Annotated in this window: 47 protein-coding genes (1 of these 47 running past the window's edge); 34 read left to right on the forward strand and 13 right to left on the reverse strand. The window is 74.0% G+C overall.

Features of this window, described 5'->3' with window-relative positions; translation table 11 throughout:
- Positions 1 to 33: 33 nt before the first annotated feature.
- The 4 genes from ABGB06_RS25625 (at position 34) to ABGB06_RS25640 (ending at position 5106) form a co-directional block, all read left to right on the forward strand.
- Positions 34 to 858, forward strand: coding sequence for a TlyA family RNA methyltransferase (locus tag ABGB06_RS25625; RefSeq protein ID WP_347593404.1), 825 nt, complete (start codon positions 34 to 36; stop codon positions 856 to 858).
- Positions 855 to 1835, forward strand: coding sequence for an NAD kinase (locus tag ABGB06_RS25630; protein WP_347593406.1), 981 nt, complete (start codon positions 855 to 857; stop codon positions 1833 to 1835). Before ABGB06_RS25625 ends, ABGB06_RS25630 begins: the two co-directional genes overlap by 4 nt.
- A gap of 61 nt (positions 1836 to 1896) precedes the next feature.
- Positions 1897 to 3735 (forward strand): DNA repair protein RecN, encoded by a 1839-nt coding sequence (recN, locus tag ABGB06_RS25635; RefSeq protein ID WP_347593408.1) that lies wholly within the window; start codon positions 1897 to 1899, stop codon positions 3733 to 3735.
- Positions 3736 to 3918: 183 nt separating this feature from the next.
- Positions 3919 to 5106 (forward strand): glycosyltransferase family 4 protein, encoded by a 1188-nt coding sequence (locus ABGB06_RS25640; RefSeq protein ID WP_347593410.1) that lies wholly within the window; start codon positions 3919 to 3921, stop codon positions 5104 to 5106.
- Between the two features lie 770 nt (positions 5107 to 5876).
- On the opposite strand, the gene ABGB06_RS25645 is transcribed toward ABGB06_RS25640, so the two are convergent.
- On the reverse strand, positions 5877 to 7682 hold the full coding sequence (locus ABGB06_RS25645; RefSeq protein ID WP_347593412.1) for a glycoside hydrolase family 15 protein: 1806 nt from the start codon (positions 7680 to 7682) through the stop codon (positions 5877 to 5879).
- A 357-nt stretch (positions 7683 to 8039) separates the two neighbouring features.
- On the opposite strand from ABGB06_RS25645, the gene ABGB06_RS25650 reads away from it, so the two are divergent.
- The 13 genes from ABGB06_RS25650 to der all read left to right on the forward strand — a co-directional run bounded on the left by ABGB06_RS25650 (position 8040) and on the right by der (position 23846).
- A complete protein-coding gene (locus ABGB06_RS25650) occupies positions 8040 to 9722 on the forward strand; it encodes a CTP synthase (protein ID WP_347593414.1) in 1683 nt (560 codons plus the stop codon).
- A gap of 4 nt (positions 9723 to 9726) precedes the next feature.
- Positions 9727 to 10365: an NUDIX hydrolase gene (locus ABGB06_RS25655; protein WP_347593416.1), complete on the forward strand. Its 639-nt coding sequence runs from the start codon at positions 9727 to 9729 to the stop codon at positions 10363 to 10365.
- 139 nt (positions 10366 to 10504) lie between these two features.
- Positions 10505 to 12799 carry a tetratricopeptide repeat protein gene (locus ABGB06_RS25660; RefSeq protein WP_347593792.1) on the forward strand — a complete coding sequence of 765 codons (2295 nt, stop codon included), beginning with the start codon at positions 10505 to 10507 and terminating at the stop codon, positions 12797 to 12799.
- Positions 12800 to 12870: 71 nt separating this feature from the next.
- A complete protein-coding gene (ald, locus tag ABGB06_RS25665; protein ID WP_347593418.1) occupies positions 12871 to 14004 on the forward strand; it encodes an alanine dehydrogenase in 1134 nt (377 codons plus the stop codon).
- Between the two features lie 473 nt (positions 14005 to 14477).
- A complete protein-coding gene (locus tag ABGB06_RS25670) occupies positions 14478 to 15509 on the forward strand; it encodes a ParA family protein (protein WP_347593420.1) in 1032 nt (343 codons plus the stop codon).
- A complete protein-coding gene (locus ABGB06_RS25675; RefSeq protein WP_347593422.1) occupies positions 15494 to 16057 on the forward strand; it encodes a hypothetical protein in 564 nt (187 codons plus the stop codon). The genes ABGB06_RS25670 and ABGB06_RS25675 overlap by 16 nt, the downstream gene beginning before the upstream one ends.
- A 525-nt stretch (positions 16058 to 16582) precedes the next feature.
- Positions 16583 to 17746 (forward strand): ScpA family protein, encoded by a 1164-nt coding sequence (locus ABGB06_RS25680; protein WP_347593794.1) that lies wholly within the window; start codon positions 16583 to 16585, stop codon positions 17744 to 17746.
- On the forward strand, positions 17743 to 18393 hold the full coding sequence (scpB, locus tag ABGB06_RS25685; protein ID WP_347593424.1) for an SMC-Scp complex subunit ScpB: 651 nt from the start codon (positions 17743 to 17745) through the stop codon (positions 18391 to 18393). Before ABGB06_RS25680 ends, scpB begins: the two co-directional genes overlap by 4 nt.
- Positions 18394 to 18403: 10 nt before the next feature.
- Entirely contained in the window at positions 18404 to 19663 is a 1260-nt protein-coding gene (locus tag ABGB06_RS25690; RefSeq protein WP_347593426.1) for a pseudouridine synthase, read from the forward strand.
- A 71-nt stretch (positions 19664 to 19734) separates the two neighbouring features.
- Complete coding sequence (locus tag ABGB06_RS25695; RefSeq protein ID WP_347593428.1) at positions 19735 to 20820, forward strand: prephenate dehydrogenase; 1086 nt, start codon at positions 19735 to 19737, stop codon at positions 20818 to 20820.
- A 127-nt stretch (positions 20821 to 20947) separates the two neighbouring features.
- Positions 20948 to 21664 (forward strand): (d)CMP kinase, encoded by a 717-nt coding sequence (cmk, locus tag ABGB06_RS25700; RefSeq protein ID WP_347593429.1) that lies wholly within the window; start codon positions 20948 to 20950, stop codon positions 21662 to 21664.
- Between the two features lie 32 nt (positions 21665 to 21696).
- A complete protein-coding gene (locus ABGB06_RS25705) occupies positions 21697 to 22299 on the forward strand; it encodes a lysophospholipid acyltransferase family protein (RefSeq protein ID WP_347593796.1) in 603 nt (200 codons plus the stop codon).
- A gap of 77 nt (positions 22300 to 22376) precedes the next feature.
- A complete protein-coding gene (gene der, locus ABGB06_RS25710) occupies positions 22377 to 23846 on the forward strand; it encodes a ribosome biogenesis GTPase Der (RefSeq protein WP_347593431.1) in 1470 nt (489 codons plus the stop codon).
- 43 nt (positions 23847 to 23889) lie between these two features.
- On the opposite strand, the gene ABGB06_RS25715 is transcribed toward der, so the two are convergent.
- Together ABGB06_RS25715 and ABGB06_RS25720 are read right to left on the reverse strand one after the other, a co-directional pair.
- Entirely contained in the window at positions 23890 to 24420 is a 531-nt protein-coding gene (locus ABGB06_RS25715; RefSeq protein WP_347593814.1) for a hypothetical protein, read from the reverse strand.
- A 175-nt stretch (positions 24421 to 24595) separates the two neighbouring features.
- Complete coding sequence (locus ABGB06_RS25720) at positions 24596 to 25414, reverse strand: hypothetical protein (protein WP_347593433.1); 819 nt, start codon at positions 25412 to 25414, stop codon at positions 24596 to 24598.
- Between the two features lie 445 nt (positions 25415 to 25859).
- Between ABGB06_RS25720 and ABGB06_RS25725 the strand changes: the two genes are divergently transcribed.
- Positions 25860 to 26075 (forward strand): I78 family peptidase inhibitor, encoded by a 216-nt coding sequence (locus ABGB06_RS25725; RefSeq protein ID WP_347593435.1) that lies wholly within the window; start codon positions 25860 to 25862, stop codon positions 26073 to 26075.
- Positions 26076 to 26129: 54 nt separating this feature from the next.
- Here the strand turns inward: ABGB06_RS25725 and ABGB06_RS25730 are convergent, their stop codons facing one another.
- Positions 26130 to 27056 (reverse strand): phosphatase PAP2 family protein, encoded by a 927-nt coding sequence (locus tag ABGB06_RS25730; protein WP_347593437.1) that lies wholly within the window; start codon positions 27054 to 27056, stop codon positions 26130 to 26132.
- A gap of 358 nt (positions 27057 to 27414) precedes the next feature.
- On the opposite strand from ABGB06_RS25730, the gene ABGB06_RS25735 reads away from it, so the two are divergent.
- From ABGB06_RS25735 to ABGB06_RS25745, 3 genes are all read left to right on the forward strand, one after another.
- Positions 27415 to 29067, forward strand: a complete 1653-nt coding sequence (locus tag ABGB06_RS25735) for an MFS transporter (RefSeq protein WP_347593439.1) — start codon at positions 27415 to 27417, stop codon at positions 29065 to 29067.
- A gap of 68 nt (positions 29068 to 29135) precedes the next feature.
- The gene (locus tag ABGB06_RS25740) at positions 29136 to 30326 is read left to right on the forward strand and encodes an acyl-CoA dehydrogenase family protein (RefSeq protein ID WP_347593441.1); all 1191 of its coding nucleotides are present in this window, start codon (positions 29136 to 29138) and stop codon (positions 30324 to 30326) included.
- A 334-nt stretch (positions 30327 to 30660) separates the two neighbouring features.
- The gene (locus ABGB06_RS25745) at positions 30661 to 31440 is read left to right on the forward strand and encodes a putative protein N(5)-glutamine methyltransferase (protein ID WP_347593443.1); all 780 of its coding nucleotides are present in this window, start codon (positions 30661 to 30663) and stop codon (positions 31438 to 31440) included.
- A 70-nt stretch (positions 31441 to 31510) separates the two neighbouring features.
- On the opposite strand, the gene sepF is transcribed toward ABGB06_RS25745, so the two are convergent.
- Positions 31511 to 31954 (reverse strand): cell division protein SepF, encoded by a 444-nt coding sequence (gene sepF / locus ABGB06_RS25750; protein ID WP_347593445.1) that lies wholly within the window; start codon positions 31952 to 31954, stop codon positions 31511 to 31513.
- Between the two features lie 480 nt (positions 31955 to 32434).
- Between sepF and ABGB06_RS25755 the strand changes: the two genes are divergently transcribed.
- The 3 genes from ABGB06_RS25755 to ABGB06_RS25765 all read left to right on the forward strand — a co-directional run bounded on the left by ABGB06_RS25755 (position 32435) and on the right by ABGB06_RS25765 (position 36073).
- Positions 32435 to 33256, forward strand: coding sequence for a S1 family peptidase (locus tag ABGB06_RS25755; RefSeq protein ID WP_347593798.1), 822 nt, complete (start codon positions 32435 to 32437; stop codon positions 33254 to 33256).
- A 461-nt stretch (positions 33257 to 33717) separates the two neighbouring features.
- Positions 33718 to 34800 (forward strand): S1 family peptidase, encoded by a 1083-nt coding sequence (locus tag ABGB06_RS25760; RefSeq protein WP_347593447.1) that lies wholly within the window; start codon positions 33718 to 33720, stop codon positions 34798 to 34800.
- A 106-nt stretch (positions 34801 to 34906) separates the two neighbouring features.
- Positions 34907 to 36073, forward strand: coding sequence for a DUF5685 family protein (locus tag ABGB06_RS25765; RefSeq protein WP_347593449.1), 1167 nt, complete (start codon positions 34907 to 34909; stop codon positions 36071 to 36073).
- A gap of 689 nt (positions 36074 to 36762) precedes the next feature.
- Here ABGB06_RS25765 and ABGB06_RS25770 read toward each other — a convergent pair.
- Positions 36763 to 37788 carry an aspartate-semialdehyde dehydrogenase gene (locus tag ABGB06_RS25770; protein WP_347593451.1) on the reverse strand — a complete coding sequence of 342 codons (1026 nt, stop codon included), beginning with the start codon at positions 37786 to 37788 and terminating at the stop codon, positions 36763 to 36765.
- A gap of 299 nt (positions 37789 to 38087) precedes the next feature.
- On the opposite strand from ABGB06_RS25770, the gene ABGB06_RS25775 reads away from it, so the two are divergent.
- From ABGB06_RS25775 to ABGB06_RS25800, 6 genes are all read left to right on the forward strand, one after another.
- Positions 38088 to 38390, forward strand: coding sequence for an urease subunit gamma (locus tag ABGB06_RS25775; protein WP_347593453.1), 303 nt, complete (start codon positions 38088 to 38090; stop codon positions 38388 to 38390).
- An 84-nt stretch (positions 38391 to 38474) separates the two neighbouring features.
- On the forward strand, positions 38475 to 38786 hold the full coding sequence (locus ABGB06_RS25780; protein ID WP_347593800.1) for an urease subunit beta: 312 nt from the start codon (positions 38475 to 38477) through the stop codon (positions 38784 to 38786).
- Entirely contained in the window at positions 38779 to 40512 is a 1734-nt protein-coding gene (locus tag ABGB06_RS25785) for an urease subunit alpha (RefSeq protein ID WP_347593455.1), read from the forward strand. Before ABGB06_RS25780 ends, ABGB06_RS25785 begins: the two co-directional genes overlap by 8 nt.
- A 28-nt stretch (positions 40513 to 40540) precedes the next feature.
- Positions 40541 to 41218: an urease accessory UreF family protein gene (locus ABGB06_RS25790; protein WP_347593457.1), complete on the forward strand. Its 678-nt coding sequence runs from the start codon at positions 40541 to 40543 to the stop codon at positions 41216 to 41218.
- A 10-nt stretch (positions 41219 to 41228) separates the two neighbouring features.
- Positions 41229 to 41918 carry an urease accessory protein UreG gene (gene ureG / locus ABGB06_RS25795; RefSeq protein WP_347593459.1) on the forward strand — a complete coding sequence of 230 codons (690 nt, stop codon included), beginning with the start codon at positions 41229 to 41231 and terminating at the stop codon, positions 41916 to 41918.
- On the forward strand, positions 41915 to 42676 hold the full coding sequence (locus tag ABGB06_RS25800) for an urease accessory protein UreD (protein WP_347593461.1): 762 nt from the start codon (positions 41915 to 41917) through the stop codon (positions 42674 to 42676). Before ureG ends, ABGB06_RS25800 begins: the two co-directional genes overlap by 4 nt.
- A 1-nt stretch (position 42677) precedes the next feature.
- Here ABGB06_RS25800 and ABGB06_RS25805 read toward each other — a convergent pair whose 3' ends face one another.
- Together ABGB06_RS25805 and ABGB06_RS25810 are read right to left on the reverse strand one after the other, a co-directional pair.
- On the reverse strand, positions 42678 to 43862 hold the full coding sequence (locus ABGB06_RS25805; protein WP_347593463.1) for an SGNH/GDSL hydrolase family protein: 1185 nt from the start codon (positions 43860 to 43862) through the stop codon (positions 42678 to 42680).
- Positions 43863 to 43891: 29 nt separating this feature from the next.
- Positions 43892 to 44464 carry a WHG domain-containing protein gene (locus tag ABGB06_RS25810; protein ID WP_347593465.1) on the reverse strand — a complete coding sequence of 191 codons (573 nt, stop codon included), beginning with the start codon at positions 44462 to 44464 and terminating at the stop codon, positions 43892 to 43894.
- Between the two features lie 261 nt (positions 44465 to 44725).
- On the opposite strand from ABGB06_RS25810, the gene ABGB06_RS25815 reads away from it, so the two are divergent.
- A complete protein-coding gene (locus ABGB06_RS25815) occupies positions 44726 to 45931 on the forward strand; it encodes an MFS transporter (protein ID WP_347593467.1) in 1206 nt (401 codons plus the stop codon).
- A gap of 124 nt (positions 45932 to 46055) precedes the next feature.
- Here the strand turns inward: ABGB06_RS25815 and ABGB06_RS25820 are convergent, their stop codons facing one another.
- From ABGB06_RS25820 to ABGB06_RS25830, 3 genes are read right to left on the reverse strand one after another with little or no spacing between them, the layout of a single operon-like run.
- On the reverse strand, positions 46056 to 46679 hold the full coding sequence (locus tag ABGB06_RS25820; protein WP_347593468.1) for a hypothetical protein: 624 nt from the start codon (positions 46677 to 46679) through the stop codon (positions 46056 to 46058).
- Between the two features lie 27 nt (positions 46680 to 46706).
- Positions 46707 to 46907: a DUF397 domain-containing protein gene (locus tag ABGB06_RS25825; RefSeq protein ID WP_347593470.1), complete on the reverse strand. Its 201-nt coding sequence runs from the start codon at positions 46905 to 46907 to the stop codon at positions 46707 to 46709.
- A gap of 6 nt (positions 46908 to 46913) precedes the next feature.
- Positions 46914 to 47777, reverse strand: coding sequence for a helix-turn-helix transcriptional regulator (locus ABGB06_RS25830; RefSeq protein WP_347593472.1), 864 nt, complete (start codon positions 47775 to 47777; stop codon positions 46914 to 46916).
- Positions 47778 to 47990: 213 nt separating this feature from the next.
- Between ABGB06_RS25830 and ABGB06_RS25835 the strand changes: the two genes are divergently transcribed.
- The gene (locus tag ABGB06_RS25835; protein WP_347593474.1) at positions 47991 to 48413 is read left to right on the forward strand and encodes a hypothetical protein; all 423 of its coding nucleotides are present in this window, start codon (positions 47991 to 47993) and stop codon (positions 48411 to 48413) included.
- Here the strand turns inward: ABGB06_RS25835 and ABGB06_RS25840 are convergent.
- The gene (locus ABGB06_RS25840; protein WP_347593476.1) at positions 48403 to 51756 is read right to left on the reverse strand and encodes a S8 family serine peptidase; all 3354 of its coding nucleotides are present in this window, start codon (positions 51754 to 51756) and stop codon (positions 48403 to 48405) included. The genes ABGB06_RS25835 and ABGB06_RS25840 overlap by 11 nt on opposite strands.
- Before the next feature lie 234 nt (positions 51757 to 51990).
- On the reverse strand, positions 51991 to 55821 hold the full coding sequence (locus ABGB06_RS25845) for a S8 family serine peptidase (RefSeq protein ID WP_347593478.1): 3831 nt from the start codon (positions 55819 to 55821) through the stop codon (positions 51991 to 51993).
- A gap of 155 nt (positions 55822 to 55976) precedes the next feature.
- Here ABGB06_RS25845 and ABGB06_RS25850 point away from each other — a divergent pair, with 155 nt between their 5' ends.
- Both ABGB06_RS25850 and ABGB06_RS25855 read left to right on the forward strand, forming a co-directional pair.
- On the forward strand, positions 55977 to 56984 hold the full coding sequence (locus ABGB06_RS25850) for a helix-turn-helix domain-containing protein (RefSeq protein WP_347593480.1): 1008 nt from the start codon (positions 55977 to 55979) through the stop codon (positions 56982 to 56984).
- 151 nt (positions 56985 to 57135) lie between these two features.
- Positions 57136 to 57671: the 5' end (the start) of a BTAD domain-containing putative transcriptional regulator gene (locus ABGB06_RS25855; protein WP_347593483.1), read on the forward strand. The gene runs 2512 nt beyond the window's last position; 536 of the gene's 3048 nt are visible here — the first part of the coding sequence; its start codon is at positions 57136 to 57138; its stop codon lies beyond the right edge, outside the window.

The following is a 57671-nucleotide window of genomic DNA, read 5'->3' on the forward strand; positions in this document are numbered from 1 at the left end:
CCCCCACGCCCACCCCCAGGAGCTGACCCACACGTGGCAGCAGCGACCCATCGACGCCTCAGCCGGCTCGACGCCGAACTGGTGCGCCGTGGCCTGGCCCGTTCCCGGGACCACGCCAGGAGCCTCATCGACGCGGGACGCGTCACCGTCGACGGCTCGACCGCCAGCAAGTCCGCCACCCAGGTCGGCACCGGCGCCGCCCTCGTGGTCAGGGCCGACGACACCGACCCCGAGTACGTCTCCCGCGGCGGCCACAAGCTGGCCGGCGCGCTGGCCGCGTTCACCCCGCGCGGACTGCGCGTCGCCGGGCGCCGCGCGCTGGACGCCGGCGCCTCCACCGGCGGCTTCACCGACGTGCTGCTGCGGGCCGGCGCGTCCGGAGTGGTCGCCGTCGACGTCGGCTACGGCCTGCTCGCCTGGTCGCTCAGGACCGACCCGCGGGTCACCGCCCTGGACCGCACCAACGTGCGCGGCCTGACGCTCGAGATGATCGGCGGCACGCCCGTCGAACTCGTCGTCGGCGACCTGTCGTTCATCCCGCTCGGCCTGGTGATGCCCGCCCTGTCGCGGTGCGCCGAGCCCGACGCCGACCTGGTGCTGATGGTCAAACCGCAGTTCGAGGTGGGCCGGGAGCGGCTGGGCAGCGGGGGAGTGGTGCGCAGCCCCGAACTGCGCGCCGAGGCGGTCACCCGGGTCGCCGAGCGGGCCGCCGAGCTCGGGCTCGGGACGCTCGGCGTCACCGCCAGCCCCCTGCCGGGACCGGCCGGCAACGTCGAGTACTTTCTCTGGTTGCGCGCCGGTGCGCCCCCGTTGGACCCGGCCGAGGTCGATCGCGCCGTTACGGAGGGGCCGCAGTGACCACCATCGCGACCAGCACCGAGAGCAGCGTCACGAACCACGCCCGCACCGTCTTCCTGCTCGCGCACACCGGCCGGCCGGCCGCCGTGCGCAGCGCCGAACTCGTCGTCCAGGGCCTGCTCGGGCACGGCATCGGGGTGCGGGTGCTCGCCGAGGAGGCGGCCGACCTGCCGCTGCCGGACCGGGTCGAGCGGGTCGAGAAGCCGGAGGTGGCGGATCTCCGAGCGGATCCCGCCGAGGCCAAACGGGGCGTGCTCGACGGATGCGAGCTGCTGATCGTGCTCGGCGGCGACGGCACGCTGCTGCGCGGCGCGGAGTTCGCCCGCGCCTCCGGCGTGCCGATGCTCGGCGTCAACCTCGGCCGCGTCGGCTTCCTCGCCGAGGCCGAACGGGAGGACCTCGACCAGGTGGTCAGCCGGGTGGTGGCCCGCGCCTACGAGGTCGAGGAGCGGATGACCCTCGACGTGCTGGTCCGCAGCAACGGCGACCGCGGACACGTGGCGCACCACGACTGGGCGTTGAACGAGGCCACGGTCGAGAAGGCCGCCAGGGAACGGATGCTCGAGGTGGTCACCGAGGTGGACGGCCGTCCCGTCTCCGCGTTCGGGTGCGACGGCGTCGTGTGCGCGACCCCGACCGGGTCCACCGCGTACGCCTTCTCCGCCGGTGGCCCGGTGGTCTGGCCCGAGGTGGAGGCCCTGCTGATGGTGCCGATCAGCGCCCACGCCCTGTTCGCCAAACCCCTGGTCACCGCGCCCGATTCGGTGCTCGCCGTGGAGGTCAGGCGGGAGACCGGGCACGGCGTGCTCTGGTGCGACGGCAGGCGCAGCACCGAACTCCCGCCCGGCGCGCGGATCGAGGTGCGGCGTGGCGCCGTGCCCGTCCGGCTGGCCCGGCTGCACCACGCGCCGTTCACCGACCGGCTGGTCGCGAAGTTCGCCCTGCCGGTCGCGGGCTGGCGCGGGGGACCGCACTGAACGGCCCGGTTCAGCCCTCGGGGATGGGGACCGACGTCGCGGTCCCGCCGCTTCACCTCGTATGGTCGTATCCGTGTTGGAGGAGATGCGGATCAGGGACCTGGGCGTGATCGACGACGCCGTCGTCGAGTTGTCCTCGGGCTTCACCGCGGTCACCGGCGAGACCGGCGCGGGCAAGACCATGGTCGTCACCAGCCTGGGCCTGCTGCTCGGGGGACGCGCCGACGCGGGCCTGGTGCGCGCCGGCGCGGCGGCCGCGGTCGTCGAGGGCCGGGTCAGCGTGGAACCGGGGGCGCCCGCCGCCCGCCGGGCCGAGGACGCCGGCGCCGAACTGGACGAGGGCGCGCTGCTGATCAGCCGCACCCTCTCCGCCGAGGGCCGATCCCGGGCCCACGTCGGCGGCCGTTCCGTGCCGGCCGGACTGCTGGCCGAGCTCGGCGAGGAACTCGTCGCGGTGCACGGCCAGACCGACCAGCAGGGCCTGCTGCGCCCGGCGCGGCAGCGGGAGGCCCTGGACCGGTACGCCGGCCGCGCCGTGACCGAGCCGCTCGCCGCGTACCAGGAGACCTACCGGCGGCTGCGCGCGGTCGCCGCGGAGCTGGCCGAGCTCACCACCCGGGCCAGGGAGCGTGCCCAAGAGGCCGATCTGCTGCGGTTCGGGCTGGAGGAGGTCGCCGCCGCCGAGCCGCGCCCCGGCGAGGACGTCGACCTGGCCGCAGAGGCCGAACGGCTCGGCCACGCCGAGGCGCTGGCCGCCGCCGCCGCGAGCGCCCACGGCGCGCTGGCCGGCGACCCGACCGACCCCGAGGGCGTCGACGCGGCGACGCTGACCGCCGGCGCGCACCGGGCGCTCGAGGCGGTGCGGGCGCACGACCCGGCGCTCGCCGGGCTGGCCGACCGGCTGGCCGAGGTGAACATCCTGCTCGCCGACGTGGCCGGCGAGCTCGCCGGATACGCGGACGGCCTGGACGCCGACCCGCTGCGGCTCGCCGCGGTCGAGGAGCGGCGCGCCGTGCTGGCCCACCTGATCCGCAAGTACGGGGAGCCGGCGTTCGGCGAGGCCGAGACCGCGGCGCGGGACGGCGGGGACGGCTGCGCCGCCGTGCTGGCCTGGGCGGAGCGGAGCGCGGCCCGGCTGACCGAGCTCGACGGCGACGACGACCGGATCGGCGAGCTGGCCGCCGAGCGGGACGTGCTGCGCGACCGGCTCGGGGCGCAGGCGCTGGCGCTCAGCGACGCCAGGGGCGCGGCCGCCAAGCGGTTCTCCGACGCCGTCACCGAGGAGCTGGCCCAACTGGCCATGCCACACGCCCGGATCCAGGTGGAGGTGCGACAGACCGAGCTGGCCGACGCCGCCGCCGACGAGGACGACGGCATCGACGTCGGCGGCCGCACCGTCTCCTACGGGCCGCACGGCGCCGACGAGATCGAGCTGCTGCTCGCCCCGCACCCCGGCGCGCCGCCGCGCCCGATCGCCAAGGGCGCCTCCGGCGGCGAGCTCTCCCGGGTGATGCTCGCGGTCGAGGTCGTCTTCGCCGGGTCCGCGCCGGTGCCCACGTACCTCTTCGACGAGGTCGACGCCGGGGTCGGCGGGAAGGCGGCCGTCGAGGTGGGCCGCCGGCTGGCGAAGCTCGCGGACTCGGCCCAGGTCGTCGTGGTCACCCACCTGCCGCAGGTCGCCGCGTTCGCCGACCGGCACCTGGTGGTGGAGAAGACCAGCGAGGGATCCGTCACCCGCAGCGGCGTGCGGTCCGTGCACGGCGAGGGCCGGGTGCGCGAGCTGTCCCGGATGCTCGCCGGCCAGGAGGACTCCCGGCTGGCCCGCGCCCACGCCGAGGAACTGCTGGCCACGGCCGCCCGACGGGGCCACGGCACGGAGGCCGAGGAGCGCCCCACCTAGGCCATGCGAGTGGCCGGCGCTACCGCGCGGCGTGGCCCTCCTGGCATGCTGGACGGCGCATTCCACTGCCAGCGAACCAGGAGTTGCCGTGAGCGACGCTCTCCGGACGGCGGTCGCGCCCGCCGGGCGGCGCGCCGGCGACCCCACCCCTCCCGGCCTCCCCGGCCGCTGGGGAGCGGCGCCGTGAGCGGCCATGCCGCCCCGGCGTCCGGACGAGCCCCGCTGCACGTCGTGCAGCTGCTGGGGCGCGGTGGCGCGGGCGCCGGCAGCCATGTCCGTTCGCTCTCCGCCGGCCTGGTGGCCCGCGGCCTGCGGGTGACGATCTGCGCCTCGCCGGCCGCCGAACGGCGCTGGGCGCTGTCCCGGGTGGGCGCGCGTTTCGTTCCGGTGTCCGGCTTCCCCCAGCCCGGCAGGCCGGGAGGCGTCCCCAGCGGCCCCGAGGCCGTGAGCGTGCTGCGCGCCGTCTGCTCCGACGCGGACCTGGTGCACGCGCACGGCAACCGGGCCGGACTGCTCGGCTCCCTGGCGCTGGGCCGTCGCCCCGTGCCGCTCGTCGTCACCTGGCACGCCGTGCCCCCGGTGACCCGGGGCGGCGCCGCCCTCGGCGTCGGCGGGATGCGCGCCGGGGTGCGGCGGCTGACCGAGTCCTGGGTGGCCCGCAGCGCCTCCGTGCTGCTCGCGGCCACGCCCGACCTGGTGACCCGCGCCCGGCGCCGCGGCGCCAGCGACGCCCGGCTGGCGCCGGTCGCGCTGCCGACGCAGCGCCGCCCGGACCCGCCGCCGCGGGAGGGGCAGGGCTACAAGCTGCGCGCCGAGATCGGCGCCCTCGACCGGCCGCTGCTGGTCACCTCCGTGCGGCTGGAGCGCGGCGCGGACGCGGACGCGCTGGAGATGCTGCTGACGGCCGCCCGCGGCTGGCGCGGGCTGGTGCCACAGCCGCTGCTGCTCATCGCCGGCGAGGGGCCGCAGCGGGCCGCCGTGCAGCGGCGGGTGGACCGGGAGGGCCTGCCGGTGCTGCTGCTCGGCCATCGCGACGAGGCCTTCCGGCAGCTCGCCGCGGCCGACCTGGTGGTGTTCGTGGTGCGCTGGGCCGCGCGGGCGCCGCTCGCGCTGGAGGCGCTGCGCCGCGGGATCCCGCTGGTGGCCACCGCCGTCGGCGGCGTGCCCGACCTGGTCGGCGACGCGGGCGTGCTGGTGCCGTTCGGCGACCCGGCGGTGCTCGGCAGGGCGGTCGCCGACCTGCTCGCCGACCCCGACCGCCGCGCCGCACTCGCCGACGCGGGCCGGCTCCGCGCCGGAAGCTGGCCCACGGAGGACACCACGGTCGCCCAGGTCCTCAGCGTCTACGACGAACTCGTCACCGCACCCTGACTGCCCGCCGCACCCCGCCTCGTGTGGCCGAGGGCCCCCGGCATGGTGCCGGGCCCCTGGGTCAGCGGCGGAGTGGTCCTGCGCCCCGGGGCCGCAGGATCGCCGCACCCACGCGGCAGCGGACGCCTCGCCGTGTCGGCGCCCAACCGGCGCCCAGTCAGGCTGCGGGGCGCTTACCCGGCCGGAGGCATCCTGGGCACCGAAGCCGGGGATCGCTCGGGCAGCCGCGTGGGTGATGGCCTGGTGCCCTGGGGTTCGTGGCACCCCGGGCCCTGCGGCCCGACGCCCAGCCGGCGCCCGCACGACGCCTCACGGCGTCGTGGTCCTGTGGCCGCGGGTGCTCAGCTGCGGGGCCGGTAGCTCGCCCGGGGGCGCGGGGCCGGGGGATCGCTGCCCCCGGCGTGGGTGCTGGCCCCGTGCCTGGGGTCCGTGGCTCCCCGGCCATGCCGTTTCGTTGCGCGGCGTCGTGGCCCTCTGGGGTCGTGGAACCCGCGGACCGTTGGGCGGATGGGCTGCCGGGTACCGAGTCCGGGCGAGCTCAGGGCTTGGGCCGCGGATCCTGCGGCCCGTGGGGCCCGGCGCGGCGCCCGGTACGAGACGATGCCGCACGGGACCGGTGGGCACCAGCCATCGCGAGGGCGTCCGGCAGCGCGCTCCGGCGGAGGCCCGGCCGGCCCGCGTCCGCGGGCCGGCCGTCGTACGGAAGCGCCCCGGCCGGTCCGTCTCTGCGGGCCGGCCGGGGCGCGTGTGCCGTCGGGGGTTCGGCGGCGTCAGCCGCCGTACGCGCCGGAGGCGGTGAGGCGGAGGGCCGTGTCGATCAGTGGCACGTGGCTGAACGCCTGCGGGAAGTTGCCCACCTGCCGCATCCGGCGCGGGTCCCACTCCTCCGCCAGCAGCCCGAGGTCGTTGCGCAGCGCCAGCAGCTTCTCGAACAGCTTGCGCGCCTCGTCGACCCTGCCGATCATCGCCAGGTCGTCGGCCAGCCAGAACGAACACGCCAGGAACGCGCCCTCGTCGCCCTCCAGGCCGTCCACGCCGGTGTGCTCGCCCGCCGTCGGGTAGCGGAGGATGAAGCCGTCCAGCGTGGACAGCTCCCGCTGAATCGCCTCGATCGTGCCTATCACCCGCTTGTCGTCCGGCGGCAGGAAGCCCATCTGCGGGATCAGCAGCAGCGAGGCGTCCAACTCCTTGGAGCCGAAGGACTGGGTGAACGTGTTGCGCTCCCGGTCGTAGCCGCGCTCGCACACCGTGCGGTGGATCTCGTCCCGCATCGCACGCCACCGCTCCAGCGGCCCGTCCACCTCGCCGGACTCGATGAGCTTCACCGTGCGGTCCACGGCCACCCAGGCCATCACCTTGGAGTGCACGAAGTGCCGCCGCGGCCCGCGCACCTCCCAGATGCCCTCGTCCGGCTCGAACCAGTGCTCCTCCAGGTAGCGGATCAGCTTGAGCTGGAGCAGGTTCGCGTGGTCGTTGCGGGCCAGGCCCGTCATGTGCGCCAGGTGCAGCGCCTCGGTCACCTCGCCGTAGACGTCCAGCTGGAGCTGGCCGGCCGCGCCGTTGCCGATCCGCACCGGCTGCGAGTTCTCGTAGCCGGGGAGCCAGCTCAGCTCCGCCTCGGCCAGCTCCCGCTCGCCCGCGATGCCGTACATGATCTGGAGGTTCTGCGGGTCGCCGGCCACCGCGCGCAGCAGCCACTCGCGCCAGGCCCGCGCCTCCTCGTGGTAGCCGGTGCGCAGCAACGAGGACAGGGTGATCGCCGCGTCCCGCAACCAGGTGAAGCGGTAGTCCCAGTTCCGGGAGCCACCGATCTCCTCGGGCAGCGAGGTGGTGGGGGCCGCGACGATGCCGCCGGTCGGCTCGTAGGTCAGCGCCTTCAGCGTGATCAGCGACCTGACCACGGCCTCCCGGTACGGGCCGTGGTACGTGCACTGGGCGACCCAGTCGCGCCAGAACTCCTCCGTCTCGGCCAGCGCCTCCTCGGGCCGCGGCACCGGCGGCGGCTGCTTGTGCGAGGGCTGCCAGCTGATCGCGAACGTCACCCGGTCCCCGGGGGCCACGGTGAAGTCGGAGTAGGTCGTCAGGTCCTTGCCGTACGTGTCCACGCCGGTGTCGAGCCACACCGAGTCGGGGCCGGCCACCGCCACGGTGCGGTCCTCGACCTTGTGCACCCACGGCACCACCCAGCCATAGGAGAAGCGCATCCGCAGCGCCGACCGCATCGGCACCCGGCCGCTGACACCCTCCACTATCCGGATCAGCTGCGGGGCGTCCCGGCCGCGCGGCGGCATGAAGTCCGTCACCCGGACCGTGCCGCGCGGGGTGTCCCACTCGGACTCCAGGATCAGCGAGTCCCCCTGGTACCGCCGCCGGCTCGCCGGCGGAGGCGGAACGTCCCTGCCGTGCGCGGGGCCGAGCCGCCAGAAACCGTGCTCCCCGGTGCCCAGCAGCGCGGCGAAAACGGCATGGGAGTCGAAGCGCGGTAGGCACATCCAGTCGGCCGAGCCGTCCCGGCCGATCAGTGCCGCCGTCTGCATGTCCCCGACGAGTGCGTAATCCTCGATGCGCCCGGCCACTTGCTACTCCAGTCGAACAGTAAGTCCGCCCCCGTGGGACGTGCGTTTTCGTCGCCCAATCGAGCGTCCGAGCAGGATACGCGCCCGGATGAGCATTTGTTTGTCAGTCGCGTGAGAACAGGGGGGCTCCCGTCGGACTATGTTGGATTTTGCCGCGGAAGGTCTGTTCTCTTACATCCTGGGTACTTCGCCGTAGGTGCCCCCGGCCCCCGTCCCCACTGATAGTCTGGTAGCCCGTGGAGCGGAGGGCAGAACCCCCGAACCGCAGCGATGGCACCCAGAACCCGCGGCGGGCTGAGCACCGTGGCGGCGGCCTTCGCGCATCCGACCTCGCGACCACGGGAGCGACTCTTGGCCATGCCGCCCAGTACCACGACGACCAAGCACATCTTCGTCACCGGCGGAGTCGCCTCCTCGCTCGGCAAGGGACTCTCCGCCTCCAGCCTAGGGGCACTGCTCAAGGCACGCGGCCTCCGCGTCACGATGCAGAAGCTCGACCCCTATCTCAACGTCGATCCCGGCACGATGAATCCCTTCCAGCACGGTGAGGTGTTCGTCACGAACGACGGCGCCGAGACCGATCTGGACATCGGGCACTACGAGCGCTTCCTGGACGTCGACCTCGACGGCAGCGCGAACGTCACCACCGGGCAGATCTACTCCACGGTCATCGCCAAGGAGCGGCGCGGCGAGTACCTGGGCGACACGGTCCAGGTCATCCCGCACATCACCAACGAGATCAAGCACCGCATCCGCCGGATGGCCTCCGACGACGTGGACGTGGTGATCACCGAGGTCGGCGGCACGGTCGGCGACATCGAGTCCCAGCCCTTCCTGGAGGCGGTGCGTCAGGTCAGGCACGAGGTCGGCCGGGACAACGTCTTCGTGGTGCACATCTCGCTGCTGCCCTACATCGGCCCCTCCGGGGAGCTGAAGACCAAGCCCACCCAGCACTCGGTCGCCGCCCTGCGGAACATCGGCATCCAGCCGGACGCCATAGTGCTGCGCGCCGACCGCGAGGTGCCGACCGCGATCAAGCGGAAGATCTCGCTGATGTGCGACGTCGAGGAGGCGGCGGTGGTGGCCGCCATCGACGCCAAGTCGATCTACGACATCCCCAAGGTGCTGCACGGCGAGGGCCTGGACGCGTACGTCGTGCGCCGGCTGGACCTGCCGTTCCGCGACGTGGACTGGGCGAGCTGGAACGACCTGCTGCGCCGGGTGCACCGTCCCGAGCACGAGGTCACCGTCGCGTTGGTCGGCAAGTACATCGACCTGCCGGACGCCTACCTCTCGGTGACCGAGGCGCTGCGCGCCGGCGGGTTCGCGAACAACGCCCGGGTCCGGATCAAGTGGGTGACCTCCGACGACTGCAAGGCGCCGGGCGGCGCCGCGCGGCAGCTGGCCGACTGCGACGCCGTCTGCATCCCCGGCGGCTTCGGCGAGCGCGGCGTGGAGGGCAAGATCGCCGCCATCACCTACGCCAGGGAGCAGGGCGTCCCGGTGCTGGGCCTCTGCCTGGGCCTGCAGTGCATCGTGATCGAGGCCGCCAGGAACCTGGCCGGCATCGACGCCGCCAACTCCACCGAGTTCGACCAGGGCACCGCGCATCCGGTGATCTCCACCATGGCCGAGCAGCTCAACATCGTCGCCGGCGACGGCGACATGGGCGGCACCATGCGCCTGGGCCTGTACCCGGCGAAGCTCGCCGAGGGCTCGATCGTCCGCGAGGTGTACGGCGGCGAGCCGTACGTGGAGGAGCGCCACCGCCACCGGTACGAGGTGAACAACTCCTACCGCGCCGAACTGGAGAAGAAGGCCGGCCTGCTGTTCAGCGGCACCTCGCCCGACAACAAGCTCGTCGAGTACGTGGAGTATCCGCGCGAGGTACATCCGTACCTGGTCGGCACCCAGGCGCACCCGGAGCTGCGGTCCCGGCCGACCCGGCCGCATCCGCTCTTCGCCGGCCTCGTCCGGGCCGCCATCGAGCGGATGGGCACCGGAAGCGCCCCGGCGGCCGGGCGGGCCCAGGCACACTAGCGGCATGACAGAAACGCCCACCCCGTCCGACTCGCCCGTCAGCTGGCCCGTCACCTCCTCCAGCACGCCCTTCACCGGAAACAAGACCAGCGTCCGGGTGGAGGAGGTGGAGATGCCGGACGGCGGCACCGCCCGCCGGGACTACCAGGTGCACCCCGGGTCCGTGGCGGTGCTCGCCCTCGACGAGCAGGACCGGGTGGTGGTCATCGAGCAGTACCGCCATCCGGTGCGGCACAAGCTGTGGGAGATCCCCGCCGGCCTGCTCGACGTGCCGGGGGAGAACCCGCTGCACGCCGCGCAGCGGGAGCTCTACGAGGAGGCCCACATCAAGGCAGAGGACTGGCGGGTCCTGGTCGACGTCTACACGACGCCGGGCGGCTGCGACGAGGCGGTCCGGGTGTTCCTCGCCCGGGAGCTCTCGGCGGCCGACCGGGAGCGTTACGAGCCTGAGGGCGAGGAGGCGGACATGCGGCTCGCCCGGGTGCCGGTGGCCGAGCTGGTGCGGGGCGTGCTCGCCGGCCGGCTGCACAACAACTGCCTGGTCGTCGGCGTGCTGGCGCTCCAGGCGGCGCGCGCCGGCGAGGGACTCTCGGCGCTCCGCCCGGCCGACGACCCCTGGCCGGCGCGACCCTTTCCCTCCTGATTCCGCCGCGCCTCCCTCCTGACGTGTCCTGACCGCTCCGGAGGGGGTCGGCTGGCATACGCTCCCAACCGTGAGCGACGACGCACACGCGGCTGCCGGGCCGCGTTCCGAGGGGGAGGACGAGGAAGCCGCTGGAGCGGTGCCCCCGGGGGCCGAGAACGCGTTTCTCGGCCGGCAGGAGGAGCTGGCCGCACTGCGCGCCGATCTGGCGCGCGCCAGCCTGGACACGCTGGCCGGGCGCTCGGTGCCGCGCGCCCGGGTGCTGCTGGTCGCCGGTCGCCCCGGCACCGGCCGCACCGCGCTCGCCGAGGAGTTCGCCCGGGAGTTGCTCGCCGCCGGCGAGCACCCGGACGGGCTGCTGCGCGCCCGACTCACCGATCCGGGCGGCGTACCGGTGTCCACCGAACGCACCGTCCGCGAGCTGCTGGCCGGGCTCGGCGACGTCGCGCCCGCGGGCGCGACGGACGAGGAGCTCACCGCCGCGCTGCGGGAGGCGCTCGACGGGCGCCGCGCCGTGCTGCTGCTCGACGACGTCGGCTCCGCCGAGCAGCTGGACGAGCTGATCCCGGACACCAGGGGCTGCACCGTGGTCGCGGTGGCCCGCGGCCCGCTCACCGGAGTGCCCGATGTCCGACCCTGCGCCCTGGGCGGGCTGCGGACCCCCGCCGCGCTGCGGCTGCTGACCCGGGGCGCGGGCGACGTGCGGGTCACCGTGGACCCGACGGCCGCGCTGCGGCTGGCCGAGGAGTGCGGGCAGCTGCCCGCCGCGCTGGTGCTGGCCGCCGGCTGGCTGGCCGCCCACCCCGACGCGGCCGTGGTGGACGCCGTGCGCCGCATCCGGGAGCCGGTGGACGACGCGGAGCTGGGCCTCCCGGAGTCGCCCGCCCTCCCGACCGGTCCGAGTCCGACCGGTCCGAGTCCGACCGATCCGCGCCCGGCCGACCCCGACGGCCTCGTCGACCCCGACGACCTCGACGACCCGGAGTCGGCGGATCCCGAGGGACGCGACGACCACGAGGACCACGACGGCCCGTCCGGTCCCCGAGCCCTCGTTCCGGCGGCGCCGCGGGCCGCCGCCGCCCTGGCCGTCGAGGACGCGCTGCGCCGGGCGTTCCGGATGGCCTACGCCATGCTGCCCACCCCGGCCGCGCGGCTGCTGCGCCTGCTGGCCCTGACCCCCGCCGGCCGCGTCGACGCCCATATCGCCGCCGCGCTCGCCGGCGGACCCGTCGGCACCGCCCGCGCCACCCTGGCGGACCTGGCCAGGCTCGGCTTCCTGCGCACCACCCCGGCCCCGGCCACGGCCGGCCGTGGCCCGGCCGCCGGTGAGCCCGAGTACCTCGTGCCCGGCTGCCTCGACCCTCTGCTGCGGGCGTTGCTCGGCAGTCGGGAACGGCCGGCCGACGCCCTGCTGGCCCGGGCCAGGATGCTCGAACGGCTGGTGCGCCTGCTGCGCGCCTGTCAGGCCGTCACCGAGCCGCCCGACTCCGCCGAGCACGCCTGGCTCGCCGAACAGCCGAGCTCGCTGCGGTTTCCGAACGGCGACGCGGCGCACGCCTGGCTGACGGCGCGGCTGCCGGTGCTGCTCGCGGCCGCCCGGCTGGCCACCGCGGACGGTGAGCTCGACACCCTGGCCCGCCGGCTGCTCGGCGCGCTGACCCGGGCGCTGATCGCCCACCGCGGGGTCGACGCGGCCGCTCCCGAGCTCTACCGGCTGCACGAGCTGGCCCTCCGGGTCACCGAGCGCCAGCCGCTGCCCAGGGACCGGGCCGCCGCGCTGCTGAACCTCGGCGACCTGGACGCCAGGGCCGGCCGGCGCGAGCAGGCGCTCGACCGCTACCGCGCCGCCCTGGCGGCAGCCAGGGGCCAACACGGCTCGCAGGACCAGGCGATGGTCGGCCGGCTCCTGGAGTCGATGGGGAACACCTACGCGGCGCTCGGCGACTGGGAACGCGCCGCCGACTGGTACGAACGGGCGTTGACGTCGTGGCAGTTCCGCGACGGGCTGACCGCCACCGCACGGCTGCGCGGCCGGCTCGGCGGCGCCCTGGCCCGCACCGAGCAGTGGCCGGAGTCGCTGCGCGCCTGGCGGGGCGCGGCCGCGGCGCACCGGCGGCTCGGCGACGTCGAGGCGCAGGCCAGGGCGTTGGGCGAGGCCGCGCGGGTCCAGGCGTACGCCGGGAGCACCAAGGATTCCGTGCGCACCGGACAGGAGGCGTTGCGGCTGGCCGAACAGCTGGGCGACCCGCACCTGCAGGCCGCGCTCCGCCTCGACCTGGCCGACCGCGCCGAGACGCTCGGCCGGGACTCCGTCGCCGCGGCGCACCGCGCCGCCGCCGAACGGCTGCTGCGGCCCTCCCGGCTGGCGCCGGGTCAGGTGGTACCCAGGAAACCGCATACTTATGAAACGCAGACGACACGCCAATATGATTGACGAGAACCAAGGCTAGACAAGCGAGATCCCTTCATTACAATGATCACAGCACCTTTCCGAGCGCAAGGACCGTGATCGACGTGAAGGTCGGTATCCCCCACGAGGTCAAGAACAACGAGTTCCGCGTCGCCATCACCCCGGCCGGCGTCCACGAGCTCGTCTCCGCCGGCCACCAGGTTCTCGTCGAGCGGGGCGCCGGGCTCGGCTCCGCCATCCCGGACGAGGAGTTCCGGGCCGCGGGAGCCACCATCCTGGACGAGGCCGACGAGGTGTGGGCCGAGGCGGAGCTGCTGCTCAAGGTCAAGGAGCCGATGCCGGAGGAGTATCCCCGGCTGCGCAAGGACCAGACCGTCTTCACCTATCTGCACCTCGCCGCCTCGCGGGAGTGCACGGACGCGCTGCTGGCCTCCGGCACCACGGCCATCGCCTACGAGACGGTGGAGGCCGAGACGGCCACCGGCCGGGCGCTGCCGCTGCTCGCCCCGATGTCCGAGGTGGCCGGCCGCATCGCGCCCCAGGTCGGGGCGTACCACCTGATGCGGTCCTCCGGCGGGCGCGGTGTGCTGCCCGGCGGCGTGCCCGGCACCGTGGCGGGCCGGGCCGTCGTCATCGGCGGCGGCGTCGCCGGCTGGAACTCCGTGCGGATCGCCGTGGGAATGGGCTTCCGGGTGACGCTGCTCGACACCGACGTCGCCAAACTCCGCGAGGCGGACCGTGTCTTCGGCACCCAGGTGGAGACCGTCGCCGCCAACGCGTTCACGGTGGAGCGCGCGGTGCTCGACGCCGATCTGGTCATCGGCGCGGTGCTGGTGCCGGGTGCCCGCGCGCCCAAGCTGGTGTCCCGCGAACTGGTGTCCCGGATGAAGTCGGGCAGTGTCCTTGTCGACATCGCGATCGACCAGGGCGGCTGCTTCGAGGGCTCCCGGCCCACCACGCACGCCGAGCCCACCTTCCGGGTGCACGAGTCGCTGTACTACTGCGTGGCCAACATGCCGGGCGTGGTGCCCAACACCTCGACGTACGCGCTGACCAACGTCACCCTCCCGTACGTCGTGGCGCTGGCCGAGCACGGCTGGCGGGAGGCGCTGCGCCGGGACCCGGCGCTGGCCCACGGGCTGAACGCGCACGACGGGCAGCTGGTCTACGAGCCGGTGGCCAGCGCGCACGGACTCCCGCACGCCGAGCCGCGCGCCGTACTCGGCTGACGGGGCGCCCCCTGACGGTGCTAGCGTCAACATCACGAATGTCACAGCAGGGGGAAGGACTTGACGCCCGCGGCCGACCCGCGGGCCGGCCCGGCGGCTCCGTCAGCGGTACCAACTCGTCCGCAACGTGGCGCTTTACCCGTTTCGTGCGCCACTGAATCGAGCTGCCGACGAGGCACGTGCCCTTGACAAGTGAATGTTCGACGGCCGACACATCCGCGCCGGTCCGGCGGATTGTGTTGCTGCGGACCGCCGACACGCCATAGAGTCGCCAAACGTCGGCATGGTGAACGCTGACCCTATCTAGAAGTTTCCTGGTCCCCAAGGAGGTAAGACGACTTGTGAATGAGTCGACAATTACTCCCGGGGAAGGACAACCAGGGGTCCCCGAGCGGCGTCACGGCGCCTCGGATCTGACGGGCATCGGCTCCGTCGCCGTCCACACATTCGCAACCCACCAGAGCCCACCGAGCATGACAGCGCATCAGAGCACGGACGGCCATGAGATGACTGCCATGGCAGCAGACCGCACGGGCGGCGAGCCCGGCCGCTACCCCGACTACGACCTCCCCGACGGGCAGTTCTTCGACCCGGACGCGGAGTACGAACCCGATCCCGAGTACGCGGCGACCATCGCCCCGGACGCGGCCAGACAGCGCCGCGAGCGCATCGGCCCCACCGGTCGCCCGCTGCCGTACTTCCCGATTCCCGGACCCATGACCGAACGCGGCCCGGCGAAGATCATCGCCATGTGCAACCAGAAGGGCGGGGTCGGCAAGACCACCTCGACCATCAACCTGGGAGCCGCTCTCGCCGAGTACGGCCGCCGGGTCCTGCTCGTGGACTTCGACCCGCAGGGCGCCCTCTCCGTGGGCCTCGGTGTCAACCCCATGGAGCTCGACCTCACCATCTACAACCTGCTGATGGAGCGGGGGATGGCCCCCGACGAGGTGCTGCTGAAGACCGCGGTCGCCGGCATGGACCTGCTGCCCAGCAACATCGACCTGTCCGCCGCCGAGGTGCAGCTGGTCAGCGAGGTGGCCCGGGAGTCCACGCTCCAGCGCGCCCTGCAACCGCTGCTGAGCGACTACGACTTCGTCATCATCGACTGCCAGCCGTCGCTCGGCCTGCTCACCGTCAACGCGCTCACCGCCGCGCACAAGGTGATCGTGCCGCTGGAGTGCGAGTTCTTCGCGCTGCGTGGCGTCGCACTGCTGACCGAGACGATCGAGAAGGTGCAGGAGCGGCTGAACCCCGACCTGCGGCTCGACGGCATCCTGGCCACCATGTACGACTCCCGCACGGTGCACAGCCGGGAGGTCCTGGCCCGGGTCGTCGAGGCGTTCGACGACAACGTCTACCACACCGTCATCGGCCGCACCGTGCGTTTCCCGGAGACCACGGTCGCCGGCGAGCCCATCACCACCTATGCCTCCAACTCGGTGGGGGCCGCCGCCTACCGTCAACTCGCAAGGGAGGTGCTCGCCCGGTGCCACGCCGAGTGAGTCTCCCGGCGGCCGACGAACTGTTCCGTAGTACCGGAGGGGCCGCCGTGCAGCCCTCGACCCCTCCTGAGCACACCAGTGGCGGCACGGACACCCCGGGACCGCGGGTGCCCGCACCGGCGGGCGAGCAGCGCCCGGCGGGTGAGGGCAGCATCGAGGAGACCGCGGCGAACGCGGCGCCGGTGGACGGCAGGTCCGCGGGTGAGCGCAACGGGCGGGACGGCGTCCCGGCGCAGACGAAGCGCGCCTCGGGCGGGCGCGGGGCCGGCAGCGGTGCGAAGGCGCCGTCCGGCGGCGCCGACGCCCCGCGGCGCGGGCGCGGTGGGCGCCGCCCCAGCGGGCGGGAGCGCCACGACGAGAAGATCACCGTCTACGTCTCCGCCGAGGAGCTGATGGACCTCGAACACGCCCGGCTGGTGCTGCGCGGCGAGCACGGGCTGGCCGTGGACCGCGGCCGGATCGTGCGGGAGGCCGTCGCGGTGGTGCTGGCGGACCTCGAATCCCGCGGCGAGGCGAGCATCCTCGTGCGCCGCCTGCGCGGACGCTAAGCCCCGATGAGCGGGCCGGAACGCCGCCGTCGGGTGCTGGGCGCCGGCGGAGCGGCGGCCTTGCCGGCGGCGGCCTTGCCGGCCGACCCCCCGCCGCCCCCCGACCCGGACGCCACCGAGCCACACGAAGCGCACCACGCGCCTGCGGAGCCAGCGGCCACCGCCGAGGCACGCGAGGCCGCGGTGCCCGCGCCTGCGGCGCCAGAGGACGCTGCCGAGCCGCTCGCAGCGGCCGTGCCCGCGCCGTCGGGTTCTCCGGAGGCCGTCACCTCGGGTGCGTCGGGGCCCGCGATGCCGGTGGACGCCGCCGGACCCGGCCAGGCCGCCGTGCCCGCGCCCGCGGCGTCACCGGAGGGCGCCACGTCCGGTGCGGCCGCGCCAGCAGACCACGGCGAGCATCGCGAAGCGACTGTGCCCGCGTCTGCGGCGCCAGAAGACGCGACTGAGCCGCGGGCAGCGACTGTGCCCGCGCCGTTCGGTTCCCCGGAGGGTGCCACCTCCGATGGCGCCGAGCCCACGACCCGGGTGGACGCCGCCGGACCCGGTGAGGCCGAGGTGCCCGAGCCTGCGGCGTCGCCGGAGGGCGCCACGTCCGGTGCGGCCACGCCTGCGGCGGCGGAGGAGGCCGCTGTGCCGGCCCCCTCGGCATCGCCGGAGGGCAGCGGCACCAGGCCGGGCGCGGTACCGGCTGACGCCGTTGAACCGCGGGTAGCGGCCGTGCCGGCGCCCGCCGCGTCGCCGGAGGGCGCCACCTCCGGTGCGTCCGGTCCCACCGCGCGGGTAGAGGCCGGCGAGGGGGCCGAGGCCGGCAGGGCCGCCGCGGGGGATGGGCGGTTCACCGTCGTGCTGGAGAACTTCGAGGGGCCGTTCGACCTGTTGCTCCAGCTGATCTCGAAGCATCGTCTGGACGTCACCGAGGTGGCGCTCTCGCGCGTCACGGACGAGTTCATGTCGTACATCCACGCCATGGGCCCGGACTTCGACCTCGACCAGACCACCGAGTTCCTGGTCGTCGCCGCGACCCTGCTGGACCTGAAGGCGGCCCGGCTGCTGCCGGCCGCGCAGGTGGAGGACGAGGCCGACCTCGCGCTGCTGGAGGCCCGGGACCTGCTCTTCGCCCGGCTGTTGCAGTACCGCGCGTTCAAGACGGTCGCCGAGATCTTCTCCGACCGACTGGCCGCCGAGTCGCGCCGCCACCCGCGCACCGTCGGCCTGGAGCCGCACCACGCCGAGCTGTTGCCGGACGTCGTCATCAGCATCGGCCCCGAGGGCTTCGCGCGGCTCGCCGTGAAGGCGATGCAGCCCAAACCGAAGCCGCAGGTCTACGTCGACCACATCCACGCCCCGCTGGTCAGCGTCCGGGAGCAGGCCGAGGTGGTGATCGCCCGGCTCCGGGAGCTCGGGGACGTCGACTTCGTGGAGCTGACCAGGGACGCCCCGGACACGCTCACCGTCGTCGCCCGTTTCCTGGCCCTGCTCGAGCTCTACCGGGAGCGTGCCGTGGACCTCGACCAGGAGGAGGCGCTCGGCCGGTTGGTGATCCGCTGGCGCGGCGGGGCGGACGCCCGGCCGATGGTCACCGACGAGTTCGACCGGGGACCCGCCGTGGAGGCCGACGGCGACGGGGGAACGCACGGGACCGCAACCGAGTCCGGGCTCGCGAGAGAGCCCGAGAGAGAGCTCACATGATCCCCCAGCAGACCGGTCAGCCGGCCGGCGAGCCGGACGCGACGGGCGTTGCCGCGCTGGACCTCAAGCCCGCGCTGGAGGCCGTCCTGATGGTCGTCGACGAGCCGGCCACCGAGGAGCACCTCGCCAAGGTGCTCGGCCGACCGCGCCGCGCGGTCGCCGACGCGCTGCGTGAGCTGTCCGACGAGTACGCGGAACAGCGGCGCGGCTTCGAGCTGCGCCGGATCGCCGGCGGCTGGCGGTACTACACCCGCGCCGAGTACGCCGACGCCGTGGAGAGCTTCGTGCTGGACGGCCAGCACGCCCGGCTCACCCAGGCCGCGCTGGAGACCCTGGCGGTGATCGCCTACCGGCAGCCGATCAGCCGATCCCGGGTCTCCGCGGTGCGCGGCGTCAACTGCGACGGCGTCATCCGGACACTGCTCCAGCGCGGGCTGGTGGAGGAGGCGGGCACCGAACCCGAGACAGGTGCGATCCTGTATGTGACGACGCACTACTTCCTGGAGCGGATGGGCCTGCGCGGGCTGGACGAGCTCCCGGAGCTGGCACCCTTCCTTCCCGAGGCCGACCAGGTCGAGGGCGAGAGCCAGGAGGGGGTGCCGTCGTTCGACGTCGACGACAGCGACGACTCCCCGACGGACAGCTAACGGATCAACGATGCGAAGCAGCGGCAGGAACAGCAACCGGAACTACCGGGGCGCGGGCAACGGCCGGGACGCCAAGCGACAGCAGGCGGGCCGGCCCCGCCCCGAGGAGCGCAGGTACCCGACGAGCGGCGGTGCCGGCCGGCCGGACCGGCCGGCCAGGGACGACCGCGGCGGCCGGGACGACCGGGACGACCGGCGCGGGTCCGGAGGCGGACCGCGGGACCGGGACGGCCGGGACCGCCGCGACGACCGGGAGGGCCGGGGCCGCGGGGACGGGCGAGACGGCCGGGACCGCCGCGACGACAGGGAAGGCCGGGAAGGCCGGGACCGCCGCGACGGCGGGGACCGCCGGAGCGGTCGGCAGTCCTCGGACGGCGGATCGGGCCGCGGCATCCCCGGAGCCAGGGCCGGCGGCCGCCGCGGCGGCCCGCCGCCGAGCCGGCGCACCCCGCCGGCCCGGTCGCGCGAGTACCAGGCGGACGCGGAGGAACGGGTCCGCGCGCGGCACGACCGGCCGGCCCGCAGGCTGCCGAAGACGTTCGACGAGCCGGAGGGCGAGCGCCTGCAGAAGGTGCTGGCTCGCGCCGGGCTCGGCTCGCGCCGCGCCTGCGAGGAGCTGATCGACGCCGCCAGGGTCGAGGTCAACGGCCGGATCGTCACCACCCAGGGCCGACGGGTCGACCCGGAGCGGGACGAGATCAAGGTGGACGGCCTCACCGTGGCCGCCCAGAAGTACCTGTTCTTCGCCCTCAACAAGCCGGCCGGCGTGGTGTCCGCCATGCACGACCCCGAGGGCCGTCAGTGCCTGGGCGACTACGTCACGAACCGGGAGACCCGGCTCTTCCACGTGGGCCGCCTGGACACCGAGACCGAGGGCCTGATCCTGCTCACCAACCACGGCGAGGTGGCCCACCGCCTCACCCACCCCAGGTACGGCATCACCAAGACGTACCTCGCCGCTATCCAGGGCCCGATCCCGCGCGACCTCGGCAAGCGCCTCAAGGACGGCGTGCCGCTGGACGACGGCTTCGCCCGCGCCGACAACTTCCGCGTCGTGGAGAACACCGGCCGCAACTACCTGGTCGAGGTGTCGCTGCACGAGGGCCGCAAGCACATCGTGCGCCGGATGCTCGCCGAGGCGGGTTTCCCCGTGGACCGGCTGGTGCGCACCCGCTTCGGCCCGATTCCGCTAGGCGACCAGAAGTCCGGCTGGCTGCGGCGGATGACCAACACCGAGGTCGGCCAGGTGATGCAGGCGGTGGGGCTGTAGGCCCGCCCGGCGGCGGCCGACGGGAGGAGGACCAGGGGAAACGGTTCGCCGGGCGCACTACGCTGTGACCCATGCGTACCGCTCTGGTCATCGGCACCGGCCTGATCGGCACCTCCATCGCGCTCGCCCTCTCCTCCCGAGGGGTGCGGGTGCATCTGGAGGACAGCGACGACGACTCCCTGCGCACCGCCGCCGCCCTCGGCGCGGGCACCGAGGAGCCGGTCGCGGCCCCGGTGGACCTCGCCGTGGTGGCCGTCCCGCCCGCGTCCATCGCGGAGAGCGTGGCCGCCGCCCAGCGGCGCGGCGTCGCCCGCGGGTACGTGGACGTCGGCAGCGTCAAGGGAGGGCCCGGCAGGGAGCTCGCCGCGCGCGGCGGCGACCTCGGCTCGTATCTCGGGACCCACCCGATGGCCGGCCGCGAGCGTTCGGGACCCCTGGCCGCCACCCCCGACCTCTTCGAGGGCCGGCCCTGGGTGATCGCCACCACCCCGGCCGTCGACACGGAGCTGCTGAACCTGACGCTGGAGCTGGTCGCGCTGTGCCGCGCCGTGCCCGTGGTGATGGACGCGGACAGCCACGACCGCGCCGTCGCCCTGGTCTCGCACGCCCCGCAGTTGCTCTCCAGCCTGGTCGCCGCCCGGCTGGAGACCGCGGAGGAGAGCGCGGTGCGCCTGTGCGGCCAGGGCATCAGGGACGTCACCCGGATCGCGGCCTCCGACCCGGCGATGTGGATCGACATCCTCGCCGCGAACCCGGGGCCGGTCGCCGACGTCCTCTCCGAGGTCGCCGCCGACCTGGAGGAGACCGTGCGGTCGCTGCGCGCCCTGCAGGCCGCCGACGAGGCGAAACGCGCCGACGGGGCGGCCGGCATCGAGGAGTTGCTGCGGCGCGGCGCCGCCGGCCGGCAGCGGGTGCCCGGCAAACACGGCGCGGCCCCGACGGCGTACGAGACCGTCGCCGTGCCGATCTCGGACCGGCCGGGCGAGCTGGCCCGCATCTTCGCCGACGCCGGCCGGGCCGGGGTCAACATCGAGGACGTCCGCATCGAGCACGCCACCGCCCAGCAGTCCGGTCTGGTCCAGCTCATGGTGGAGCCCAGCGCCGCTCCCGCGCTGGCCGCGGCGCTGCGCGAACAGGGCTGGTCGATCCGCCGCTGAGCGGCCGGCGGCGCCCGCCCTCCGGTCGGCCGCGGGACGCCGCCCACTGGGGTACGGGTACCCTTCTTCCCGGGGTTTCCGGAGGGCCGAGTTCCTCGCTCCCGTCCCCGCTGGTCCGCTCGACAACGTGAGAAAGGCGTCCATCGCCGTGGCCGAAACACCCGTCATCGTCGCCATCGACGGCCCCTCCGGCACGGGCAAGTCCAGCACCTCCAAGGCCGTGGCAGCCCGGATGGGCCTGGACTTCCTCGACACCGGCGCCCAGTACCGCGCCATGACCTGGTGGATGCTGACCAACGGCATCGACGTCCACGAGCCCGCGGCGGTCGCCGCCGCCGCGGTCAAGCCGTCCATCGTCTCCGGCACCGACCCGCTCGCCCCGACCATCGCCGTCGACGGCACCGACGTCGCCGGGCCGATCCGCGGCCCCGAGGTCACCGCCGCGGTCAGCGCGGTCAGCGCGGTGCCCGAGGTCCGGACCCGGATCACCGAGTTGCAGCGCTCCATCGCCGCGGCCGCGCGCCGCGGGATCGTCGTCGAGGGCCGGGACATCGGCACCACCGTGCTGCCCGGCGCCGACGTCAAGATCTTCCTCACCGCCTCGCCCGAGGCCAGGGCCGCCCGGCGCAGCGCCGAGCTCGTCGGCACCGACGGCGGCACGGCCGACGTGTCGGCCACCCGCGAGGCGCTGGCCCGGCGGGACGCCGCCGACGCGGGCCGCAAGGCGTCCCCGATGGCCAGGGCGGACGACGCGGTGGAGGTGGACACCACGGAGCTGACCCTGGAAGAGGTCATCGACCACGTGGTGTCCCTGGTCGAGGAGCGGAGGCGGCGACAGCCGTGACCAGCACACGCGGCGCCGCGGCCGGGCGCCGCATGGCGGCCGGCATCCTGCGCGGTGCCTTCCGGCTCACCGCGCTCGGCGCCTGGCGGGTGCCCGCCGAGGGGCCGGTGATACTGGCGGTCAACCACACGCACAACGTCGACGGCCCCGTGCTGATGGCGCTCTCCCCGCGGCCGACGCACTTCCTGGTCAAGAAGGAGGCGTTCGTCGGCCCGGCCGGCACCTTCCTGCGCGGCATAGGGCAGCTGCCGGTCGACCGGGAGAGCGTCGACCGGGCCGCGGTGGTCTCGGCGCTCGCCGTGCTGGAGGCCGGCGGGGTGCTCGGCATCTTCCCCGAGGGCACCCGGACCCAGGGCGACTTCGCCACCATCAGGTCGGGACTGGCCTACTTCGCGCTGCGTTCCGGCGCCCCGATCGTGCCGGTGGCGGTGCTCGGCGGCGGCGACCGCCGCGGCCGGCTGGTGCGGGCCCTGCCGCCGCCCAGGGCCCGGATCGACGCGGTCTTCGGCGCCCCGTTCCCGGTGGGCGACGGCGGCGTGCGGCGCACCCGGGCGGCGCTCGACGAGGCCACAGGAATGATCCAGGAGCGGCTGGCCAGCCACCTGAAGGAGGCCAGGCGCCTCACCGGCCGTTAGGGCGTGGCCGTGGCACGCGGCACACTGGACCCGCACCCACCGAGACCTACCAGCCACGTAACGAGGTACAGGACGTCATGAACGAGCAGGACCACGCCGACGCGGGCTGGCACGGCGCCCTCGGGGACGCCGAGTACGCGGAGTTCATGGAGCTCGCCGCCGAGGAGGGCTTCGGCGCCGAGGAGGTCGACGGCGAACTGGCCGCCGCCTCGGCCGGCCCGCTGCCGGTGCTGGCCGTGGTCGGGCGGCCGAACGTCGGCAAGTCGACACTCGTGAACCGGATCCTCGGCCGCCGCGAGGCGGTCGTCGAGGACCGCCCCGGGGTCACCAGGGACCGGGTCACGTACGAGACGGAGTGGGCGGGCCGGCGCTTCAAGGTGGTGGACACCGGAGGCTGGGAGCAGGACGTGCTCGGCGTCCAGGCGTCCGTCGCCGCGCAGGCCGAGTTCGCCGTGGAGGCCGCCGACGCGGTGGTGCTCGTGGTGGACTCCACGGTGGGCGTCACCGACACCGACGAGGCCGTGGTCAAGCTGCTCCGCCGGGCGGGCAAGCCGGTGGTGCTGGCCGCGAACAAGGTGGACGGCCCGTCCATGGAGGCCGACGCCGCCTACCTGTGGTCGCTCGGCATCGGCGAGCCGCACCCGGTCTCGGCGCTGCACGGCCGGGGCACCGGCGACATGCTCGACGCGGTGCTCGACGTGCTTCCCGAGGCGCCGGCCGAGGACTTCCTCGGCGGTCGCGGCGGCCCGCGCCGGATCGCGCTGCTCGGCCGGCCTAATGTCGGCAAGTCGTCCCTGCTGAACAAGGTGGCGGGCGAGGAACGCGCCGTGGTGCACGAGACCGCGGGCACCACCAGGGATCCGGTCGACGAGCTGATCCAGCTCGGCGGGAAGACCTGGCGATTCGTCGACACGGCCGGCATCAGGCGCCGGGTGCACCTGCAGGACGGCGCGGACTACTACGCCTCGTTGCGCACCGCGGCCGCTCTGGAGAAGGCCGAGGCCGCGGTGGTGCTGATCGACGTCACCGAGCCGATCAGCGTCCAGGACACCCGGATCATCACGATGGCGGTGGACGCCGGCCGGGCCCTGGTCATCGCCTACAACAAGTGGGACCTGCTGGACGAGGAGCGCCGCTTCTACCTGGAGCGGGAGATCGAGCAGGAGCTCGTCCAGGTGCGCTGGGCTCCCCGGGTGAACCTCTCGGCGCGCACCGGGCGGCACATGGAGAAGCTCGTGCCGGCCCTGGAGACGGCTCTGGCGGGCTGGGAGAGCCGGGTGCCCACCGGCCGGCTCAACGCGTTCCTCGGCCAGCTGGTCGCCTCGCACCCGCATCCGGTGCGCGGGGGCAAGCAGCCGCGGATCCTGTTCGGCACCCAGGCCGGCACCCAGCCGCCCCGGTTCGTGTTCTTCGCCTCCGGGTTCCTGGAGGCGAACTACCGGCGCTTCGTCGAGCGGCGGCTGCGCGAGGAGTTCGGCTTCGAGGGCACGCCGATCAAGGTGTCGGTCCGGGTGCGCGAGAAGCGCGGACGGGCGCGACGGAGCTGACGCGCGCGCCCCGGCCGGTGCCGGGGCGCCGTCGGGCGCGCGGTCAGCCGCCCGACAGCATGTCGTGGGCCGACGGGTCCGGCGGCTCCTGGCGGGCCGGCGGCAGCGCGGCCTGCAGCCCTCGACCCGGCGCCATGCCGCCCGGGTGGCTCCCCTGAGGTCCGTGCGCCCCGAGCATCCCGTGGGTCGGATGGGCGCCGTGCGTGCCGGCGTGCACGGGCCCACCGCCCTGGCCGGCGGCGTGCCCGTGCAGGTGGCCGGGGGAGTGGTTCGGCGCGTGGGCGCTCATCTGCCCCGCCAGGTGGCCGCCGAGATGCCCGTGCTGGCCCGGCGCGTGGACCGGGGCGGCGTAGCCGGCGTACCCGAGCCCCGGGGCCTCGGGGTGCCGCCCGTAGACCTGCCAGCCGCCCGTGCCCCAGGCCGTGCCGAGCAGGAGGCCGAAGCCGGCGAACCGCAGTTCCTCCTCGCCGGAGCGGTCGCCCGGGAGTGCCCGGAGCAGCCGCCGGTACTCGGCGCACAACGAGTCGTAGATGGGCGTCGCCGAGCCGGTCGACTGCTCGTAGGACGAGCGCATCGCGGGGATGCCGGGGCTGCCGGACGTCTGTCCGTGGCGGTAGGAGGACTGCGGTCGGGAAGGTTCGTAATGCTGCACATCCGTCCAACGATCCGCCGGTCAGACGGATGCGGGGTGGGATGGTGCTGCACCTGAACGTCCCAGCGCCGGCGGCCACCACCCGGCGCGACGGATCCTAGGTGCCGGCGAGCGGCATCGCCGCGGCGACCAGGATGCCGCCGGCCGCGGCCTTCTCCAGGGCGTCCCGCAGCAGGTCCTCGCGGGGCTGCTGACCGATCGAGCCGGCCGGCGCGCCGTAGACGAAGACGGTCTGGTGCTTGAGCGCGCTGGCCCGCCAGCCCTCGGTCACCGGCAGCGGCTGGTGCGCCTGCCACCAGGCGGAGCCCTGGCTGCCGGCCGGCCCCGCCTGGAGCACGGCGTGCAGCCGCCCCATGGCCAGCAGCACCGACCAGCCGGGGAGCCGGGACGGCGCGTTGGCCACGTCGATGACCGGGACGAAGCCGGCCTCGATGAGCAGCGGCAGGAAGTCGTCGCCGGGCCCCGAGGTGCCGGGGCGGACGATGGGACCGGTGGGCTCCACGACGATCGCCGGGTAGAGGTCGGCCTCGACGAGGATCTGGCCGCAGGTCACGCCCAGTACGGCCTGGCCGGACGCGGGGTCAGGCAGCGGCGTGGTGGGGACGGGCACCGACGCCGCGGGCGGCGGTTGGTGTTGGCCCTCCCCGGTGATGGACCGCACGGCGCCGCGCAACTGCTCCTCGGAGACCGGCACCACCTGCGAGGGAATGCAGGTGGCGTGGGCGAACGCCAGCACCGCGGTCTCCTCGCCGACGAACAGCACCGTGCTCGTGCGCTCCTGGTGCGGGTTGCCCTGGGTGCGGCAGGACGTGCAGTCGTAGCTGTCCGGGGCGTTCTCCCCGGTGAGCAGCCGTTCGGCTTCTTCGTCGCCGATCTCGGCGCGTACGTCGTGGCTGACGTCGAGCAGGGGGGACACTGTCGCTCCTCGGTTCGGGATCTCCGCCACGGCCGGCGGGGGTGCCCCGTGCACAACGGGCCGGGCGGCGCGCGGGTCACGCCCCGCGGCAGGCGAATCGCCGCTTCGGTGGTCGGCGAGGGCGCGCCCGCACATCCGAGCGGTTGCGGCGCGGATGAGCGGGATCCGCGGAGCGGAAGGCCGGCGGCGACCATAAACCTGACGTTCACTCCGTTCATCTGACGGGTGAATTTCGCGTGTGCAAGGCGACGCCCGGCGTGCCTCGTAGAATGTTTTTCGGAATTCTGTGCGGCGTGGGATCCGCGCATTCCGAGCGCGTCGGCTATTACAGGACGTGCACGAGCGGCCGGCGGGCCGGACGGCCCGTCGCTGTGACACAAGCGTGACACTACCCGGATCCGGACGGGACTTCCGGGTGGTGGCGGCCACCCCGTACGGTGGCGCCATGGCACCGCTTCCACCCCGGCCCCAGACCCCAGACGACGCGCCCGACGACTACGTCGGACTGGCCGCCGAGGCCGCCGAGCGGCGGGCCAGGGACCGTGGTTGGCGCACCGTGCGCCGCCTTCCCCCGGACGCCGTCATCACCATGGAGTTCATGCCGGGGCGGCTGAACCTCGCCGTCCAGGACGGCGAGGTCGTCCGCTGCTGGCCGGGCTGATCCCGCTGGCCCCCGGGGTCGACCCCGGGCGGCGCGTGCCGCGCTGACGGCCGTTCAGCGGCTGCCGACCGGACGGACCGGATGCTCGGAGTGCCCGTGCGGGCCCGATCGGAGCCGCACCGGCGTGATCCGCCCTGCGGCGCCCGCCACCGCCGGCTCGCCCACCGGGGTCTCGCCCGGCAGCGCCGTGGCGGACAGCGGGGACGTGGTGACCGGCAGCGGCGGCAGCACGTCGGGCCGTCGCGGGGGCGTGCCGCGCAGTCGGTCCCGCAGCCGCAACAGGCTGCGTTCCAGCCGGGAGATGGTGGGCTCGCACCACGGCATGGCCAGCAGCACCAGGAGGCCGGCGGCCCAGCCCAGCAGCACGTCGCTGGCCCAGTGGGTGCCGAGGTACACGGTGGTGGTGCCGACCCCCAGGGCGAAGACGGCGGCGACGACCGAGAGGGTCCGCCGGGCGCCCGGGGTGGTGGCCAGATAGGCGAGTATGCCCCAGGTGACGACGGCGTTCGCGGTGTGGCCCGAGGGGAATATGTCGCCGGCGCCCCACATCTCGTTCGAGCCGATGACGTTGGCGTAGTGCGGGCCCTCGCGCCCCATGCCGATCTTGGCCGCGCCGACGCTGAGGTTGAGCAGCAACAGGGCGGTGACCAGCACCAACAGGGGGCGCAGGGTGCGTTGCCGCCAACAGCGCCAGGCCAGCCAGGAGGCGATCAGCACGGCCGTCGGCCCGCGTTGACCGAGCACCACGAAATAGTCGAGGAAGGCGTGCAACTCGGGCCACTGCTTGTAGGGCCGGAAGAGCATCAACTGCCAGTCGAGCGTGACCAGCCAGGAGGTGCTCCACACCGCCGCCACGATGACCGCATAGAAGCCCAGCGTGACCCACAGCAGCATGACCCGGGTGCGGCTCATTACGGGAGCCGGCACCTCCGGGGGCTTCTGCTCCTGCTCCAGGCGGGCGAGGATTCGGTCGGTACGCACTCTCTCAAGATTACCGGCAGTGATAGCCGGCTTCCGGTGTCGCCCCGCCTTCGTAACGGCTATGTGATGTATGGCGAGTGCATTCGTGATCCCGTTATCCGGGCTTTACGAAATGAGAGGGTTCCGGCTTTGCCGCGACGGGGCAATCGGAGTGGCCGTTCAGATTGTTTTCTTTTCGTCACGGGCAGGTGAACGGCGTCCGCGGACGCGGCCCCCCGGCGCCTGTCGTAGTCTGTCTGACCATCTGCCCTCCGCGCCGCGCCGGACGTGACACGCGCGCCGTCCGGACTCCCCCGTGGTGTGGAGGTGGGAGCGCGCCATGACGCGGAGAGCCGCAGCACAGGGAGGTGCCGACCAGATGTCCGGGACGACCCCGCCCGGAGCCGCAAGGGACAGCAGTCGCTGGACGGTTCTGGTGGTGCTCTGCGCGAGCCTGCTGCTGGTGGCCATCGACGCCACCGTGCTGCACGTGGCGGTGCCCGCGGTCACCGAGGACCTCAGGCCCGGCGGCGTCCAGCTGCTGTGGATCGTCGACGCGTACCCGCTCGTCTGCGCCTCGCTGCTCATCCTGTTCGGCACCCTCGGCGACCGGATAGGCAGGCGCCGAGTGCTGCTGCTCGGCTACGGCTGCTTCGGCGTGGCCTCGGCCCTCGCCGCGTACGCCGGGAACCCGGCGACGCTGATCGCGGCCCGCGCGCTCCTCGGCGTCGGCGGCGCGATGATCATGCCCGCCACGCTCTCCATCCTCCGACAGGTCTTCCCCGACCGGCGCGAACGGGCGCTGGCCATCGGGATCTGGAGCGCGGTCGCCGCGGCGGGCGCCGCCGTCGGCCCGCTGGTCGGCGGTGTGCTGCTGGAACACTTCTGGTGGGGCTCGGTCTTCCTGATCAACATCCCGCTGATGGCGATCTGCCTGCCGGTCGGCCGCTGGCTGCTACCGGAGTCCACCGGCGACCGGGTGGGCCCCTGGGACGTGGGCGGCGCGGTGCTTGCCGCACTGGGGCTCTTCGCCGCGATCCTCGCCATCAAGCGGGCCGGCGACGGCGAGACGTTCACCGCCGGCACCGGGATGGCCCTGGTGCTGGCCGTCGTGCTGCTGACGCTCTTCGTCCGCCGCCAGCGCCGGCGCCGCTTCCCGCTCATCGACCTGGCGGCGTTCGCCCGTCCGGCGTTCGGCACCTCCGTGGGGTGCATCGTGCTGACCGTGCTCGCGCTGGTCGGCCTGGCCCTGGTGGCCGCCCAGTACCTGCAACTGGTGCTCGGCCTCTCGCCGCTGGAGACCGGACTGCGGCTGCTGCCGCTCAGCCTGGCGGCCATCGGCGCCGGCCTGGTGGGCTCCCGGCTGCTGGCCCGGTTGGGCCCGCGTCTGATGGTGGCCCTGGGCTTCCTGCTCACCGCCGTCGCCGTGCTGTCGCTGGTCAGCCTCGACCAGCGGGACAGCCCCGCGGTGATGGCGCTGGGCTTCGTGCTCCTCGGCTTCGGCCTGGAGACGACGCTCTTCGGCTCCTACGAGTCGATGCTCAGCGACTGCCGGGCGGGCGAGGCCGGTGGCGTCGCGGCCGTCGGCGAGACCGCCTACCAGTTCGGCGCCGGGCTGGGCGTGGCCCTGCTCGGCAGCGTGATGAACGCGAAGTACGCCCCCGGCGTGCTCCGGGCGGGCGAGTCGGGCGCGGTGAGCGATGCGGACGCCGAGTCCGCCAGCCACTCGCTGGGCGAGGCCTACACCGTGGCCGCCCGGCTGGGCGGGGACGGCGGCGAGACGCTCAGGGCGGCGGCCAGGGCGGCGTTCGTGCACGGCATGCACACGACGCTGCTGGTCAGCGTCGTACTGCTGCTGCTCGGCGCCGCGGCGGCGCTGCGCCTGCCGCGGGTGCTCGGCCCCGGGCACGGCGGAAGCGTCGACCCGGCGGAGCGGGTGGCCCGAGGCGCCGCGGACGTGGTCGGGGACGGGGCGGGACCGGCGGCGCCCGGCGAACGGTCGTTGTTGCCCACCGGGAGCGGCAGGCCGTAGCGTCGGCCGCGTTCGCCACACGTGCCGCAGGGACGCCGCGGGACGCCACAGGGACAGGGAAGGGCCGAATGACCGCCGCCGAGCCGCCGCCGTTCGACCCTGCCGATCCGCTGGGCCTCGACGACCTGTTGGCGCCCGAGGACCTGGCGGTGCGGGACACCGTCCGCGCCTGGGCCGCCCGGCGGGTGCTGCCCGGGATCGCCGAGTGGTACGAGCGCGGCGAACTGCCCGAGGTCCGCGAGCTGGCCAGGGAGCTGGGTGCGCTCGGCGCGCTCGGCATGACGCTGCGCGGCTACGGCTGCGCCGGCGCCTCCGCGGTCCAGTACGGGCTCGCCTGCCTGGAACTGGAGGCGGCCGACTCGGCGCTCCGCTCGCTGGTCTCCGTGCAGGGCTCGCTGGCCATGCACGCCATCCACCGCTACGGCAGCGAGGCGCAGCGCGAGCGGTGGCTGCCGGCGATGGCCGCCGGCGAGCTGATCGGCTGCTTCGCGCTCACCGAGCCGGACCACGGCTCCGACCCGTCGGGCATGCGCACCCGGGCCGAGCGCGACGGCTCGGACTGGCTGCTGACCGGGCGCAAGGCCTGGATCACCAACGGCTCGCTGGCCGGCGTCGCCGTGGTCTGGGCCCGCACCGACGACGGGGTCCGCGGCTTCCTGGTGCCCGCCGGGCTCCCCGGGTTCACCGCCACCGAGATCCGGCACAAGGCGTCGCTGCGCGCCTCGGTCACCAGCGAGCTGGCGTTCGACCGGGTGCGGCTGCCGGCCGACGCCGTGCTGCCGGAGGCGCGCGGCCTGCGGGCCCCGCTCGGCTGCCTGAGCCACGCCAGGTACGGCATCACCTGGGGCGCGATGGGTGCCGCCCGCACCTGCTTCCAGACCGCGCTCGACTACGCCGGCACCCGAGAGCAGTTCGGCCGGCCGATCGCCGGCTTCCAGCTCACCCAGGCCAAGCTGGTCGACCTGGCCGTCGCACTGCACCAGGGGCTGCTGCTGGCGCACCACCTCGGCCGGCGGATGGACGCGGGGCGGCTGCGGCCCGAGCAGATCTCGTTCGGCAAGCTGAACAACGTCCGCGAGGCGCTCCGGATCTGCCGGGAGGCGCGGACCGTGCTGGGCGCGAACGGCGTCTCGCTGGAGTACCCGGTGATGCGGCACATGGCCAACCTGGAGTCGGTGCTGACCTACGAGGGCACCGCCGAGATGCACCAGCTGGTGCTCGGCAAGGCCCTCACCGGCCTCGACGCCTTCCGAGGCTAGGGCGGGCGGGAGCCGGAGCCGGGCCCGGGGCGCGGAATCGCGGGTGGGGTAGGGTGACCGGGCGCGGTGGCCGCCGAGGCCGCCGCGGAGTCCCGCCGAACCCCGTCGAGCCATGTCGAGGAGGTGAGCCCGATCAACGCCAGGTCAGGTCGGTTGCTCTCACCCCACGGCCGCGTGGTCCGCCGGACGCACCGGCGCGGGTGACCTGGGAGCACCCCGCGTTCCGCGAAAGGCTCTCCCGCTCGTGTCCTGCTCTCCTTCCTCTCCTCGCCCCACCCCGCCGCCGCCCGCGCCCCCGGCCGCGTCCGTCGGTCCGGGCCCTGACCTCGGCGACGTGGTCCACATCCTCCGCGCCGCCGGCTGCGTCTTCGCCGAGGACGAGGCGCGCCTGCTGCGCGCGGCCGCCGGCACGCCGGCGGAGCTCGCCGATCTGGTGCACCGTCGGGCCGCCGGACTCCCGCTCGAACAGGTGCTCGGCTGGGCCGAGTTCTGCGGACTGCGGATCGCCGTCGAACCCGGCGTCTTCGTGCCGCGCCGCCGCTCCGAGTTCCTGGTGCGGCAGGCCGCCGAACGGCTGCGTTCCCTCGCCCGGCGGGCCGTCGTCGTGGACCTGTGCTGCGGCACCGGTGCGCTCGGCGTCGCGCTGCGCGCGGCGCTGGACGGCCGCGTCGATCTGCACGCCGCCGACCTCGATCCGGCGGCGGTGCGCTGCGCGCAACGCAATGTTGCCCCGGGGCGGGTGTACCAGGGGGACCTTTTTCGGCCGTTGCCCGCGACGCTCCGCGGTCGGGTGGACGCGCTCGTCGCGAACGTTCCGTACGTGCCGACCGACGAGGTCGGCCTGCTGCCGCCCGAGGCGCGGCTGCACGAGCCGCTGACGGCGCTGGACGGCGGCGCGGACGGCCTCGACGTGCTCCGCCGGGTGGCCGACGAGGCGCCGGCGTGGCTGGCGCCTGGCGGCTGCCTGCTGGTGGAGACGAGTCAGCGCCAGGCGGCGCGGGCCGTCGCGGCGTTCGCCAGGAGCGGGCTCCGACCGCGGACGGTTCGCTCAGCTGAGCTGAACGTCACGGTCGTGGTGGGCACCCGGACCCCGGCGCGACCACGCCTCGGCTGACTGGCCGGCGGACCGGGCCCGGGCAGCGAACGGCCCCGCCGTCCCGAAGGACCGGCGGGGCCGTCGCGTGTCAGCTCTGGTTGAAGAAGCCTCCCTCGGACGAGTGGCGGGTGTCGCCGTTGACCACCTGGTAGTCGGCGGGGGTCAGCAGGAACACCCGGTTGGCCACCCGGTCGATGGTGCCGCGCAGGCCGAAGATCAGGCCGGCCGCGAAGTCCACGACGCGCTTGGCGTCGGCGGACTCCAGGCTGGTGAGGTTGATGACCACCGGGACGCCGTCCCGGAACAGCTCGCCGATCCGGCGGGCGTCCCGGAAGCCGTCAGGGGTCACGGTGGCGATGCGATTGCCCTGGTCATGCGCCACCTCGACGGCCACCCGGACCCGCGGGTCGGTCGTCCACGGCTCAGCGGTGTCGCCGGGCTCCGGCCCTTCGGCGTACTCGTCGTCGTAGTAGCGCATCTCGCTGTCATCGACGAGGCCCAGCCAGGCACTCGCCCTCCGCACGGATCCCATGGACGCCCTCCTTTCCTCGCGCGGCCGTACCGTCATTCTCTCGGTCTGCTTCCCTATGGTCGTCCATCATGCGCACGTTCTGCCAAGCAGTTTGCGACTCGTACCGGGTTTCGTGACGGTTCTGGTGCATACGATATGGCGCCCGTTCAGACGGAGCGTGGTTTCGGAGTGCTGACGGAGCGTGCGCCGGCGGGCCGTCAGCCGGCCGCTGTGCGACGGGGCTCGGGGCCTTCCCGGGTGGCCGAAAGTCGTTCTCGACAACACGCCCGACGGTGAGAACACTCAGGACAGCGCTTGTCAGGGTCATGCCTCAACGCCCTGCCACGCCTCACGGGTCGCCACCTGGCGGCCCTCTGAGTCCCCACCTGGAGGAAGCACGTGAGATCCAAGCGCACCAACCCCCACAGAAGCCCAGGTCGGCTGACCCGTCGGCTGCGGCAGTTCGTCGCAGCCAGCGGAGTGGTCGCCGCCGCGGCGTTCCTGGCGCCGGGCGCGGCCCAGGCGGACGACGCCCAGGTGTTCAGCGCCAACCAGCTCGCCTCGGCGAGCGACGCCGTGCTGGCCGCCGACGTCGGCGGCACCGCATGGGGTGTCGACCGCGCCACGAACAGTGTCGTGGTCACCGTGGACGAGACCGTCTCCGAGGCGGAGATCGCCCGCATCGAGCGGAAGGCGGGCGAGCTCGCCGAGGCCATCACCATCGAGCACACCGACGGTGTGCTGCAGCGCTACATAGCGGGTGGAGATGCGATCTATGCGAGTAGCTGGCGCTGCTCGCTGGGCTTCAACGTGCAGAGCGGCAGCACGTACTACTTCGTGACCGCCGGACACTGCACCGACGGCGCCGGGACCTGGTGGGGCAACTCCAGCCACTCCACGACCCTGGGCACGACCGCCGGCTCCAGCTTCCCGACCAACGACTACGGTTTGGTGCGGTACACCGGTTCCGTTTCCCACCCGGGCACGGTGAACCTGTACAACGGCTCGACGCGCGACATCACTGGTGCGGCGAACCCCACCGTCGGCCAGTCCGTGCAGCGCAGCGGTAGCACCACGGGCCTGCACGGCGGCTCGGTGACGGCGCTCAACCAGACGGTCAACTACGGCGGCGGCGACGTCGTCTACGGGATGATCAGGACGAACGTGTGCGCCGAGCCGGGCGACAGCGGCGGTCCGCTGTTCTCCGGCAACACCGCGCTGGGTCTGACCTCCGGGGGCAGCGGCAACTGCTCCAGCGGTGGCGTGACCTACTTCCAGCCCGTTGTCGAGGCCCTGAACGCCTACGGCGTGACCGTCTCCTGACGTCAGGCGAGGCTCTCCCCGGCGCCTGAGCGCCGGCCCCACTGCCCCCGTCCGGTTCTCCGGGCGGGGGCAGTGGCACGAAATGCGGACGCCGAGATGCGGTGAGCGGTCCGTCAATGTCGGTTTCCGGTCAGGTCTAGGCCACACATCTCGCCACCGCGTTGCTTCCCGCCGGCCCGTCCTGCTAACGGAGCGCGTCCCTCCGCACGCGGTTGGTGGTCCGGTTGTCGTCCCGCAGCGGGAATGCCGGGAGTGTTGTGGATGCCTCGCACCGATTTCCTGCAAAGGTGTGTTGATATGGCCGGGGCGCGAACTTGTTCCTTGTGCGCTCCCTGGTGGGCTCGCGATACTCGCCAGACCGCTTGGCATGGACGTGACTGGGTGCGGCCGGACCGTACCGGTACGCACGGGTCCGTGCTCTCCGGAGCCCCAGGCTCCAACCCCCACAGGAGGAAAAGAGCGTGACACACCGACGCAAGTCAAGGCAGCGCCTGGCGATCGCGGCGACCGGCATCGCGGCCCTGGTAGCCGGAAGCTTCGCCATCTCCCAGGCGAACGCCGCCCCTGCGCAGGAGAAGACCGACGGCATTCAGGTGCTGTCCTCCGAGCAGGCGGGCACGCTGGCCACCACCCTCACCGACGAACTCGGCACGGCGGCGGCGGGCACGTACTACGACGCCGAGTCCGAGAAGCTCGTGGTGAACGTCGTCGACGACTCCGCGGTGGAGGCCGTCGAGGCGGCCGGCGCCGAGGCCAAGATCGTCGACCACACCATGGCGGAGCTCAACGACGTCAAGGCCGCGGTCGACGAGTTCGCGGTGCCCGGCACCGCCTGGTCGGTCGACCCCGTGAGCAACAGCGTCAAGGTCACCGTCGACAGCACCGTGACCGGCGACGAGCTCGCCCAGGTGGAGAACGGCGTCGCCGACCTGGCGGGCATGGCCACCCTGGAGACCGTCGAGGGCGAGTTCGCCCCGTTCATCGAGGGCGGCGACGCGATCTACGCCTCCGGCGCCCGCTGCTCGCTCGGCTTCAACGTCACGGTCGCCGGCGTCCCGGCGTTCCTGACCGCCGGGCACTGCGGCAACATCTCCGCCAGCTGGTCCGACTCGTCCGGCGGCGGCGAGATCGGCACGGTGACCGAGAGCGTGTTCCCGGGCAGCGACTACGCGCTCGTCGAGTACACCGCCGACGTCGACCACCCGAGCTCGGTCGACCTGTACGACGGCACCTTCCAGGAGATCACCGGTGCCGGTGACGCCGTGGTGGGCCAGGACGTGACCCGCAGCGGCAGCACCACCGGCGTGCACGGTGGCGAGGTCACCGGCGTGGACGTCTCCGTGCAGTACCCCGAGGGCACCGTGGACGGCACCATCCAGACCACGGTCTGCGCCGAGCCGGGTGACAGCGGCGGCGCGCTCTTCGCGGGCGGCACCGCCCTGGGCCTGACCTCGGGCGGCAGCGGCGACTGCTCCTTCGGTGGCACCACGTTCTTCCAGCCGGTGACGGACGCGCTGGCCGCGGTCGGCGCCACGCTGCCGTGACGTGAACCACCCGCCGCTCCCAGCCGAGTGGCAGACTACGGAAGCCCCCGGCCCGCGTGGCCGGGGGCTTCCTGGGCGTCAGGCCCGAAGAACGGGGGAGTAGTAGATGTTCGGCATCATCAGGCCGTGCCAACACCGGCTGACCGACGACATGCACAGCGAGTGGCTCGCGCACCTGTGCGGGCTGTGCCTGGCCCTGCGCGGCACCCACGGGCAGTCCGCGCGCCTCGCCACCAACTACGACGGGCTGCTGATATCCGTCCTGCACGACGCGCAGACCCGGCGGGCGCCGGGCGAACTGCGCCGCACCGCGGGACCCTGCCCGCTGCGCGGCATGCGCACCGCCTCGGTGGCGCGCGGCGAGGGCGCCCGGCTGGCCGCGGCGGTCTCGCTGCTGCTGGCCTCCGCCAAGATCCGCGACCACGTCCTCGACGGCGACGGCCTGCTGCGCCGCCGCACGCTGGCCACCGCGGCCGGCCGGGTGGCGGCCGGCTGGGACCGGGCCGCCGCGCGCAGCGGCGCGGAGCTGGGCTTCGACACCGGCGTGCTGGTGGCCGCGGTGGAACGGCAGCAGGAGCTGGAGTCGCTGGCCGGCCCCGGCACCTCGCTGCTGGTCGTGACCGAGCCCACCGAGACCGCCACGGCGGCGGCCGTCGCGCACACCGCGTGGCTGGCCGGCCGGCCGGCGAACGCGGCGCCGCTCGCCGAGGTCGGCCGGCTGTTCGGTCGGCTCGCGCACCTGCTCGACGCGGTCGAGGACCTCGCGGCCGACCGGGCCACCGGGGCCTGGAACCCGATCGACGCCACGGGCACCTCCCTCGCGGAGGCGCGGCGACTCTGCGACGACGCGGCGTACGGGGTGCGGCTCGCCCTGCGCGAGGTGGAGTTCGAGGACACCGAGGGTGAGGCGCTGACCCACGAGCTGCTGGTGCACGAGCTGCCGCGCGCGGTGGACCGCGCCTTCGGCACCAGTTGCGAGCACACGGGGGCGGCGGGCGCCCAGGGGGCGTACGGCCCGCCCGGTGGCGGTTCGCCGTACGACGGGCCGCCGTCCGGCGCGCCGCCGAAGCGGCCGCCCCACCAGGGGAACGGGCTCCTCGCCGGCTGCGCCAGCTGGACGCTGCTGTGCTGCACCTGCCAGGTGTGCTGCCGCAACGACTACCGCGACCCGTGCTCGGGGAAGTGGCGCAAGGGCTGCTGCCGGCGGAAGAAGAACAAGAAGGACAACAGCGACTGCAGTGACTGCTGCGACTGCTGCTCCTGCGACTGCTAGGCCCTTGCTGAGCCCTTGCCGGGCGACCCGCGGCTGAACGACGGCCCGGCCCCGTCACGGCCCGCCGCCCCGCCGGGGCGGAGCCCTGCGGGGGGGGGCGGCCGACGGTCGGGGTGTGGTCGCCCGCTTCGCGGCGACCGGCTGCGCCGCCGGGCTGGCGGCGTGCGGTGGGTGACTGCGGGGCAGGGACGAACGACGGGGTCGGCCCCGTCGCGGCGCCACCCGCCCGGGTGGGCCGGGCACGCCCCGCTGGGGCGGAGCCCTGCGGGGGGCGGCCGACGGTCGGGGTGTGGTCGCCCGCTTCGCGGCGACCGGCTGCGCCGCGTGCCTGGCGGAAGGGTGTCTGCCCCGGTGCGGGAGATCTGCCGCGGGCGACGGCCGCTGGCCCGGACCACCTCCGCCCCGCGGCGAGCCCCCGGCGAGGACTGCGTTGCTCGCCGGTCCTCCGGCCGGCGGCTGGTGCCCGCCCCGGCGGCGCGTCGCGCGCCTCCGCAGGGGGCCGACGGGTGCCGGACGCCGGCGCCGTCGCTTGGCTCAGCGCCGACTGGCGCGCGTCGCGCGCCCGGTGCGAGGGCCGGCTGGTGGCGGACGCCGGGTGCCGGCGGTGACCCGGGGGTACCCCGCGTGGTGTCCGCCGGGTCGCCGGGGGCGCGCCGCGCCCCCGGCGACACCGCGGAACGGACCCGCCGTCAGGCGTCCGCGGCGATCAGCTCGGCGATCTGGACCGTGTTGAGGGCCGCGCCCTTGCGGAGGTTGTCGTTGGAGACGAAGAGCGCGAGGCCGTTCTCCCGGGTCTCGTCGCGCCGGACGCGGCCGACGAAGCTCGGGTCCCGGCCGGCGGCCTGCAGCGGGGTCGGGATGTCGGAGAGCTCCACGCCCTCCGCCGCGGCGAGCAGCTCGTGGGCGCGCTCCGGGGAGATCGGCCGCTCGAAGGCCGCGTGCACCTGGAGCGAGTGGCCGGTGAACACCGGGACCCGGACGCACGTGCCGGAGACCTTCAGGTCGGGGATCTCCAGGATCTTGCGGCTCTCGTTGCGCAGCTTCTGCTCCTCGTCCGTCTCCGCCAACCCGTCGTCGACGAGGGAGCCGGCCAGCGGCAGCACGTTGAAGGCGATGGGCCGGGCGTAGACCGAGGGGTCGGGCAGGTCGAGCGAGTCGCCGTCGTGGGTGAGGCTGCTGGCGCCCTGGGCGACCGCGGCCCTGGCCTGCTCGTCGAGCTCCGCGACGCCGCTGCCGCCGCTGCCGGACACGGCCTGGTAGGTGGCGACGACGAGGCTGGTGAGGCCGGCCTCAGCGTGCAGCGGGCCGAGCACCGGCATCGCGGCCATCGTGGTGCAGTTCGGGTTGGCGACGATGCCCTTCGGCCGCCGGGCGAGCGCGTGCGGGTTCACCTCGGAGACCACGAGGGGCACCTCGGGGTCCATGCGCCACGCGGAGGAGTTGTCGATCACCACGGCTCCGGCCGCGGCGACCTTTTCGGCCAAAGCGCGGGAGGTGGTCTTGCCGGCCGAGAAGAGCACGACGTCCAGTCCGGAGTAGTCCGCCGTCTCGGCGTTCTCGACGGTGATCTCCTCCTCCTGCCAGGGCAGCGAGCGACCCGCCGAGCGTGCGGACGCGAACAGTCGCAGCTGGTCGACCGGGACCTTCCGCTCGGCCAGAATCCTGCGCATCACGCCGCCGACCTGCCCGGTGGCTCCGACGATCCCGATCTTCATGGAACTCCCTCGTCTGGCTCTCGTCTCGCGGTGTCTCGCTACGCCCCGCTCCCTCTAGCGTGCCTTGCCGGCCGGGCGGCGGGCCAATCCTTTGATCTCTGTCACAATCGGTCACCATGGCCCGCGAATACTTCTGAATGGAAGTAACGCCACCGTAACGAGGTCCCACTAGCCTCCACTGGCCGGCGCGTTTTCGCATCGGCGGGCGCCGGCGGCGGCGCCGGTGGTGGCGACGGACTCGACGAGCAGGACGACCGGCAGTACGACGCAGTACGACGGTGAACGGTGAGGTGGGACGCGTGCACTTGACCCCGCGCGAGCAGGAGCGGCTGCTGATCCACGTGGCGGCGGACGTGGCCGCCAAACGGCGGGCCCGGGGACTGCGGCTGAACCAGCCGGAGGCGGTGGCGTTGATCACCGCCCACGTGCTGGAGGGCGCCCGCGACGGCCGCACGGTCGCCGAGCTGATGGACTCCGGCCGCCGGGTGCTCGGCCGGGCCGACGTGCTGGAGGGGGTCCCCGAGATGATCAGGGACGTGCAGGTGGAGGCCACCTTCCCGGACGGCACCAAGCTCGTCACCGTGCACGAGCCCATCGCCTGAGCCCACCGCCTGACCCGGCCGCCCGAGCCCCGCCGCCGCCCGCGCCCTCGTCCGAGCGTTCCCTGGACCGTTGGAGAGGTGCCTGTGATTCCCGGAGAGATCCTGTTCGCCGAGGCCCCGGTGCCGCTCAACGAGGGCGCCCCGGTCATCCGGCTCGTCGTGCGGAACGTGGCCGACCGGCCCGTCCAGGTGGGCTCGCACTACCACTTCGCCGAGGCCAACCCCGGCCTCGACTTCGACCGCGCGGCCGCCCACGGCCGGCGCCTGGGCATCGCCGCCGGCACGGCCGTCCGCTTCGAGCCCGGCGTGCCGGTGGAGGTCGAGCTGGTGCCGCTGGCCGGCCGCCGCGAGGTTCCGGGACTGCGCGGCGAGACCGGGGGAGCGCTCGATGCCTGAGCTGAGCCGCCCGCGGTACGCCGACCTGTACGGGCCGACGGTCGGCGACCGGATCCGGCTGGCCGACACGAACCTGCTGGTGGAGATCGAGGAGGACCTGGCCGGCGGCCCGGGCCGGGCCGGCGACGAGGCGGTGTTCGGCGGCGGCAAGGTCATCAGGGAGTCCATGGGCCAGTCCCGCGCCACCCGCGCCGAGGGCACCCCGGACACGGTGATCACCGGCGCGGTCGTGCTGGACCACGCCGGCGTCGTCAAGGCGGACGTCGGCGTCCGCGACGGCCGGATCGTCGCGCTGGGCAAGGCCGGGAACCCCGACACCATGGACGGGGTGCACCCGGACCTGGTGATCGGCCCGGAGACCGAGATCATCGCCGGCAACGGCCTGATCCTCACCGCCGGCGGCATCGACGCCCACGTGCACTTCATCTCCCCGACGCAGATCGCCGAGGCGCTGGGCTCCGGCATCACCACGCTGCTGGGCGGCGGCACGGGACCGGCCGAGGGCACCAAGGCCACCACCGTCACCCCGGGGTCCTGGCATCTGGCCCGGATGCTGGCCGCGATGGACGGGCAGCCGGTGAACGTCGGGCTGCTGGGGAAGGGGAACACCGTCTCCCGCGACGCGATGCTCGACCAGCTGCGCGGCGGCGCCCTCGGGTTCAAGATCCACGAGGACTGGGGGGCCACCCCGGCGGCCATCGACGCCTGCCTGCGGGTGTGCGAGGAGACCGGCGCCCAGCTGGCCATCCACACCGACACGCTGAACGAGGCCGGGTTCGTCGCGGACACGCTGGCCGCGATCGCCGGGCGGTCCATCCACGCCTACCACACCGAGGGCGCCGGCGGCGGGCACGCGCCCGACATCATCACCGTGGTCTCCGAGCCCAACGTGCTGCCCAGCTCCACCAACCCGACCAGGCCACATACCGTCAACACGGTTGAGGAACATCTCGACATGTTGATGGTCTGCCATCACCTCAACCCCGCCGTTCCCGAGGACCTGGCGTTCGCCGAGTCCCGGATCAGGCCCGCCACCATCGCCGCCGAGGACGTGTTGCACGATCTGGGCGCCATCTCGATCATCTCGTCCGACTCCCAGGCCATGGGGCGCGTCGGCGAGGTGGTGCTGCGCACCTGGCAGACCGCGCACGTGATGAAACGGCGACGCGGGGCGCTGCCGGGCGACGGGTTGGCGGACAACATGCGGGTTCGTCGCTATGTCGCCAAATACACGATCAACCCCGCGGTCGCGCACGGCCTCGACCACGAGATCGGCTCCGTGGCGGCGGGCAAGCTCGCGGACCTGGTGCTCTGGGACCCGGCGTTCTTCGGCGTCAAGCCGCGGTTGGTGATCAAGGGCGGCCAGATCGCCTGGGCCCAGATGGGTGACGCCAACGCCTCCATCCCCACCCCGCAGCCGGTGCTGCCGCGGCCGATGTTCGGGGCGCTCGGCGGGGCCCCCGCGGCCAACTCGGTCAACTTCGTCAGCCCGCTGGCGCTTGACGACCAACTCGACGGGAACCTCGCCGAGCGGCTCTCGCTCGGCAAGCGGTTCGTCCCCGCCCGGGACACCCGGCGGGTCGGGAAGGCCGACATGCGCCTCAACGACGCCCGCCCCGAGGTCACCGTGGACCCCGACAGCTTCACCGTCACGATCGACGGCGAGCCCGTCACCCCGGAGCCGGCCACCGAGCTGCCGCTGGCCCAGCGGTACTTCCTCTTCTGACCGTGCCGACCGGAATGAGGGGTGGCCGATGAGTGGTGCGAGCGCCGCGCTGCTGTTGCTGGCGGACGGCCGGTTCCCCGCCGGGGCGCACGCGCACTCCGGCGGGGTGGAGGCCGCGGTCCGCGCCGGCCGGATCACCGATCCCGCGTCGCTGGCCGCGTTCTGCCGCGGCCGGCTGCACACCGCGGGCCTGGTCGCCGCGGCCCTGGCCGCGGCCGCCTGCGCGGGACACGACCCGGCGGAGCTGGACACCGCCGCCGACGCCCGCACCCCGGCGCCCGCGCTGCGCGCCGCCTCCCGCCGGCTCGGCCGTCAGCTGCTGCGCGCCGCCCGCGCCGCCTGGCCGTGCCCCGAACTGGACGCGCTCGCCCCGCTCCGCCCGGGACCGCACCAGCCCGTGGTCCTCGGCCTGGCCGCCAGGTCCGCCGGGCTCGCCCCGCGCGACGCCGCCCGGGCCGCCGCGTACGACGCCGCGTCGTCGCCGGCCAGCGCCGCCGTCCGGCTGCTCAGCCTCGACCCGTTCGACGCCGCCGCGCTGCTCGCCCGGCTCGCGGCCGACGTGGACGCCGTCGCCGAACGGGCCGCGGCGGACGCGGCCGCGGTCGCCGAACGCGGCACCGACGCCCTGCCCGCCGCGTCCGCGCCGCTGCTCGACATCGCCGCGGAACACCACGCGACCTGGCCCGTACGACTGTTCGCGTCCTAGGGAGACCGCCATGCACCTCGACCACCAGCCCGACACCTTCCCCCAGCGGCACAGCCACGCCGCGAGCGCCATCCTGCCCGGCGGCGGGCGGCGCGCGCTGCGCGTCGGCCTGGGCGGCCCGGTCGGCTCCGGCAAGACCGCCACCGTCGCCGCGCTGTGCCGCGCCCTCCGCGACCGGCTCGCCATCGCCGTGGTCACCAACGACATCTACACCCGCGAGGACGCCGACTTCCTGCTGCGCAACGCCGTGCTCCCCGCCGAGCGGATCAGCGCCGTGGAGACCGGCGCCTGCCCGCACACGGCCATCCGCGACGACATCTCCGCCAACCTCGACGCCGTCGAGGACCTGGAGGAACGCACCGGGCCGCTGGACCTGGTGCTGGTGGAGTCCGGCGGCGACAACCTCACCGCGACCTTCTCCACCGGACTGGTGGACGCCCAGATCTTCGTCATCGACGTGGCCGCGGGCGACGACATCCCGCGCAAGGGCGGGCCCGGCGTCACCACCGCCGATCTCCTCGTCGTCAACAAGACGGACCTGGCGCCGTACGTCGGCTCGGACCTGGAGCTGATGGCCCGCGACGCGGCCGCCCAGCGCGGCGACCTGCCCGTCGTGTTCACCTCGCTGACCGCACCCGACGGCGTCCGGCCGATCGCCGACTGGGTGCTCGCCAGGATCGCCGCCTGGGCCCGGGCGTGACGGTCACCGCCGACGCCCGGATCGTCGCCGCGCCCGGCGGCGCGCTGCCGGTGCTGCGGAGCGACGGGCCGCTCGCGCTGCGGCGCACCCGCGCCGCCGGCGCGTACGCGCAGGTCACCGTGGTCGGCGCGATGACCGCGCCGCTGGGCGGCGACCGGCTGCGGCTGACCGCCACCGTGGAGCCGGGCGCCGCCCTGCGCGTCACCTCGGCCGCCGCGACCGTCGCCCTGCCGGGGCCCGAACCGGGCGCCGCGACGTACGACACCGTCCTCACCGTCGCCGAGGACGCGGAACTGCACTGGCTGCCCGAGCCCGTGGTCTCCGCCCGCGGCAGCGACCTGACCGCGACCACCCGGGTGGACCTGGCGCCCGGCGCGCGGCTGGTGCTGCGCGAACGGCTGGTGCTCGGCCGGGCCGGCGAGGCCCCGGGCCGGTACGCCGGCCGCCTCACCGTCCACCACGCCGGCCGCCCGCTGCTCGACCAGGAGCTGTCCTTTGGCCCCGGCGCCCCCGGCTGGGACGGCGGCGCGATCCTCGACCACCACCGGGCGGCCGGCCAACTCCTGGTCGTCGACCCGGCCCTCGCCGAGAAGCCCGCCGATCCCGTTCTCCTCGCCGACACCGCCGTCCTCACCCCTCTGCCAGGACCGGCGGCCCTGATCACCGCCGTGGCCCCGGACGCCCTGACCCTCGACCACCTGCTCACGGAGGGTGCCGCCCACCTTCCGCTCCTCCTACCGCGGGTTTCCGCCGGGTGAGTCAGCGGTGTTCCCTGGTGAACGGGCCGCCGGCGCCGAAGGCGCGGCGGGCGAACCGTTCGCCGATGTGCTGGTGGGTGCCCGGGTCCGGGTGGAGTTCGTCGGGCAGCGGCCATTCCGCGTGGTCGGCCTCGCCGTAGAGGTCGAGGCCGTCGAGATGGTGCAGGTTCGGGTCGGTGGCGGCGCGTTGCCGGACGATGCGGCTGAGCTCGTCCCGGATCACGGTGAGGGTCAGCTTCCCGGCGGCAGTCTGCGTGGGGTCGCCGGTACTCATGAACCGCATCCGCCCCTCGCTCATCGCGCCGAGGTCCGGGGCGCAGGGCCCGGGGGTGTTCTCGTGGATGGGGCAGTAGAGGGGGGAGACGACCAGGAGCGGGACGGTGGGGTGTCCCTCGCGGAGGGTGTCGAGGAAACCGTGGACGGCCGGGCCGAACGCGCGCCGCCGCATCAGGTCGGCGTTGACGATGTTGATGCCGATCTTGAGGCTGATCAGGTCGGCGGGGGCGTCGCGGATCGCGCGGGCGGTGAACGGGTCGAGCAGGGCGCCGCCGCCGAATCCCAGGTTCACCAGCTCCACCCCGCCCAGGGCGGCGGCCACGGCGGGCCAGGTCCCGGTCGGGGTGGTGGCGTTGGAGCCGTGGCTGATCGAACTGCCATGGTGCAGCCAGACCCTCCGGTCAGTGGGCGGCGCGGTCCGGACGGGGGCGTTGGTGCGCAGGGCGACCAGCCGGGCGGTCTCGTCGTGCGGCAGCCAGATCTCGACCTCCTTCTCGTCGCCGGACAGGCCGGTGAACCGCAGGGTCCGCACCGGTCCCGGCCGGGTTGTCGCGGTTCCGGCGGCCATGTCGATGGTGAGTACGTCGCCGTCCGGCACGCCGGCCCGGCCCGCGAGCCGTCCGTCGACGAGAAGCTCGTACACCCCGTCGGGGCGCGGCGGCGCCCCGACGTAGACCCGCTTGGTGGCCACGACGTCCAGCTCGACGGCGGTGGCCGGGGTGCGGAAGACCAGTCGCACGCCGGAGGGCTGCGACTCCGCCATCGCCAGCTGGCCGTCGGGTATCTGCCGCCGGGCGGGCGCGGGCAGCCGGTGGGGCAGTACGCCGCGGTCGGTGTGTTCCAGGTCGAGGGCTCCGCGCAGGAGGTCGGCGGTGACGGGGGTGGTGGTCCAGTCGTGCTCGGTGTGCATTCCTCGGGCTCTTTTTTGGGGAGGGGTGTTCAGGAGGCGGTGGGCCAGGCGCGCAGCAGGACGTCGAGCGCGTTGAGGATCTCCGTCCAGCTCGCCTGGGCGTCGGGTGTGCTGTGGCTGAAGCCCCCGGCCGTTTCCAGGGTGACGTAGCCGCTGAAGACGCTGCCCAGCAACCGCACGGCGTGCGTCTGGTGTGGTTCCGCCAGGTCGTAGCCGCGCAGGATCGCCCGCGTCATCTGGGCGTGCCGTACGCCGGCGCTGGCGGCGGCCGTCTCCGGATCGAGCCGGAACCGGGCAGCCTCGAAGCGGCCCGGATGCCTCAGGGCGTAGTCGCGGTAGGCGTTGGCGAAGGCGGTCAGGGCGTCCTTACCGGCCCGCCCGGCCACCGCGGCGGACACCTGGTCGGCGAGTTCCTCCAGGGCCAGGAGGGCGATCCTGGTTTTGAGGTCGTGGGCGTTCTCGACGTGCGAGTACAGGCTCGCGGTCCTGACCCCGAACCGCCGGGCGAGCTCCGCGGGGGTTGTCCGCTCGAAGCCGATCTCGTCGGCCAGCTCCGCCCCCGCCCGGACCAGGCGCTCCGTGGTCAGTCCTGCCCGGGCCATGCCCATCCTCCGAATCGCTGTCACGTTCTACCATAGACGAGTATGCGTTTGCCTAATGTGATTAGGCAAACGGGATGCGACAGCGGCGGCCGCTGGTACCGTCCTCGGGTGTTCATCGTGATGTTCCTCTGACGGTCCTGGGTCACTCCCGCCCAGGTTCTGATCCGTTGAGGGTGCGCTTCCGCACGCCTCCGGACGTCGGCAACCGTCAGACCTCGCGACCGCGTCACGACGCCGGTCGCCCATCACCGGAGATCCCTCGTGCTCGCAGTGCTTCTGCTTCCCGGCGCGCTCCGCGCCTTCCTCCCCGCCCTGATCGGGCGGTCCGCGCTGGCGATGAGCGGCCTCGCGCTCCTCTTCGCCGTCCTGCACAGTACGGATTCGTACGCACAGGCCGGCTTCGCGACAGGGGTGTTCGGACTCGCGAACGTCATCGCCGCCCCCTGGCGCGCCCGGGCCGTCGACCGGTTCGGGCAGCGCATCGCGCTCAACCTTCTGGCGACGACCCAGGCCGCGGGATACGTCGTGCTCGCGCTCCTCACCGACGCGGAGAAGGTCGCGAACGTCTGGTTCCTCGTGCTCAGCGCGGTGGTCGGCCTGACGGCGCCACCGCTGGGGGCGGCGATGCGAACGATCTGGGCGTCGCTCACGACGGCGGACGGGCAGCGGACCAGGGCCTTCAGCATCGACGCGGTGTGCGAGGAACTCCTCTTCGTCGCCGGCCCCGTGGTCATCACCGCGATCATCGTGGCCACGTCCCCCGGCACCGGGCTGTGGGTGGTCGCGGCAGCGGTCGCGCTCGGCACGGTGGCCATGACGTCCAGCGCGTCGTCGGGTGCCCTCCGCGGAACACGCGAGCGGGTGGCACGAGGAGATCGCCCGCTGCACCAGCCCGGCCTCGTGCGGGTGTTGGTCGTCCTCCTGGGTGTCGGCGGCATACTCGGCGTCGTCGAGATCGCCGCGCCGGCGGTGGCCGCGCAACGCGATGCCGTCGCGTTCTCGGGCTGGCTCCTGGCCGCCTTCGCCGGGGGAAGCGCGCTGGGCGGACTCGTCTACGGACAGGTGAGGTTCACGTCGGGACTCGGGCCACGACTGTTCGCCCTGTGCGTCGCGATGGGGCTCGGCGCGGTGCTGGTGTCCCAGCTGCGCACGCTCGGACTGCTCGCCGCCGGCCTCGCGGTCGTCGGTCTCTTCGTCGCCCCGACCCTCATCACCGGATACCTCATCGCCGACACCATCGTTCCGGAAACGAGCCGGACGGAGGGCTCTACCTGGATCAACACCTCCGTCAACCTCGGCGTGTCCCTGGCGTCCGCCGGGGCGGGAGTCGTCATCGACACGTCAGGTGCGTGGTCCGCCCTTCTCCTCGGCGGAGTGCTCGCCCTCGCGCTCGCCCCGGCCGTGCCGTTCGCGCACCTGCGCAGGGCCGAGTCGGGCCCGCCGCGCGGGGCTCCGTGCACGCGATGACCTTCGACGAGCCGGCTGGCATGGTCGCGTCGAGCGTTCGTGCGCGGTGAGTCCCATGAGGTGGGACTCACCGCGCACGATGTAGCGCCACAGCCGGCAAGACCGAGTCGATCCGGTCGGCGGGTCAGGGGCGGGGACCGGCGATCCGCTCGTCGATGTCCGGAATCCAGAAGCACAGCTCCAGCGTCTTCAACCGCGCCCAGTGCTGAAACTTCCGCCCTTCCCGGATCGCGCCCACGGCACCGGCCGCCAGGGCCACCGCGCACGCGGCCGCGAACCACCGCCGGTCCGGAGCGGCCAGTTCCGCCAGGGCGGTGAGCGTCGCCAGGGACAACGCGAGAGCCGTACCCCGCAACATGAGCGTCAGCCCTCGCACCCGGAGTACCTCACCGGCCGTCTCGCGGTTGTACTGTTCCGCCGCGGCGAGGAGCAACGGCAGGTCCGCGCGCACGAAAGCCCGGTCACGCGCCCGCGGCACCCTGCTCAGGAACTCGTCCCTGGCCTCCTCCTCCCTTCGGTGCCACCGCGGCACGAGCTTCTCCAGGACCGCGCTCAGCGGATACATGACGTGCCCGAGCGCATAACTCGCCCCCAGCGCGCCGATCACCACCAGCGTCGCCGGACCCGAGAGCGGGACGCCAGGATCGACGATGTCGAGACGAGCCAGCACATAGGCGGTGACCGAGAGGTGGAGCGCTCCCGGTATCGCGTACGTGAACACGTCGAAGACGCCGACGACGAAGGGCACGTCAATCCTCCTGCGACCGAACTGGCGCTACGCGGACCGGGCGGTGGAGACGAACGCCGCGAAGGCGGCGGCCGGGACGGTCAGTACGGGGCCGTCGGCGCTTTTGGAGTCGCGGATGGCGATGCGGGCGGTGGGGCGGAGGCGGGCGACCTCGACGCAGGCGGTGCCGTTGTCCTGGCTGTAGGAGGACTTGAACCAGGCGGCTTCGTCTTCGGAGCGATGAGTCATCGTCGTTCAGATCTCTCGGGCTAGTCGGTTCAGGAACTCCGGCGTTTCACTGGGGGCGAGCGCCCCCGCCCGCAGGGCGTCGAACCTGCGGTCGAAGGCCCAGACGGTGACGTCCTTGTCGCTGACGTTGGAGCCATCTGCCATGTCCGACTGGACGACGGTGGGGAGCGGGTCGCCGAACGTGAGCAACGTGAAGTTGTCGGCAGATCGATAGGTCGGCGTGCGGGTGGGCAGGATCTGGACCGTCACGTTGTCGAGTGCCGCGAGCCTGGCGATCTCGTCGTACTGCTCGCGCATCGCTTCCGCGCTTCCGACGACCCGCAGGAGTGCGGCCTCGTCCAGGATGGCCCACAGCGCAATGGGGTTCTCCCTGCGGGTGATCATCGACTTGCGGTCCATCCGCAGCTGGACGGAACGCTCCAGGAACTCGGTTGTGACCTCGTTGATCTGCTTGGCCGCAAGGAACAACTCCCGGGCGTAGCGCTCGGTCTGCAACAGGCCGAGGACCACGTTCGGCTGCCAGGCGCGGATGGTGTGGGCGCCGCTCTCCAGTCCAACGTAGGTGGCCATGCCGGACGGCATCGTGCTGCGGTAGTGCGACCACCAGCCACGGTTGAGCGAGTCGCGGTGGATTTCGACCAGGAAGTCGATGTCGTCCTCGTCGGTCACGCCGTACCGGTCGAGCAGCGTCTTGAGGTCGGCCACTTTCGGGAGAGCGCTTTGCCCGGTCTCCACACGGAAGAGCTTGGAGGTGGAGAACGTCAACCCGTCGACCGCCTGGGCCAGGGTGAATCCGTTCTTCTCGCGCAACCGCTTCAGCTCCCAGCCCAGTTGCATGCGCCGGACCGTGGGTCCGGTGGGTGCTGCCATGAGTCCACCTTCCTGATGACCGAGCCTACCTAGCCACGGGGTGAGTGCCGAGTGTCGTAACGCCAGCACTGGTCGTGAAGACTAGGGCCCGGCTGGTCACATATGCCATCTCGGGTGGAATTTCCGTGACCTATTGCGCCATCGATTCCATCCACACAAGCTGGTTGCGTCGCCGGACGGCTACAGCCCGTGGCCGGGCGCGAGGGAGCTCGCATGCACGACAGCACGTCACAACACCGCGAATGGCTGGGGATCGGGGTCGAGGCGCTGGACACGGCGGAGGGCCGGGTCGGGGTCGCGCAGCTCTTTCGTGATCACCTTGGGTCGATCAACGGAGATCGGCCGATAAGTGGTGCCACGCACGTGTTGCTGCGGCCGGTGGGGAGTGGGCATCGGCCGTGGTGGGCGCGGATCGCGGATGTCGAGCGGGCGTCGGGCCGGGATCTCGGGTTGTTGCACGAGACGCATCCGCTGCTGGGGAGGCTGGTCGTGGACACCGGCACGGGGCGGGTCGGCGTGTTGCGGGCGATCGTGCGAGACGTGCCGGGTGGGGAGCGGCGGGCGTGGCTGCGCCCCGAGGGCGGCGGCGTCGAGTGGGCCGCCGCCCCCGAGGCGCTCGCGGAGTTCAGCGCGTGACGTACGCGTCGAGGATGGTCTGGGTCGTGGCGTTGCCGTCGTGGTCGGACACGGCCGCGCGGAAGGAGACCGAGCCGCCGGCGGGCGGGTTCTCGACCGTGACGGTGCCGTCCCGGACGGGGAGTTCCGTCCAGGTCTCGCCGCGGTCGTAGGAGACCTCGACGGTGAGGGAGGCGAGGTTGTCGCCTGCCGCCGAACCCTCGACCGTGACCGGGACGGGCATGCTGACGCCCGCCTCAGCGGTGCTGTCCAGGGCCAGGTCGGGGCTGAAGCGGACCACCGAGAACGGAATCTCGTCCGACCAGTCGTCCGCGTCCTCGGGGGGACCCTGGGAGGAGGTGAAGGCCAGGGAGAGGGACACCTCGGTGCTGACCGGGGCGCCGTCGCCGCGCGTGGCCGTGGTGACCAGCTCGTAGCTCGCCTCCTCCGGCGGCAGGCCGGGGAAGTTGAAGCCGTCCTGGGCGGAGTTGTCGACGTGACCGACCTCCTCGCCTTCGCGGTAGAGAGTGGTCGTGCCCTCGGTCACGTACGGCCCGCCCCTGTTGCCCTGCCCGTCCCCGAACAGCGAGAGAATGCCCCAGATCTCGTTGCCGGTCCGGTTGAGGTCCTGGCCGGAGCCCGGCGAGGCCGGGCCGAAGACGCCGGTGTTGATGGTGACCTCGTGGCGGGTGCCCGGCCGGTAGGTGACGGGGGAGGAGGTGTACGCGGCCTCCTCCTCGCCGGCGCCGCCGTCGGCGGCGACCCACAGCTCGTGGCTCCACGGCACGTTGCCGGTGACGTACGCGGTGGTGGTGCGCGGCAGCTCGTGCCAGTCCGCGTCGAACGCCCAACGGCCCTCGGAGGAGAAGCCGAGAATGCCCCCTCGGCCGCTCACCGGGCTGCCCTGCGTGACGTCGACCCTGGCTAGTTCAGCGCGCCTGACGCGGTCGTCGACGCCGTTGAAGAACTGCCCGGAGCGCTCGTACGCCGCGTGGTACGTCGTGTCCGCGCCGCTGGCCCAGCTCACGCCGCCGTTCGCGATCAGCTCGTCCTCGGTGAGCTTCAGACCGCTGCTCTGGGTGTGCAGGCCGAAGTCCTCGTCGTTGCGGCTGGTGTATCCGAAGCCGCCGCCGGCCGGGGGGATGACCCAGCCGGCCTCGACCGTGGTGCGGGTGGCGTCCCGGTCGAAGAGGGTCGGGGCGATCTCCTTCGCCTCGCCGGCGTCGAAGGTGACGGTGGTGTCCCCGTCGATGTCGAGCACGTGCGTCTGCAGGTAGACGTCCGTGGGGTCCTCGGCGCCGCCCTCGTAGATGCTGGAGTAGAGGAACGTCCGGCCCGCCGGGACGCGGGCCGTGCCGGTGCCGTTCGCGACCTCGATCGCGAAGGACTCGTCGGTGTCGTAGTTGAAGTGGACGAGCCCCCAGGCGTCGTCGGCCCCCGGGTCGCCGGAGGCGGTGACGCCCTCGACGGTCAGGTCGTACATCTCCTGTTCGCGGTGGACGGTCCCGGCGGTGCGGACGCTCTGGCCGTCGGCGGCGGTCGCCGTGACCGCGAAGGTGTAGTCGCCGTGCACGTCGCCGCCGAGCGTGGTGTCGGCGATGATCGGAACGGTCGCGGTGCCGTCCGCCGGGACGGTGATCTCGTCCCGGCCGGTGGTGAACATGCCGTCGGGGGCGGCGTCGCCCGCCGGGTCGGTGCCGGTGGCGGACAGGCTCAGGGTGACGTCCTCGGTGCCGAGGTTGCGGTACGTCAGCTCCCGCTCCACCGGCTCGTCGTCCGTGTGCGGCCAGGCGACGGTGCCCAGGTTGAGGGAGCCGGCGCCCGAGGGCGTCTCCGCGATGACGGACTGCTCGATCGCCGCCGCCACGTCCACTCGACCCGTGCCCTGTGCGAACGCGGTCAGGCCCTCGGTGGGACGGGCGGAGCCGACGAGGGCGGACTTCAGCTGCTCGCCGGTCCAGTCGGGGTGACGCTGGGCCAGCAGCGCGGCGGCGCCCGCGACATGCGGGGCGGCCATCGAGGTGCCGTCCAGGCCCACGTAGCCCTCGGCGACGGGCGTGCCCTCCCCGGCGAGGTAGCTGCCCTCGGCCGCCGCCGCGCCGATCCCGGCCCCTGGCGCGGTCAGGTCGGGCTTGACGGCGCTGTCGCCCACGCGGGGGCCGACGGCCGAGAACTCGGCCAGCGCGTCGGCGTCGTCCACCGCGCCGACCGCGAGCGCGGCGTCGGCGCTGGCCGGGCTGCTGACGCTGCTCTCCATCGGCCAGGGCACGTTGCCCGCGGCGGCGACGATGAGCGCGTCGGACTCGGCGGAGAGGGTGTTGACGGCCTCCTCGACCGGGTCGACGCCGGGGGAGTCCTCGGCGCCGAGGCTGAGGTTGACGACGTCGGCGCCCTGCTCGACCGACCATTCCAGGCCCGCGATGACTCCCGAGTCCAGGCCGTAGCCCTCGTCGTCGAGCACCTTGGCGCTGAGCAGGTTCGCGCCGGGCGCGACGCCCGTGTACGCGCCGTCCGAGGCCGCGCCGGTGCCGGCGGCTATGGACGCGACGTGCGTGCCGTGGCCGTAGCGGTCCCGGGCGTCGGCGGCCTCGGAGAAGTTCGCCTCGGCGAGGACCTTGCCTTGCCCGGCCAGGTCGGGGTGGGTCGCGTCGATGCCGCTGTCCACGACCGCGACGCTGACGCCCTCGCCGTCGAAGCCCGCCTCCCACGCGGCGGGCGCGCCGATCTGCGGGACGCTCGTGTCGAGGCTGGCGCGCCGCACGCCGTCGAGGGTCACGGACTCGACGCCGGAGGCGAGGGCGCGGGCGCCGGTTCCGGTGTCCCCGCGGGTCAGCTCCTCCCACAGGCCCGAGTCCGAGGCCGGGTCGAGCGTCAGCGCCTCGGCGTTCAGGCTCGCCAACTCGGCGCGGACCTCCGGTCCTCCGTCGCGGAAGAGGCGTGCCGGGCGGTCGCCCCCGTAGCCGACGATGACGGGCACGCCGCCGTCGGCGAGGCGGTCGTACGCCGGGTCGCTGAGCTTGACGACGTCGAACAGCGCGCGGTCCAGGGTGCCCTGTTCGATCAGCGGGTACGCGTCCTGCGGGATGACGTAGCTGTGGTCCTCGTCGTACTCGGTGATGACGCCGATGTCCTCGCGCCCCTCGGCCGGCAGCACGCCCGCGACCTGGCCGTCCGGGCGCAGCAGCACCCGGTCACCGGTGATCAGGGTCACGGACCCGGCCACGCCGGCGGACTCCGACGCCGGCGCGGCGCCGAGGGACGGTGCGTCGGGCGTGGCGGCCTGGCTGGCCGGGATCAGCGCGATCCCCGCGCCTAAGGCGGTGACGATCCCCGTGATGGCGCGTTTGCGTTTCGTGTGGTGCACGCGGTCTCCTTCGTCTCCCCTGGCAGTTGCCGTCGGCTCGGCTGGAGACTAGGAGACCGGGTGTGCCGGGGCGTCCCCCTCCCCGCCGATCTCGGAAGGTCCGTCTCAGGTACTACGCCGCCCCACCGAAGGCGGCGTCCGGCCGGCCCCGGAGGTCCTGTTCCCCCGCGGCGTCCACGGCCGGCCCCGGACGCGGGGCCGGCCGGACGCCGGTGGTTGTCTGACGCGCGGGCGTCAGCCGCGGTCCAGGTAGGCGCGTTCCACGGTCTGCCGGACGCGGTTGCCGGCCGCGTCGGTGGCCGTGACCCGCAGCGTCACGTACGCCTCGCCGTCCACCTCCGCCGGCCGTTCGAGCGTCGCGGTGAAACGGTTGTCGTCGTGTTCCCGCACCCGGGCCGCGGGGACGAACGTCGCGCCGTCGTCGTACGACACCTCGACCTCCAGCGTCACGTCCTCCGGCGCGGCGAGCCCGTCCTGGTGCCGGACGTCGAGGCCGATGGTGTGCCGGCGGCCGTCGTCGACCGCGTTGTGCTCGTCGGCGCGGACCTCGTAGTCGACCTGGAGCAGCGGCAGCGGCGTCTCCTCCTCGACGCTGCCCGAGACGAAGTCCCAGGAGGTCTCGGTCGCCGTGCCGAAGAGCCAGTCGGCGCCGCTCCGGCTGGTGTTGAGGTCGAAGCGGTACGCGGCCTCGCCCGGCGGCACCGCGAAGCTGCCCCAGCCGCCGTCGGCCGCGCCGACCTCCGCGCCGTCGCGGTACAGCACGCCGTCCGCCGAACCGCCGCTGGACCACTGGCCCGCGTCCGATCCCGAGTCGGCGAACTCGGGGATCCGCAGCGTCATGGTGTCCCGCTCCCGCACCGAGTCCACCGCGCCGCCCGCCGGGATCGCGGGGCGCACCACGGCCCCGAACCACTCCTGGGCGAGCCGGTCGGAGGACCGGTAGGCGCGGGGATCGTCGCGCATGGCGACCCCGTCGACGGGCAGGTCGACCAGCCACGGCACGGTGTAGTGCGTGAAGCGCTGCCACGTGGTGTCGCCGGAGCTGACGTACTCGGTGCGGGTGAGGCCGGTCGGCGCGTCGATCGGCGGGTCCACGATCGCCGTCGACTGGTACGGGCGCCAGATCACCTGGTGGGTCATGGCGTAGTCGCTGGCACCGGTCTCCGCGTACGTGGTGCGCAGCTCCGCGGTGTTCCGGTCGGTGACGGTGTGCACCACCCGTTCCGGGATCCGGTCCCGGGAGACCTGCGCCACGTCGTAGGCGTAGGGGCTGCGGACGGTGCCCTCGAACGCCACCGTCGTGGGCCGCTCGGCGACGCGGGCCAGCAGGGCCTCGCCCTGTTCGGTGCTGACCCGCATCAACGGGGTGGCGAAACGCGCGCCGTTGGGCAGCCACCGGGTGACCGGGTTCTGGCCCTCCGACGCGACGGTCATGACCGCGGCCACGCCCGCCGCCGCCGCGCGTTCCATGAGATCCCACGAGCCCGACGGCTCCCCGCGCAGCACGGCCAGCGCTCCGGCGGCGGCGGAGAAGTCGGGGTCCGCGGCGGTGCCGGCGTCCACCACCTCCAGCCGCTCGCCGTCCGGGTCGAGCAGCGGCGAGTACGGCATGTAGTAGGGGTCGAGGTCGAGTCGCGCGTGGCGGACGTCGGCGGTCAGCAGCGGGGCGGTCAGATGCCAGCGGGAGACGAACTCGAACTCGCCCTCCGTGACCTCCTCGGTGGGCGTGACCATCAGCCGCGCCCCGGCCGGGTACTGCACGTAGCCGATGTAGTCGTGTCCTTCGATCTGCCGGTAGACGTGGAAGGACAGCCACGAGCGGGACTCCGCCGGGCGCGGCGTGCGGATCTCCACGGGCGTGACGTCGCTCAGGTCGAGGGTGGCCGCGGTGTCCTCGGTGACCGTCACCTCGGGCAGCACCGCCATCCGGTACTCGGGCAGGCCGTCCTCGCCGCGCGCCTGGCCGAAGTCGATGCCGATGTAGGTGCCCTCCGTCACCTCGGACGACGACGCGTCGCCGCTGGTGCCGTCCCAGTGCACGAACCCTGACGGGCCCCAGAACAGCGGGACGGCGTTGGGCTGCGGCTCGCCGTCCGGGCCGAGGACGGTGACGTCGAGCCGGTGGGTCGGCGGCGCCACGACCAGGCTGACGGTGGTGTGCGCCAGCACCTCGCCGTCGGTCTCGCCGCCCGCCGCGGTGGCCGTGACGTAGCCGTAGTACCGGCCGTACGGAACGTCGGCCGGGTCGGCGGTCAGCTCGACCTGGGCGGTGGCGCCCGGGGCGACCGTGACCTCCCCGGCGGCGAGCCGCAGGGCGCCCTCGGGGAGTTCCTCGCCGGTGTCGGTGGCCAGGGCGGCGTCGAGGCGCAGGGTGACCGGCGCGTCGCCGGTGTTGGTGTAGTCGAGGGTGCGGGTCTCGGCCGCGGCCGAACCGTCCCCGGCCGAGCCGTCGTCGGGAGCGAACGGGCCGAGGGCGACCGTGCCGGTCGCCGTCACCGTGCCGGTGGCGGCGGCGCCCACGTCCAGCCGGCCGCCGCCCTGTTCGGTCACGGCGGTGTCCGGCACCGTGCGCGCGGTGCTGACCAGGGCGGATCTGAGCCGTTCCGCGTCCCAGTCGGGGTGGGCCTGGGCGAGCAGCGCGGCGGCGCCCGCGACGTGCGGGGTGGCCATCGAGGTGCCGGACGCGGAGGTGTACTCCTCGTCCACCGGGGTGCCCATCGCGGTGCCCTCGGCCCGCGCGGCCACGATGTCCACGCCCGGCGCCGTGATGTCGGGCTTGACGGCTGCGTCGCCGGGGCGCGGGCCGCGGCTGGAGAACGGGGCGAGGGCGTCGTCCCGGTCCACCGCGCCGACGGTCAGGGCGCGGTCGGCGGCGGCCGGCGAGCCGATGGTCTCGTCGCCCTGTTCGCCGGCGTTGCCCGAGGCCACCACGAACAGGGTGCCGGTGGTCTCGGTCAGCTCGTTCAGGGCCTGGCTGAGCGGGTCGGTGCCGTCCGACGGCTCGTCGCTGCCCAGGCTCAGGTTGACGACGTCCGCCCCCTGTTCCGTGGCCCACTCCATGCCGGCGATGACCTGGGACAGCGAGCCCTGCCCGTCGTCGCCGAGCACCTTCCCGACGATCAGGTCCGCGGCCGGCGCCAGGCCCTGGCGGGCGCCGGCCGACGCGGCGCCGGTGCCGCCGACGGTGGCGGCGACGTGGGTGCCGTGGCCGTACGCGTCGTGCGTGCCGCCGCTGCCGGAGAAGTCCTGGGCGGCCGAGATCCGGCCCGCCAGGTCGGGATGGTCGGCGTCGACGCCGGTGTCCAGCACCGCGACGGTGACGCCCTCCCCGTCGAGTCCGGCGTCCCACGCGGCCGGGGCGTTGACCTGCCGGGTGCTGCGGTCGAGGGTCGCGGACACGGTCGCGTCCAGCCACACCCGGGGCGTGGCGGCGGCCTGGGCCCTGCTCATCCGGGCGGGCGGGTCCAGGCGTTCCCAGAAGTCGCCGAGGTCGTCGCCGGCCACCCGCAGCGAGGTGGCGTCGATGCTGTCCAGCTCGTACGAGGGCGCGTCGCCGTCGTGCAGCGCGGCCAGCGCGTCCATCCTGCGGTCGGCCGCGGCGGCGGTCGGGCCCTCGGGCGCGTGCACCAGCAGCGGCAGCGCGTCGGCGTGCGCGGTGTCGTAGCCCCGCTCGACCAGGGCGGTGACCTCGAACAGGGTCGGGTCGATGGCGCCCGTGGCGAACAGCGGCACCACGTCGGCGGGCAACACGGTGATGCGGCCGTCGTGTTCGATGGTCTGGAAGGCCATGTTCTCCCGGCCGGGGCCCGGTTCGACCGAGGCGGTCCGCCGCCCGTCGCCGGTCGCGGTGACCGTCACGGAGTCGCCGGTGACCAGCCGCACGGTGGCGCTGCTCCCGGCGGCCGGGGCCGCCGCTGCCTCCCCGCTCGTCGCGGTGTCCGCCTCGGCGACCCGCGGCAGGCCGAGCCCCGCCATCAGCAGCGCCGCCGACGCGGCCGCCGCCAGGCGGATCCGTCTGTGACCTCTCGGGTCCCTCGGACCCTTCGGCCCTCTCGGGTCTCTCATCGGCCGCCGTCCTCTCTTCCCGTCTTCCCGCGTCCCGCCATCCCGCCGTTCGAGAAAGGATCGGCCGCCGCCCGACGCGCTGTCACCGTTTCCGCGTTGTCGCAGTGGCGCCATGTCGCTAATGTGACAGGCCGCCGGTTGGGTGGGAGGTGCGCGTGCTGGCGGCAGCGGGACTCACCCCGGACGAGGAGGCGGTCTACCGGTACCTGGTGTCGGTGGAGTCGGCCTCCGCTGCGGACGTGGCGGCGCGCACCGGTCTGGGCCCCGAACGGGCCGAGACGGTGCTGCTCGGCCTGGAACGCCAGGGCCTGCTCGGCCGCTCCGGCCGGGATCCCGTCACCTTCGCCGCGAGCCCGCCGGACGTGTCGCTGCTGCCCCGCCTCCAGCGGCACGCGCACGCGCTGGACCAGGCCCGGGCCGCGACGGGCGAGTTGCTGGAGGCGTACCGGGCCACCCGCCGGCGCCACGACCCCGGCCAGCTGATCGAACTGGTCACCGGCGCCGACTCGTTGCGCCGCTATCTGGAGCAACTCCAGGGTGGCGCCCGGCACGAGATGATGTGGTTCTGCCGGGCCCACTACGTGGCCATGCCGTCCAGCGACAACGACGCCGAGTTCGCGGCGCTGGAGCGCGGCGTGCGCTACCGGGTGGTCTACGAACGGGCCTACTTCGAGGATCCGGGCTCGGTGGACAGCCTGGTGGCGGGCGTGCGTTCGGGCGAGCAGGCGCGTTCGGTGCCGGCGCTGCCGCTGCGGATGGCGATCGCGGACCGGGAGGTGGCGGTCTGCCCGCTGGTCCCCGGCGGCCCGGGCGGCAGCCCCGAGGAACCGACGGCGGCGGTGGTGCGCAGCGGCAGCCTGCTGGACGCGCTGATCGCGCTGTTCGAGCGCTACTGGGACGACGCCGTGCCGCTGCGGGTCAGCCCGTCGGGCGCGCTCACCGGCACCGAGGGCGTGCCGCGGGCCGGCGAGGAGCGGCTGTCGCCCACCGACCGGCAGCTGCTGTCCCTGCTGGTGGCCGGGGTCGCCGACAAGGCCATCGCCAGCCAGCTCCAACTCAGCCGCCGCACCGTGCAGCGCCGGGTGCAGCACATGATGGAGGTCACCGGCGCCGCCACCCGCATGCAACTCGCCTGGCAGGCGGCCCGCCGCGGCCTGGTCTAGCGCCCGCCGACCCCCGGCCTCCTCCCGGCCCCGTCCCGCCCGGGGCATGCGGCAGGGCGCGCGCCGGGGCGTGTCCGGGGCGCGCGTCCGCGATCGGTTCGGGCGGCCCGCGCGGCCGTGCTTTCATGTTCCCCCCAGGCCGGAAGAAGCCATGGCAGGACGGGAGTGGCGGATGCTGGGGTTTCGGGTGCTGGGCCCGACCGGGTTGCTGCGGGACGGGCATGCCGAGACGTTGTCCGGCCGGCTGCAGCGCACGCTGCTGGCGATGCTGCTCTCGCGCGCCGACCGTCCGGTGCCGGTGGACGTGCTCACCGAGGGGCTCTGGCCCGACCAGCAGGACCCCAGGGTCGAGCAGAAGCTGCAGATCCACGTGCACCGGCTGCGCCGCACGCTCGGCGAGCCGGATCGGCTGTCGTACGTTCCGGCGGGGTACCGGCTGCGGGTGCGGCCCGGCGAGCTGGACGCGGAGCGGTTCGAATCGCTGGTCGCCGAGGCGCTGGGGATCGCCCGCCGCGAGCCGCGACGGGCGATCGCGGCGCTGCAGGAGGCGCTGGAGCTGTGGGGCGGAACTCCCTTCCGCGACACGGACGTTCCGATCCTGACCGACTGGGCGAACCGGCTCACCGAATGTCGGCTGACCGCCGTCGAGGCGCTCTACCAGGCCAGGCTGGCCCGCGGGGAGGACGC

The sequence above is a fragment of the Streptomyces sp. B6B3 genome (assembly GCF_039871525.1).
Lineage (GTDB): Bacteria > Actinomycetota > Actinomycetes > Streptomycetales > Streptomycetaceae > Streptomyces.

Excerpts from the sequence above, each read along its gene's own strand:
- recN (WP_347593408.1), top strand. The coding sequence starts at position 1,897 with ATGGTCGTATCCGTGTTGGAGGAGATGCGGATCAGGGACCTGGGCGTG.
- ABGB06_RS25650 (WP_347593414.1), top strand. The coding sequence starts at position 8,040 with ATGCCGCCCAGTACCACGACGACCAAGCACATCTTCGTCACCGGCGGA.
- ABGB06_RS25655 (WP_347593416.1), top strand. The coding sequence starts at position 9,727 with ATGACAGAAACGCCCACCCCGTCCGACTCGCCCGTCAGCTGGCCCGTC.
- ABGB06_RS25670 (WP_347593420.1), top strand. The coding sequence starts at position 14,478 with ATGACAGCGCATCAGAGCACGGACGGCCATGAGATGACTGCCATGGCA.
- scpB (WP_347593424.1), top strand. The coding sequence starts at position 17,743 with ATGATCCCCCAGCAGACCGGTCAGCCGGCCGGCGAGCCGGACGCGACG.
- ABGB06_RS25690 (WP_347593426.1), top strand. The coding sequence starts at position 18,404 with ATGCGAAGCAGCGGCAGGAACAGCAACCGGAACTACCGGGGCGCGGGC.
- ABGB06_RS25695 (WP_347593428.1), top strand. The coding sequence starts at position 19,735 with ATGCGTACCGCTCTGGTCATCGGCACCGGCCTGATCGGCACCTCCATC.
- ABGB06_RS25705 (WP_347593796.1), top strand. The coding sequence starts at position 21,697 with ATGGCGGCCGGCATCCTGCGCGGTGCCTTCCGGCTCACCGCGCTCGGC.
- der (WP_347593431.1), top strand. The coding sequence starts at position 22,377 with ATGAACGAGCAGGACCACGCCGACGCGGGCTGGCACGGCGCCCTCGGG.
- ABGB06_RS25715 (WP_347593814.1), bottom strand. The coding sequence starts at position 24,420 with ATGCGCTCGTCCTACGAGCAGTCGACCGGCTCGGCGACGCCCATCTAC.
- ABGB06_RS25725 (WP_347593435.1), top strand. The coding sequence starts at position 25,860 with ATGGCACCGCTTCCACCCCGGCCCCAGACCCCAGACGACGCGCCCGAC.
- ABGB06_RS25735 (WP_347593439.1), top strand. The coding sequence starts at position 27,415 with ATGTCCGGGACGACCCCGCCCGGAGCCGCAAGGGACAGCAGTCGCTGG.
- ABGB06_RS25740 (WP_347593441.1), top strand. The coding sequence starts at position 29,136 with ATGACCGCCGCCGAGCCGCCGCCGTTCGACCCTGCCGATCCGCTGGGC.
- sepF (WP_347593445.1), bottom strand. The coding sequence starts at position 31,954 with ATGGGATCCGTGCGGAGGGCGAGTGCCTGGCTGGGCCTCGTCGATGAC.
- ABGB06_RS25765 (WP_347593449.1), top strand. The coding sequence starts at position 34,907 with ATGTTCGGCATCATCAGGCCGTGCCAACACCGGCTGACCGACGACATG.
- ABGB06_RS25770 (WP_347593451.1), bottom strand. The coding sequence starts at position 37,788 with ATGAAGATCGGGATCGTCGGAGCCACCGGGCAGGTCGGCGGCGTGATG.
- ABGB06_RS25785 (WP_347593455.1), top strand. The coding sequence starts at position 38,779 with ATGCCTGAGCTGAGCCGCCCGCGGTACGCCGACCTGTACGGGCCGACG.
- ABGB06_RS25790 (WP_347593457.1), top strand. The coding sequence starts at position 40,541 with ATGAGTGGTGCGAGCGCCGCGCTGCTGTTGCTGGCGGACGGCCGGTTC.
- ureG (WP_347593459.1), top strand. The coding sequence starts at position 41,229 with ATGCACCTCGACCACCAGCCCGACACCTTCCCCCAGCGGCACAGCCAC.
- ABGB06_RS25805 (WP_347593463.1), bottom strand. The coding sequence starts at position 43,862 with ATGCACACCGAGCACGACTGGACCACCACCCCCGTCACCGCCGACCTC.
- ABGB06_RS25810 (WP_347593465.1), bottom strand. The coding sequence starts at position 44,464 with ATGGCCCGGGCAGGACTGACCACGGAGCGCCTGGTCCGGGCGGGGGCG.
- ABGB06_RS25825 (WP_347593470.1), bottom strand. The coding sequence starts at position 46,907 with ATGACTCATCGCTCCGAAGACGAAGCCGCCTGGTTCAAGTCCTCCTAC.
- ABGB06_RS25830 (WP_347593472.1), bottom strand. The coding sequence starts at position 47,777 with ATGGCAGCACCCACCGGACCCACGGTCCGGCGCATGCAACTGGGCTGG.
- ABGB06_RS25835 (WP_347593474.1), top strand. The coding sequence starts at position 47,991 with ATGCACGACAGCACGTCACAACACCGCGAATGGCTGGGGATCGGGGTC.
- ABGB06_RS25845 (WP_347593478.1), bottom strand. The coding sequence starts at position 55,821 with ATGAGAGACCCGAGAGGGCCGAAGGGTCCGAGGGACCCGAGAGGTCAC.